The organism is Methylobacterium tardum, from assembly GCF_023546765.1.
Lineage (GTDB): Bacteria > Pseudomonadota > Alphaproteobacteria > Rhizobiales > Beijerinckiaceae > Methylobacterium > Methylobacterium tardum.
This window is the reverse complement of sequence record NZ_CP097484.1, coordinates 3,118,809-3,175,804: the sequence shown is the minus strand read 5'-3', so window position 1 is coordinate 3,175,804 and position 56,996 is coordinate 3,118,809. Positions and strand designations below refer to the sequence as shown.

Genomic DNA, 56,996 nt, shown 5'->3' with positions numbered 1-56,996 from the left:
AAGGTCAGCTTTCTGGCAGCAGTCCAGAGTTCGATTGCCACCCTTCTGTGACGTTCGCCCTTTGAACCCTTTGTCCGCTTCGGAGCAGGCCAGCGGCCCCGCTCAACGGCTGTCTTGGCCTCGAAGCGGCCGGCCGCAGCTGGCCGAAAGCCGCCGGTCCGCTTTCGGAAGTAGTCGCCGGAAAAGCAGACGGCCTCTTAACGACCCATCTGAGACGTTCACGTGGGCCGTCAGCGGCGGCCGATCCTGGCCGAAAGCGGAATGGCTGCTTCGGAGAAAAACTGACAGGAAAGCAGCCCGCCTACGCGCCTATGAGCAATCTGCAGCCGGCATGATCGACACGTGAGCTGACACCACCTTCCAACCGCGGTCGGGTAGGCGCATCCAGGTCTGGCTCTGCCGCCCGATGCCAGGCTTGCCGCGCGGCTTGAACTCCAGATTGACCGTAGCGAAGTCGCTCCCGAGCGTCAGGATCTCCAGCCGGATGCGCGCCTCCTTGGTCCCGCCCGGCGGCGGATCAGCTGCGACGCGCGCGGCGTGGACTTCGGCGAAGCCGTAGCAGTTCTCGCCGAGGGCGTAGCGGATCGTGTGCGGGCTGTCCCAGAAGGTCGCGTCGAGCACAGCGACATCCTTCTCGGCGAGCGCCTGCTCGTAGCGCTCGAACAAAGCCGCGATCTCGGCCACGATGTCGGGGCGGTTCACCGTCACATCCATTCAACCCTCCAGGGCGACCGCAAGGCGGATCAGATCAAGGTCGGTCCCGCGCGCACCGAGGATCGACAGGCCAACCGGAGCGCCGTCGACCCGTGCGCCCGGTAGATTGACCTGCGGGACGCCGGTGAGGCCGCCGTGGCTCGTCAGGCAGGCGATGCGCTCTCGCAGGGGATGCAGCGCGTCGAGCGGCAGCCCGCGCAACGGCGCCGGGAACGGCGTGGTCGGAAGGCACAGGATCGTGCCGGGGGGCAGAAGCCGGGCGAGGCGAGCCCGGGCCTCGATCCGCATCAGGCTCGCGGCGCTGCGCTCGGCATCGGTCATCATCGAGCCCTGAATCAGCGAGCGTGCGACCGAGAAGGCCAGGCGTGGATTGCAGGCATCGAGCCAGGGCTCGAAGGTCTGCCACGCCTCGCTGCTCTGCAGGACGCGCTGCGCCCGCTGCCACACGGACAGGCCCTGCGGCGCCAGGGTCACGTCGCGCCGATTGCCAACCAGGGCGGCCAAGCGGTCGATCTGCGGGGCCAGCGCCTCCTGGACCGCCGCGTCGGCGAAGCCGAGCGCGTCCGCTGCTACGAGGAGCGTGCGCGGCAGGTGGTCCGGCACGGCTTGGCCGAACAGCACCTCGCCCACCCGCGCGAAGGTTGCCGCGTCCCGGGCGAACCAGCCGCAGGTATCCGAGCTCGGCGCCTGGACGCAGATCCCGGCGAAGTCGATGCGGCCGTGCGTCGGCCGGATGCCGTAGAGCCCGCAGTAGCTCGCTGGGACCCGAACGGAGCCGCCGGTATCCGTGCCCAGGGCGAAGTCGCAGGCGCCCGCGGCCACCGCGGAGGCCGAGCCGCTCGACGAGCCGCCGGGCACTCGATCGGGCGCCGCGGGATTGAGCGGCGTGCCGTCATGGGCGTTCTCGCCGAGGATCCCCAGCGAGACCTCATCGGTCACGGTCTTGCCGACGATTGAGGCGCCCGCATCGAGCAGCGTCTGCACCACGCCGGCATGGCGGGTCGGCGTCGGGTAGACGCGCGGCCAATCCGGGTTGCCGCCCCCCGTGGGGGTGTCCGCGACGTCGATCAGGTCCTTCACGGCAAAGGCGAGGCCGGCGAGCGGCCCCGTCGCGGATCCCGCGACGCGCACGCGCGGCCCGGGCAGGAACGGGTCCGTCGAGAGGGGCTGCGCGGTGGTCATGCGGGGATCGGGTCCTGCCATTGGGCGCCGGGCACGGCAGCGAACAGCGCCTTGGTGTAGGGGTGCTTCGGCGCGAAAAAGATCTCGGATGTCGGCGCGACCTCGACCACCTGACCGGACCGCATCACCGCGATCCGGTCGCAGACCTGCAGTGCGACCCGGAGATCGTGGGTCACGAACAGCATGCTGAGGTGGAGCCGCGCCTTGATGTCGGCGAGCAGCGCCAGGACCTGCGCCTGCACCGAGACGTCCAGGGCCGAGACCGGCTCGTCGGCCACCAGAATTTCGGGCTTCATGGCGAGCGCCCGGGCGATGCCGATCCGCTGGCGCTGGCCGCCGCTGAACTCATGTGGGAAGCGCTGTGCCGCCGCAGGGTCGAGGCCGACCAGCGCCAGCATCTCGCACGCCTGGACCCGCGCGATGCCGGGTTCGGTGCCGTGGATGATCGGCCCCTCGGCGACGATATCGACCACGCGCTGGCGCGGATTGAGGGAGCCGTAGGGATCCTGGAACACCATCTGCACGCGCCGGCGATGCGGGCGCATCTGGCGGCGGCTCAGGTCGGCGACGCTGTGCCCGGCCAGCAGGATCTCGCCGCCGTCGACCGGCATCAGCCGGGTGAGCGCCCGCGCCAGCGTGCTCTTGCCCGAGCCGCTCTCGCCGACGAGACCCAGGGTCTCGCCCCGCCGCAGCAGGATGTCCACGCCGTCGAGGGCCCGGGTGACGCGGCCCCCGAACAGGCCGCGGGCGCCGTAGGTCTTCTCGACCCGCTTGGCCTCCACCACCAGGGGGCGGTGCTGGGCGTGCGCCGCGGCGGCGGGACGAGCTTCGGCACGGCGGCGATGAGCGCGCGCGTGTACGGGTGCTTCGGCGCCCCGAGGACCGAGGCCGCCGGCCCCTGCTCGACCAAGACGCCCTTCTGCAGCACCGCGACCGTGTCGGCGATGTCGGCCACCACGCCGAAATCGTGCGTGATGAACAGGACGCTCGTGCCGTGCTCGCGCTGCAGGTCGCGGATCAGGGAGAGGATCTGCGCCTGCGTGGTGACGTCGAGCGCCGTGGTCGGCTCGTCGGCGATGAGCAGCCGCGGGTTCAGCGCCAGCGCCATGGCGATCATCGCCCGCTGGCGCTGGCCGCCCGAGAGCTGGTGCGGGTAGGCGCGCAGCAGCCGGGCCGGGTCCGGAAGGTGGACGCTCGCAAGCAGCGCGAGGATGCGCGCCCGGCGGTCCGCGCGCCGGAGCGTCGTGTGGATGCGCAGGACCTCGTCGATCTGCCGCCCGATCGTGTGGAGCGGGTTCAGGGCCGTCATCGGCTCCTGGAAGATCATCGCGATGCGGGCACCCCGGACTTTGCGCATCTGACGCGGGGTGATCGCGGCGAGATCCGCGCCCTCGAACTGGATGCGCCCTCCGGCCACGCGCACGCGCGGTCCCGGGAGCAGGCCGAGGATCGCGCGGGCCACCATCGACTTGCCCGATCCGCTCTCGCCGATCAGGCAGGTGACCGCGCCGGGGCGCAGGACGAGATCGAGGCCGCTGACGGCGTTCGGACGGTCCGCGCCGGGCGGGAGCGTGATCGTCAGTTTCTCGATCTCGAGGACAGCGTCGCTCATCGCTCTCGGAGCCTCGGGTTTAGGACCTCGTTCAGGCCATCCCCGACGAGGTTGATGGCGAGGACGGTCAGCAGGATCGCGAGGCCGGGGAAGGTACAGATCCACCAGGCCGACCGGAGGACCGCGCGGCCCGAACTGATGATCAGGCCCCAGCTCATCACGTTGGGATCGCTCAAGCCCAGGAAGGCGAGCCCCGCCTCGATCAGGACCGCCGTGCCGATCAGCAGCGTGCCGACCGCGATGATCGCCGCGGTGCAGTTCGGCAGCATGTGTCGGAAGACGATGCGGGCGTCGCCCGCCCCCAGGCCGTCGCAGGCCAGCACGAACTCGCGGCCGCCGAGCGCCACGAACTCGCCCCGGACGAGGCGGGCGATGCCGGGCCAGGAGACGGCCACGATGGCCACGACCTCGCTGAACAGCGACGGCGACAGGAACGCCACGATCAGGATCGCCAGCACGAAGGCGGGGATCGTCTGGAAGAACTCGGTGAGCCGCATCAGCGCGACCTCGACGCCGCCCCGGTAGTAGCCGGCGAGCCCGCCGATCAGGGTCCCGAGCAGGATCGCCGCCCCGGTCGCGCTGAGGCCGATGATCAGGGAGGTGCGGGCGCCGTACGCGATCTCGGCGGCCACATCCCGGCCCAGCGTGTCGGTGCCGAGCAGAAACGGGCCGCCCGGCGGCTGGAGGGCCGGGCCGACAAGCGCGAACGGATCGCCGGGATAGAGGAGCGGCGTGAGCGCCACGAGGACGACCAGCCCGAGGAGAACCGCCGCGCCCGCGAGCGCGAGGCGGTTGCGCGCGAACCGCGCCAAGCCCGTGCGCATCGCTAGAGCTCCAACCGCGGATCGAGGCAGACGTAGACGAGGTCGACGGCGAGGTTGATCACGACCACGAGGCAGGCCGAGACGAAGAAGATGCCGAGGAGCAGGTTGAGGTCGCGCGACTGGAGCGCGTTGAAGGCCAGCGTGCCGACCCCCGGCCAGCCGAACACCGTCTCGACCACGATCGAGCCGCCGATCAGGTTGCCGGCCTGCACGCCCGCCATGGTGACCACCGGCAGCAGCGCGTTGCGCAGGACGTGCCCGGTCATCACCCGCGCCTCGGTCTGACCCTTGGCGCGCGCGGTGGTGACGTAGTCCATGCCGACCTGCTCCAGCACGGAGGCGCGCATCACCCGGGCGTAGACCGCGAGGTAGAACAGCGCGAGCGCGACGGCCGGCATGACGAGGTGGCGGCCGACGTCCCAGACCTCGTCCCAGCCCTCGTTGTCGGCGCCGACCGTGTCGTAGCCGCTGGTGGGCAGCCAGCCGAGGCGGATCGCGAAGACCACGATCATCATCAGCCCGAGCCAGAAGCCCGGGGTCGCGTAGGCAATGAGGCTGACCAGGGAGATGACCGCGTCGCGCCAGGAATTGCGCCCGGTCGCCGCCACGAGGCCCAGCAGCGTGCCGATCAGCAACGCGGCCGCGAAGGCGGTCAGCATCAGCAGCCCGGTCGGCCAGAGCCGGTCGACGATCAGGCTCCCAACCGGGCTGTCGTTGCGGAACGAGTAGCCGAGATCGAGGTGGAGCATGTTGAGCAGGTAGACGCCGAACTGCGTGGCAAGCGGCTGGTCGAGGCCGAACTTGTGGCGCAGCTGCTCCATGTATTCGGGGCTGGCCGCGCCGCTCTCGCCCGCCAGCACGGAGGCCGCATCGCCGGGCGCGAGGTGGATCAGGAAGAAGTTGAGCACGACGATGCCGAGCACCACCGGGATCGCCAGCAGCAGCCGGTAACCGAGGAAACGCGCGAGCCGCACGGGACTACTTGTCCATCCAGGCCCGCTCGAAGGCTTGCTGGGTTCCGAGGGGGCCGGTCGTGTGGTCCTTGAGGCGCCGGTTGAAGACGCTGACGTACTGCACGTCGATGAGCCAGATCATCGGGCTGTCCTCCGCCAGGATCTGCTGGACCTTCTTGTAGAGCGCGGCGCGCTTCTCCGCGTCCGGCTCGCGCGCGCCCTCGCCGAGCATGCGGTCGACCTCGGGATTGCTGTAGAAGGTGTCGTTGACGAAGGTCACGCCCTTGCGGATCTGGCTGGTAAGGAACTGCTTGTTCAGCCCGTAGACCGGGTCGACGCCCTGGCTGAGGAACGGCTCGTTCAGGTCGTAATCGTAGTTGGTGTAGACGCGCCGCAGCCAAGTCGCGGTGTCCTCCGAGCGGAGCGTCACGGCGATGCCGACGCCGGCCAGCGCCTGCTTCAGGTACTCGGCCTGCCGCAGCCACTGCTCGCCGAAGGAATTCACCTCCAGGTGCAGGGCGAAGCGGGTCCCGTCCGCGCCGCGCGGGGCGCCGGCCTGATCGAGCAGCCGGTTGGCGATGTCCAGACGGTCCGGAACGTCGTACTGGCGCACGTCGTCCGTGTAGAGACCGGCAGCCGCGAACTTGCGGCTGAGCGGGCCGGTGGCGGGCAGGCCGTAGCCGAACATCACGTCCTTGAGGATGACCTTGCGGTCGATGGCGTAGGCGATCGCCTGGCGCACCTCCTTCTTTTGGAGATGCGGGTGACGGCCGTTCAGCTCGAGGACGCTCTGGGCCGGCGTCATCTCGTAGCCCTTGGTCGTGAGATCGAGGATCGGGTTGGTCTTCATCCGCCCGAGGTCGGCGTAATTGACCGCGCTGTACCCGGCGAAATGCGCCTCGCCCGCCTCCATGGCCGCCGAGCGCGTGGCCGCGTCCGGGATGAACCGGGCGACGATCCGGTTGAGGTACGGCAGGCCGGGCTTCCAGTAATGCTCGTTGCGGTCCAGGCGCACGAATTGGCCCCGCTCCCAGCTCACGAACTTGAACGGGCCGGTTCCGACCGGCTTGTTGGCGCCGGGGTTCTGGAGCACGTCCGTACCCTCGAACACCGAGCGGCACAGGATCGGCAGGTCCCGCCCGGAGAGCGCCTTCATGATGTAGGGCGCCGGATTGGCCAGCCGCAGGATTGCGGTCATCGGGTCCGGCGTATCGACCGCCACCAGCTCCGCGAGCATGACCGGCGCGATCGGATTGTACTTCTTCAGAATCTCCATGAAGGAGTACTGCACGTCGGCGCTGGTGAACGGCTTGCCGTTGTGGAAGGTCACGCCCTCCTGAAGTTTGAAGGTGATGGTCTTGCCGTCGGGCGCGATCTCCCACGACTTCGCGAGGTTCGGCTGCGGGCTCTGATCCCAGTCGTAGGTGCACAGCCCCTCGTAGACCTGCGTGGCGATCGGCGGGATGTTCCCTGCCGAGACCGCGTAATGCGCCAGGGTCGAGGGCTCCGGATGAACGATCATCACCATCGTCCCCCCGCGTTTCGGCTCGGCGGCGCGCGCGCCGCTTGCCGCTGCTGCGAGGCCGAGGGGAAGCGCGAGAATCGTGCGACGGGAGAGATCAGTCACGTCAAACGTGCGGGACAAGCCAGAGGACTCCTGAAACTTCCCGTCGATTAGCAATACGCATGCCATGCAGGCTTTCGAAGGAAGCGCCGATAACCCCGCATGATGGAGGAAATATTTTTGTAGATGCAGTCCGTCGCCTCCGAGAACCGGAAAGATATTCTGCACATCTCTGTCCGGGGCCGACGCTCCGCTGCGCGGCCCCGGAGCCGCACAGCGGGCACGATGAACCGTGCGGCTCAGCCGTTCGTACCCGGCCGATCATCGGACGGCAGGTCGGCGGCTCAAGTCATTGGAATGCCGCGAGGATCGCCTTCGGCACCTTGCAGATGTACGTGTATTTCGGATTGACCATCTGCGTGCAGCGCGCCTCGGCGATCTGCGCGAGCAGCAGGTAACCCTCCGGCTCAGGGATGTTCCACTCGTCGGCGAGCCAGTAGATCATGTCGGCGAAGGCAATGCGCATCGCATCCTCGAGCGGGCGGGCGCAGCCGAGCGTGCAGAGATGCGTAGGCGTCTCGATCCGCGGGTGGCCGAGCCGCACCGGCGCGGGCACGAGGCTCACCCGCAGGGTGACGTTCGCGCCGATCTCGATCGCCCCCATCCCGACCGCTTCGCCGTCGCCCTGGAGCGCGTGACAATCGCCGATGAAGAAATGCGCGCCGGGCTTTTCGACCCGCAGCATCACGGTGTTGCCGGTGGTGACCTCCTGAACATCGAGGTTGCCGCCATGCGTGCCGTTGTCGACCGTCAGGACCGCGCCATGGACCGGCGCGACGCCGATGACGCCGGCCATTGGCTTTACCGGCAGCCGGAGCCGGTCATTCCAAATCACATGGCCGTCGTGCACGTCGGCGACCTTGGTCCGGATGCCCCATTCCTTGCGGCGCACCCAGTCCGGGAACATGCCGTGCCCGGGCCAGAGGGAGCTGTAACCGCGCTGGCCGAGTTCCATGTCGAGGATCTCGACCTTCAGCATGTCGCCCGGCTTCGCGCCCGCGACTTCGATCGGGCCGGTTGCCCCATTCACGAACGGGAAGGTGACGTCGGCCTCGGTCAGGTTCTGCCCGAGCTCCTTGATGACGCCGTCACCGATGTTGATCACGCATTCGACCGTGACGATCTCGCCCGGTGCGATCGTCGCGACGAAGAGCTCGTCGCCCGAGAGGGCGTACTTGATCGTTCCCTGTTTGCTGATGCGCTGCGTCACGTAGGGCTCCCGATGGCGATGGCGTTGGTGTCGAGGGGGGCGTGGGTCAGAGGCGATCCCGCCAGGGCATGAGCGCCCGCTCAGCTCGGCCGACCAGGAAGGTCAGGACGAGGGCCAGCGCGATCGTGCCGACCAGCGCGGCGAAGACCTTCGGGATCGCGTAGAGGGATCCCGCCTGGAAGATGGCATGGCCCAGGCCCACGGACGACGACATGAACTCACCGACGATGGCACCGATCAGCGCGAACCCGACGGTGAGCTTCAGGCCGGCGAAGATATCGGCGAGGCTCGACGGCACGACGAGCTTGGCGAAGATCTGCGGCTTCCGCGCGCCGAGAGTCCGCAGGAGGTTGATCTGGTCCGGATCGACGCCGAGCGCGCCCTTGTAGGAGGTCACGAGGGCGACCACGACGACCGAGAGCGTCGACATCGCGACCTTCGAGGCGAGCCCCGTGCCGAACCAGATGATGATGATCGGGGCGAGCGCGATGATCGGGATCGAGCCGATCGCGACGATGAAGGGCTGGACGACCCGCGACACGAAGGTCGAGTACCAGAGCGACAGGCCGGCGAGCGTGCCGACGACGTTGCCGATGAGGAATCCGAGCCCGGTCTCGAGGGCCGTGACGCCCGCGTCGCGCATGAGCGTGCCGTCGGTGAGACCCTGCCAGAGGAACCGGCCGACCGCGGAGGGCGAGCCGAACAGGAAGGACGCTTGCGGGCTCTGGTGCGTCTGCCACTCCCAGACTCCCAGCAGGCCCCCGAGAAGCGCGATCTGAACGAGCAGGACGAGCGCGCCCGAGCGCAGGCGCGCAGTGTCGCGCGGCGGGGCATCCTGGCTCGTTCCAGCGATGGTGGTTGCCGGTCCGGTAACAACGTCCGACATCTCAGGGCCTCGCTGCAGCACGGCTGATGCCAAGACCGGCGCGGCCGAGCGCGGAGCGTGGGATGTCGAGATCAGCCCAGATCTGGCGGACGTAATCGCCGAAACCGGCGCTCTCGCGGGCCCCGATCATGTCATCGGGCGCACAGTCGAGGTCGATCGTGTAGCTAGCCTTGACGGCGGTCGGCCGCCCGCTCAGCACGAGGACGCGGTCGGCGATCGAGACGGCTTCCTCGATGTCGTGCGTGATCAGGAGCGCGGACTTGGCCCCGTCGCGCACGAGCCGCACCGTGTCGGCCTCGATCAGGAGCTTCGTCTGGAAGTCGAGCGCCGCGAAGGGCTCGTCGAACAGCAGGACGTCCGGGTCGTTGATCAGGGTGCGGGCGAGCGCCACGCGCTGGCGCATGCCGCCCGACAGGGTCGCGGGATAGGCCCCGGCGAACCCGTGCAGACCGAGCTGGTCGAGGAGCGCGCGCGCCCGCTCGTCGGCTTGCCCGCGCGGCATCCCGCGCAGTTCGGTGCCGAGCTTCACGTTATCAAGGGCTGTGCGCCAGGGTAGCAGAAGATCCTTCTGCAGCATGTAGCCGACCCCGCTGGGGGTGCGACCGCGCCGGTCGAGGGGCACGCCGCTCCAGAGGATACGACCCGAATCGGCCGGCGTCAGACCGCAGACGGCGTTGAGGAGCGTGGTCTTCCCGCAGCCCGAGGGGCCCACGATCGCGACGATCTCTCCGCGGGCGAGTGCGAAGGTGAGATCGCCGACGACAGGCAGGATGCGACCGCCCGTCCGATACGCCTTGGCGAGATGCTCGACGGAGAGCGGAGGCACGGGAGACCAGGGGCGGGCCGCCGCTTGCAGAGTACCTTCGGACACGGGGGCGCCGGTCAGCCGGCGCGCTTCGCGGCCTTGTCGGCGAACGTATTGTCGGCGACTTGATCGAAGGTGAGCGTGCCTTTGATATTCCCGAGATATTTTTGCATGCCCATCAGGCTTTCCCAGGCGTCCTTCTCGGTCACGACGCTGGAGGCCGGGATCTTATACTTCAGCTCGGCATCGATGGCAGCGTCCACGACGTCGCCCGGAAGGTCCGGAAATTCCAGCCGCGCGACCTTCTTGGCGTAATCGGGATCGCTGTAGGTTCTGCGCCCGGCCTCCTCGAAGGCTGTCACCAGGGCCTGCACGGTCGAGGAATCCTTCTGGATCGTTCCGGGCAGCACCATGATCCCGGTATTGCAGAAGGGCCCGACGTAGTTCGAGAAATCGAACACGATCTTTGCACCCTGCGCCACCGCCTGAGCGACGCCGGGCTGGTACGCGACCGCGATGTCGGCCACGCCGGCGAGCATGGCGGCGATCTCGGTTCCGGGGCTCACCGGCACGATCGTCGCGTCGACACCGAGCTTCATCCCATTGCTCTCGATGAGGCGCTTGGTCACGCTGAAGTTGGTGTTGGGCTCCGGCGAGGTGGCGATCCGCTTGCCCTTGAAGCCCTTCGGGTCTGTGAAGGAATCGACCGTCTTCGAGACCGCGAAGTAGTGGGCCCGCTGAACGACGGTGCCGACCACCATCCCGGGGCCGCCATTCTCGCGCGAGATCACCACCATCGTGGGGTCGCCGATAGCGAAATCCGCCGAGCCCCCCAGCACGGCCGCGAAGGTTTGCGTGTCGCCGCCGGCAGCACTCACCTGCATGGCGAGGCCGTTCTTCTCGAAGATGCCGGCGTGAATCCCGACGTAGAGGTTAATGTAGCCAAGGTTGTGGACGGCCTCGCTGAATCGGACGGTCTTGAGTCCTGCGGCGCGCGCGGCGGTGGGCGCCCATAGCGCGCCGACCGATAGGCCGGTCATTCCTCTCAGGATCGAGCGCCGATGGAGCAGGGGCGACCAGGGCTGAGGCATACGAGCTCCGCGAGAGTCGATGAGGTAGTCAGGCGCGTGCCGAGGAAGGGCGATTGTCGAAGCACCGGATTGTGCGGCCGCTGCCGTCGGGCATTTGCTCAAGCAAGTTGGCTGCCAAACCGCACCCTCGTTCGCGGAAATAGCGCACCACTCGATATGAAAACCGGTCTTCGAGCTCGGAAAGCAGCGAGAATGTCTGATCGATGCCGCCGCAATGGACAGACAGAGCCGATCAACTGCTACGTTTCAACGGCGATCGTTCACCCACGATCGGCCGCACCTGCGCGGTGCCGGCCTGCGGCCGATCCCGAGCCTCTGGAGCCACCGCGCCGGCAATCCCTCGACAAACCCGGCCGGTGCCACCTTTCTGTGCAAGACCGTGCGGACTTTCCTTGCCTCGGCGGAGGCGAGCGCGTCCTGACAGCCCGGCCTATCTGCCATCGCGGGGAAAGCCGTCTCGAGCGTCGCTACTCTCGCATTGCATGAGTTGGCCGGATCTCGGCAGACGCTCGCGTTTGTCCTGATGCCGAGCTGCGTCGGCATGGCTCGGCAGAGGAAAGTAGCACCAACATTCCCGACGGCCTGTGCGTCGGCGAGCGCTGGCTTGATTCATTGAACGCCCGGGGAAATCGGGACGTCCGCTCTGGAGGACGAAAGAAGAGCGCTTGGGTGGCCGAGATGGGCGCAGAGCCGAACGTCCAGATTTTCGGCCGACGGCTATCTGGTGAGGCGTAATGGCCGATGGAAGACAGTCCGCTTGCAGCTGAGCGGAGCAAAAAACGGACGCGCGCCTGGCAGGTCTTAGAACGGGAGGAGTCGCCGGAAGCGGGCGATGTTCACGAGCGACACGAGGGAGGAGGCCACGTAGGTGAGGGCCGCGGCGCGCAGTACGGTGCGGGCGCCAAGCATATCGTCAGCGTCAAGGAAGCAACCCGTTTCCAGGATGGGCAAAACCCGGCGGAAGCTCGCGTCGAGCTCGACGGGCAGCGTCAAGAGGTGAAACATAAGGCGAACGCTGAGGAGCGCGATGCCGACACCGACCTGTAGGGCGAGCAGGACAGGCGAATGGACGACGGCGAGCACCACAGGCGCAGTCATCATCATCACGGCCGCGGCGAACTCGAAGCCCCGGACGACCTGGGCGAAGGTCACCCGCGCCGCGAGCAGCCGATCCCCCGCCGCGTGCTGGAGCGCGTGAGAAACCTCATGTGCTGCGACCGCGACCGCCGTGATGGAGCGGCCGTTATGGTTCTCCGGCGACAGGCGCACGACGTTCGCGACTGGATCGTAGTGGTCGGCTTGCGCGATCTCGACGGGAACGTGCTCGAGCCGTGCCAGGTCGAGCAGATGGCGGGCAAGTTCGCCTCCGGTTCCGGGCAGGTCCGGCCGCTCGGTGGCGTGTTGCTGCATCGCCCGGCGCACCCACCACTGGGGTCCGAACACGAGGCCGAACAGAAGGGCGACGCCGAGCGCCAGGACGATAGGCATACCGCGTATGTAGGCGTGCGGCCGAGTCGGTGTAAGCGCGGCGCTTTACTCCGCCACCGGCGCGTCTCTTGGGCCAGGGGGACGGATGAAGTTGCGGATTGGCGGGCGGCCGAGGCGTTCGCGCGACCCCTTCTGGCGCGTTACCATCGTGACCGACGTGAAATACGGACGCGGCATCGGGAGGTGGCCGGCCTATAGGGTGGATCAGGGCCGCACGGCCGGCGTCTCCAGCGGCAGCGGGGCGGCTCGGGTCGCGAGGTAGAGTTCGAGCGCAATGTATTCCGGCGCGCCGTACCCGAAGGGCTCGGCACGCATACCGGTGAGGCAGTTACGCAGGCGTCGCTGTAATGACCCGAGACCCTGCCATTCGAGGCGATAGAGCGGGTAGCCGGTTGGATGTCCCTGCGGGATCACCGCCGCGCCAAGGTGGCGGCCCCAATGGTCGTCGTGGCAGATCGCGCAGGACAGGCCAAGCTGTCCCTGACGCGCCTCGAAAAGCGTGCGGCCCTCCGCTCGTGTGGGATCGAGCCGGGGATCGTCCGGCGGGGTCATCGGCAGCCCGCGGGACTGCGCGGCGATGAAGGCCGTGAGCGCCAGCAGGTCCGGGCTCTCGTAGGCGAGCGGCTCTACGCCCTGATACTCCCGTCGGCAGGTGTTGACCCGGGTCTGGAGGTCGATGGGTTTTTGGGTCTGCGCGTCCCAGGCGGGATAGCGTGTCGCGACGCCCCGCATCGTCGAAGAGGCCGCGCCGTGACAGCCGGCGCAGGCGGGCCGACCGGAGGGAGGCGCCTTCGTCCAGAGGTCTTCCCCATCCGCAACCGCGAGCATGCCGGGATTGGCCCCGTCGTCCCGCTGCATCGCCTGGATCTCGGAGCTCATCTGGTCGAAGCCCGAGCGCCGCTCGGTCGGCGAAATCGGCTCCGCTCCAGCAAGAGCGCCGGAGAGGAGCAGCCCCAAGAAAGCCATCGGCAGCAGGGAGCCTAGGCGGCGCGGCACGGCCGGGCTCAGGCTACGGTGATCGCTGCGGACTCGGTCTGGTCGAAGCCGCCATCGCCGCGCCACGTGAAGCTGAAGCGGCCGCTGCGCGTCGCGATCCAAGTGAAGGTCAGGTAAGGGTTGGCGGCCGAGGCGGGAAACAGCTCGACCCGGAAGATCTCCTCGTCCTCGAAGCGGCAGACGAAGTGCGTCACGATGTTGCGCGGCAGGATGCGGCCGTCCGCACCGGGCCGGAAGCCCGTCTCCATCGGGTGAGAGATCAGAGTCTTGATCGTGATCGTGTCGCCGGGCTTGGCGGACTTGGGCAGGTTGATCAGCGTCCGGGCCATCGGGGTCAGCCCTCCAGGCAGGCGGCGAGGGTCACGATGGCATCCGCGCTCGCCGACCAGTAGGTCCCATCGCTCATCTCGGCGATGGCGGTGATGCGCTGGGTGTCGGCGAGCCGGATACGTGTCGAGACCTGCGCGCGGCCGGCGCCCGGCCTGAGGTGAACCGTGACGACGTTCGGCTGCGGATTCCTCTCGTTGAATACCCCGATCCGGCGCACGTGATCCTCGGGCGTCATCGCGCTCTCCACACTGACGGTGAGCGGCACCGTGTTGCCGTTCTCCACGAGCGGCGGCAGGTCGAGGGTCACCCGGCCCGGACGGATCGGGTTGTCACCCGCGAAGCGCCGGATGGCGGATTCGGTCGTTTCCGTGCGCGGCAGCGTCGCCGCGGCGGCGGGACGCAGCGCGATGACAAGCACGGTCCCAGCCAACCCAGCGAGCGCGCCGCGCCGGTCCATCGAACTCGCGCTCCGTCTCCTGTGCCTGCTCATCGGCTTTTCTCGGGGCCAGCCTCGCGCAACGTCGCCAGAAAGGCGACGACATCCTCGATCTCGGCCGCGCTCAGGATTGGGCGCCCCTGCCACGCCCGCCCCACGCGGGCGAGACCCGCGAGGTTATAATAGGATGGCATGATCGTCTCCGGGTTCAATGCCCGTCCATCCACCAGCCGCAGGCGCAGCTGCCCCGGGCTCAGCCGCCCGCCGACACCCGTGAGATCCGGCGCGAGGTTGCCCTGAAACCGCTCCTCCGGGAAGGGCCCGGCATGGCAGAGAAGGCAGAGCCCGCGGATCCGGTCCACGACGATGGCCCGGCCACGCGCGGCATCGCCCGGCGCGCCGGTGAGGCTCTCAGGGATGGCGTCGCCAACGACCGAGGTGGGTACCAAGCCCTCCTCGGCCTGCGCCGGCGGGGCGGCGAGCGCCAGCACGAGCATGAGGGCCAAGCGGCCCTGCCTCATCCGAACACGTCCCGGGTGATCGTCCGATACCAGCTCTCGCCATAGGCTGCCTCTTGCGCGCGCACCTCTTCGGGCGCGTCGAGGGGGCTGATCCCACCGGCTCCCGGAACGTCCGCGAGGAGCCCGTCGGTCGGGCGGAAGACGCCTGCGATCGAGATGCCGTTGCCCGGTGCGACAAGGCTCCAGCAGGTGTTGATGAGCTTCGGGCTCTCGGGCTCCCGTCCGGCCAGCAGATCGATCACCGCCTGCGCGCAGACCTTGGCCTGCGAGTTCGCCGAGAAGGCGGATTTCGGCATCGCCCCGGCGATCGCTGCGTCACCGATGACATGGACGCCCGGTACGAGGCGCGATTCAAAGGTCACGGGATCGATCGGGCACCAGCCGCTGCGGTCGGCGCAGCCGGCCTGCGCGGCGATACGGCCGGCGCGCTGGGGCGGGATGATGCAGGCCACATCTGCCTTGTACTCGGCGAAGTCAGTACGCACGACCATCGCGGCGGAGTCGACTTCCGTGACTGCACCGCCTGAAGCGAGCGGCACGTATTCGAGGACGTCCGGGTACAGCTTCGCCCAGGCCGCCTCGAACAGCTTCTGCTTCGAAAACGTGTCCTTGGCGTCGAGTAGGACGAGCTTCGCCTTCGGCTTCCGGGTCTTCAGGAGATGAGCGATCAGGCTCGCGCGCTCGTAGGGGCCGGGCGGGCAGCGATACGGGTTGGCGGGCACCGAGATGACCACCGTGCCGCCCTCCGGCATGGCCTCGAGCTGGCGGGCGAGGAGCACCGTCTGCTCCCCGGCCTTCCAGGCATGGGGCATCGCCTCGGCGGCCTTCGCGTCGTAGCCCGGCACTGCGTCGAAGCGGAGCTCGATGCCCGGCGAGAGGATCAGGCGGTCGTAGGGCAGTGCCGTGCCATCGCCGAGGATTACCCGGCGCGCCGCCGCATCCACTGCATTCGCCGCCCCACGCACGAAGCTCAGTCCAGCCCGATCAAAAGCCTCGTAGCCAAAGGTTTGTGCCTGGATTCCGCGCAGGCCAACGACGACCGCGTTGCTGCCCGTGCAGGTGACATAGCGCTCGGCCGCCTCGATCAGGGTCACGTCGACGCCGCCCGCGGCGAGGCAGCGCGCCGCCGTGGCGCCTCCGAACCCGGCTCCCACGACCACGACGCGCGGAGGTGTGCCGCCGAGTGCTGGGCGCGCCAGTGCGGCGGCCGCGGCTCCACCGATCAGGGCACGGCGGGTCGGGGAGGGCGAAGCGCGCATCACCGCGGCCCTTGCGCCGCGAACCAGGCAGCGATGGCCTGGCTCTCCTGCGCGTCGAACCCCTTGGCGATGCGGTTCATGATCGTCGCTGGGCGCGTCCCCGAGCGAAAGGCATCAAGCGCAGCGACGATTTCGGCCTCCGGTCGTCCCGCAAGCACGCCCGTCGCGGAGCCCTCGGCGTGGCAGCCGGTGCAGGACGAGGCCCCGGGCGGCGGCCCCATCCCGGCGGCGCCCGCGCCCGTTCCCCCGGCGAGGGTGGTGAGCAGTGCGAGCGCCGGAGTCATCGCCCTCATGCCCGGCGCAGATCCGTGTCCTTCAGCGGCAGCTGGCGAACGCGCTTGCCGGTCGCCGCGAAGATCGCGTTGAGCACGGCCGGCGCGGCAACCGCGATCGTCGGCTCGCCGACGCCCCCCCAGAAGCCGCCGGACGGCATCAGGATGGCCTCGACTGCCGGCATCGTGTCCATCCGCATCACGGGATAGCTGTCGAAGTTCGTCTGCTCGATGCGCCCGTCCTTCACCGTGCAGGCGCCGTACAGCGCGGCCGAAAGACCGTAAACGAAGGAGCCCACGACCTGCGCATCGATCTGCTGCGGGTTGACCGCGTGGCCGGGATCGGTGGCCGCCACGATACGGTGGATCTTCAACTCGCCTTGGTCAGAGACCGAGACCTCGGCCGCGCCCGCCACGTAGCTGCCGAACCCCATCGTCTGGCAGATGCCGCGATAGATGCCCTCGGGCGGTTTGTTGGCCCAGCCGATCCGCTCGGCCACCGCCTGCAGCACGGCCCGGTGCTTCGGGTGGTTGTCCATCAGCTTCAGACGGAAGGCCAGCGGATCCTGGCCGGCGGCGTGGGCCAACTCGTCCATAAAGCATTCGAGATAGATGGCGTTCGGGTTCAGGTTCACGCCCCGCCAGAAGCCCGGCAGGATGTGCGGGTTGCGCATCGCGTGATCGGCGAGGATGTTCGGGATCGTGTAGCCGATCGCGGCCTCCGGCCCTCCGGGATTGAGCCCCTGGAAGGTGACCGGATCGCGACCCTCGACCATGCGTTGAGGGGCGATTGCGGCCAGGATTGACTGGCCGGAGATGCGCATGTGCAGCCCGGTCAGGTTGCCGTCCCTATCAAGGGCGGCGCGCATCCGGCACTGCGTGACCGGGTGGTACCGGCCGTGCGTCATGTCCTCTTCGCGGGTCCAGATCAGCTTGACCGGCGTGCCCGGCATCTCCTTCGCGATGAGCACCGCCTGCCGCACCCAGTCGTGCGTGGCGCCCCGCCGGCCGAAGCCGCCACCGAGATGGATCTTGTAGACCTCGCAGGACGTGGCCGGCAGCCCGGCGGCGTCGGCAGTCGCGGCCAGCGCAGCCTCGCCGTTCTGCGTCGGCGTCCAGACCTCGCAGCGCTCCGGCGTCCAGAGCGCGGTCGCGTTCATCGGTTCCATCGTGGCGTGGTTCTGGAACGGCACGCCGTAGACGGCCTCCACCACTTTGGCAGCGCCCTTCAGCGCATCGATCACGTCGCCGGCCTTGTTGCCGACGAAGGCCTGCTCGGCGTCGAGCCCCTCGCGCAGGGTCGCCGCGATGGTCTCGCTGGAAACTTTCGCGTTCGGACCCTCGTCCCAGACGACCGGAAGGGCGTCGAGGGCAGTCTTGGCACGCCAGAACGTGTCGGCCACCACCGCGACCGCGCTGTCGCCGACCTGGATGACTCGTTTCACGCCGGGCATGCCCGACACCGCTGCGGCGTCGAAGCTCTTCACGCTGCCGCCGGTGACCGGACAGTCGCGGATTGCGGCGTTGAGCAGGCCGGGCAGCTTGAGATCGATCCCGTAGACCTGGCTGCCGTCGAGCTTAGGCAGGGTGTCGAGCCGCTTCAGCGGCTTGCCAGCGATGGTCCAGTCCTTCGGATCCTTGAGCACCACGTCCTTCGGCGGCTCGATCTTGGCCGCCTCTGCGGCGACAGCGCCGTAAGTGGTGCTTCGGCCGGAAGGGCCGTGGGTGATCACGCCCCGCTCGACGCGGCACTCGGCGGGCGGCACGCCCCAGCCCTTCGCGGCGGCGGCAATAAGCATGGTGCGGGCGGCGGCGCCGCCTTTACGCACGTACTCGTGGGAATCGCGCACGCCCCGGCTGCCGCCGGTCGAGTAGTCGCCCCAGATGCGCTTGCGGGCGAGGTTCTGGCCAGGGCTCGGATACTCGGTGGTGACCCTGGCCCAGTCGCAGTCGAGTTCCTCGGCGACGAGCTGCGCGAGGCCGGTAAGCGTGCCCTGGCCCATTTCCGAACGGGCGATGCGGATCACCACAGTCTCGTCCGGCTTCACCACAACCCAGGCGTTCACCTCCGGCGTCGTGGGCGCCGCGTCGAGGGTCGCGGCGCGTGCGGGGAACGGGATGTGGAAGCCCAGGGTGAAGAGACCGGCGCCGGCAAGCAGTGTGCGGCGGGTAGGGCGGGCAGCCTGCGCGGAGGCCTTGGATTCGAGATTCATCTGCTCTCTCTCCGTCAGCCGGACTGACCGCGCTCGGCGGCAATCTTGATGCCCGCGAGCACGCGGTTATAGGTGCCGCAGCGGCAGATGTTGGTGATCTCCTGGCGGATCTGCTCCTCACTCGGACGCGGGTTCTGCGCCAGTAGCGCCGCCGAGGCCATGATCATCCCGGGCTGGCAAAAGCCGCATTGCGGCACGTCGAGCTCGGCCCAGGCCTGCTGGACCGGATGGCTGGCATTCGGGGCAAGCCCCTCGATCGTGATGATCTTCTGACCTGGCTCGACCGCGGAGAGCGGCATTGAACAGGAGCGGACGGCCGCCCCGTCAATATGCACGGTGCAGGCGCCACACTGAGCGATGCCGCACCCGTACTTGGTGCCAGTCAACCCGATCTGCTCGCGGATGACCCAGAGGAGCGGCGTGTCGGGCTCGGCATCAACCTCCCGCACGACGCCGTTGACGTTCAGTCGTGCCATCGGACCCTCTCTCTGGAACGATCTTAATGTATTCAGTATCCCTAATGCGAGGGCCCCTCAAGGGATGGCGTGCGTGGTCCGTTGGCAGCGTTCGTCCAGCGCTGTACGTCACGGCTCCCGCGACAAAAATGCGCCGAAGCTCTCGATGCCGGAAGCGCGCCCCCTCCTGGCGTCGACATGAATTCTGCTCCCTTGCAGCGGCCGTCCGCCAAGCGTGGAGCTGCAGAAAGGCGGCTCGATCGATTGAATGACGTGACAAGCGTTTCGCAGAACTCAGCCGCCTTCAGCTGGATCGAAACCGAGCACTAAGCCGTGCCCGCTGGCCTGTAGCTGTTCCCCCAAGCAGACAGCCCAGATCCTTCTAGTCGCTCTTTCTCCGAACTTCGGGTCCTATTGTGCTTGGCGCACATCTGAGGCTTTTCATCCAGCGCGAGCCGACGTCCGCTTCCGAGATACCGGCTTTGATCACCGAATGGCCGAGATAGGCGCAAAGCCGAACGGCCGATTTTTCGCCTATCGGCTATCCGGCATGGCGTAGCGTGGCCGAAAGCCGCCAGTCTGCTTGGAAGAGAGGTTGCAGAAAAAGCGGACGGTCCTCCACCGACCCAGACCAGTCGCGGAGCTCGGTCCATTCGCCGAGGCGGACGCCAAAGAGGCCAAGCTCTGCGCTCGCCGATGTCTATCGGCCACTGCCTGCGCCCATTCGCGTAGCGCGGCCACTTTGACCCCAAGCGCACCGGTCGGCCGCCTTAAAGTGTCAACGGCACAAACCTTCTCGCCTACCGAGAAAGATTTTTCGAGATCCGAGATATCAGTCTGGACAGTCTCGAATTGGGGGCTGCACACTGGTGGCAACGAATAAACTTCCGGGAGGAATGATGCTGCTGGAGACAGTCGCGCCCCGCGTGGAGGAGCCGCGCTCGTCACTGTCGAAGGCGCTGGCGTTGCTAGTCGTCGTCGCCGAGCGAAGCCAAAAAGGCGTCAGCCTGAGTTCCGCAGCCAACCGGACCGGCCTGCACGTCGCGACCGCGCATCGTCTGCTCACAGCTCTCGTTGATGAGAACTTCCTGAACTTCGATCCTTACACGAAGCGGTACTTTCTCGGGCTGATGCCATACGAGATCGTCAATCGTGCCGGTCCCGACCTGGAATTCCTTCAGTTGCGCAAGACCCTGCGCCCCGCCCTCGACATCGCCCAACGGACCCTCGGGGGCATCATCAACCTGTCAGTGCAGTCCCAGGGTGAGGCCCTTTGCATCGCGGTCCTGGACGGACATGCTCAGATCCTCGTCAGCACGCTGAAGGTGGGGGCTCGGCGCCCCCTCGGCGTCGGCGCGGCGAGCCTTGCCCTTCTGGCAGCGCAGCCAAGGGAGATTCGGGCGGCGGTCATCGCCCGCGAGACAGAGCGCTACCTCAAGTACGGGCGGCTGACAGCCTTGCTTGTGACAGAGGCCTGCGAGCGGTTTGCGGGCGACGGCTACGTTGTGAACGAGGCGCTGATCATCCCGGACATCGGTGCGCTCGCGATCCCGGTCTTCAAACACGGCACCTTGGTCTGCGCCGTCTCCGTCACCAACACAATCTCCCACCTGCATCCCCACGCCCGGGCCGGAATCGCCGTAACCTTCCGCCGCGCCGTCACGGATGCTGGTTTCCACGCTGAGGCCGCTTGACCGATGTACCCGATCGACCTCTTCTACCGTCAGGCAGCCCGCACTCCCGAGGCAATCGCCCTGGAATTCGGCGATGCCCGAGTAACTTACGCGGATCTCGCCACGCGCGCCGGGGCGCTGGCGGCCGGGCTGCAGGCCCTCGATCCAGAGCCGCAGTCTCGCGTCGGCATCTGCTGCTTCAACCACGTCGAGCACGTGGTGGCGTGGCTCGCCGTGCTGGCGGCCGGGAAGGTATGGGTTCCCCTCTATCCGAAGAACAAGGCCGCCGAGATCGGCCTCGGCATCTCCTTCACGGAGGCCTCGATCGTCATCGCGGACGCGACCGCGCGCCCGCTCGCCGAAGGTGCCGGGGCAGCGATCCTCGTGGCCGACCCGGACGGGGGTGCCGGCACCACGGGCGGCCTCGTTCGGTCGCACGCAGGCTCGGCGCCGCGCTTCCACGCGCTGCCTCTCCACGCGACGCAGGCGATCAAGTTCACCGGCGGGACCACGGGCAAGCCCAAAGGAGTGATGCAGCCCTACCGGGCCTGGAACACGAACATCGCGACCCAGGTCGCGGCCTGGAGTTTGAGGCCGGGCGAGCGCCTGCTTGCGGCCGCGCCGATCACCCACGGCACCTCGACCTACATCCTGCCGACCCTGGGCACGGGCGGGACGCTCGTGCTGCGCGACCAGCCGCGGCCGGAAGAGGTGCTGCGTTGCTTCGCCGAGGAGCGCATCGCGACGACCTTCCTTCCGCCGACCGTCATCTACATGATGATGGAGCTGCCGGCGGCGCGGCGGGGCTCCTACCCGCACCTTCGCAACCTCGTCTACGGCTCGGCCGCGATGCGCCCAGACGCGATCGCGCAGGCGCAGTCCGTGTTCGGCCCCTGCATCGCCTCGACCTACGGCCAGACGGAGGCGCCCCAGATCGCCACCATGATCTCGGCCGAGGAGCTGATGCGTCCGGACAAGCGCGCCACCGTCGGCCGCGAGACCATGCTGACCCGGGTCGCGATCCTCGATCCCGAAGGCACCATCCTGCCGACCGGCGCCTACGGCGAGATCGCCATCCGCGGCGATCTCGTGATGACGGGCTACTGGAAGCAGCCGGACAAGACCGCGGAGACGATCCGGGACGGCTGGCTGCTCACCGGCGACCTCGGCAGCTTTCGACGAGGACGGCTTCCTGTCGATCAAGGGGCGGGCGAAGGACCTGATCATCACGGGCGGCTTCAACGTCTACCCCGCCGACGTCGAGCCGGTGCTGGCACAGCACGCGGCCGTGGCGGACTGCGCGATCTTCGGCGTGCCGGACGACAAGTGGGGCGAGGCGGTCCACGGCGCGGTCGAACTGCGGGCCGGCGTGACGGCCGATGCCGATGAGATCGTCCGCTTCGTCAAGGACCGCCTGGGCTCGGTGAAGGCGCCGAAGTCGATCGCCGTCTACGAGGCCCTGCCGCGGAACAACTACGGGAAGCTGCAGAAGCAGGTCCTGGTCGACGACCACGTCGCGCGCGCCGCGCGGGAAAGGCAGCAGGCATGAGCACCGACACGAGCCGCAGGACGCCGACCACGGCCCTGAGCCACCACACGACGGACGCGATCTACTACCGCGAGAAGAACCTCGTCACCGACATCCTGAAGCCCGGCGCGACGCCCGACTTCGTCGCGGAGGCCGCCGCCCACATCCTGGGACGGGACGTCTCGGACGGCGAGCGCCGCGTGCTCAACGCCATCATGATCACCATGATGGAGCACGGCTTCACGCCGAGCGCCATCGCGACACGCTCAATCTACATGAGCGCGCCGGAGAACATGCAGGGCGCGGTGGCCGCGGGCCTGCTGGCGGTCGGCAGCCAGTTCGTCGGCACGGTCGAGAACAACGCCCGGATCCTGAACCAACTCGTCGCCCTGGAGGAAGACGCGCAGCGCACGCTGGCCGAGCGCGTCGTGGACGATCACAAGGCCCGCAAGGTGCACATGCCGGGCTTCGGCCACCACCTCCACCGTCCGGAGGATCCCCGCGCCGTCCGCCTCCTGGAGATCGGGGCCGAGAACGGTCTCGCCGGCCGCCATGTCGCCGCCCTGCGCCTCCTGTCGGAGGTGGTCGACCAGAGGGCGGGCCGGCACATCACCATCAACGCCACGGGCGCCACCGCCGCGCTCCTCGGCGAGATGGGCGTGCCGGTCGAGCTGATGCGCGGCTTCTCTCTGATCGGCCGCACGGCCGGGCTCGTGGCCCACATCGCCGAGGAGCAGCAGCGCCCGAGCGGCCGCTTCATCTGGGATCTCGCCGACAAGTCCATCCCCTACGAGGCCTGACGATGCCCGATCATGCGCTCGTCACCGGCGGCAGCCGCAACATCGGCGGAGCGATCGCGCAGCGGCTCACCGCGGACGGCTTCAAGGTCATCGTCGCCGACATGGTTAAGCCGGAGCACGACGCCTTGGACAGCTTCATCGAGGTCGACCTGTCCGACGCGGCCGCACTGCCGGGGAGGCTCGCGAACGCCATCGTGGGCCGGACGGTGACGCGCCTCGTCAACAACGCCGGCATCGCGGCCCCCGCCTCCCTCGAGGACACCGATCCGGCAAGCCTCGACGCCGTCGCGGCGGTGAACCTCAAGGCGCCGATCATCTGCGCGCAGGCGCTCCTGCCGGACATGAAGGCGGCCGGCCGCGGTCGCATCGTCAACATCTCCAGCCGGGTCGCCCTCGGCAAGGAGCTGCGCACCGTCTACTCGGCGTCGAAGGCCGGCCTGCACGGGATGACGAAGACCTGGGCGCTGGAGCTCGGGCGCCACGGCATCACGGTGAACGCCGTCGGGCCGGGCCCGATCCGGACGAGCCTGTTCGATGCGGTCAACCCGCCGGGCGACCCGCGCACGGAAGCGATCATCCGTGCGGTTCCGGCGGCGCGCCTCGGCACCCCGGACGACGTCGCCGACGCCGTCAGCTTCTTCCTGTCCGACCGCGCCGGCTTCGTGACCGGGCAGGTTCTCTACGTGTGCGGCGGGATGACGATCGGGTCCGCTTGATCGCCCGCCGAAACCGACGCGACGCAAGAAACGCGGGCGAAGTCCGCGAGCCAAACGGGAGGACACCATGGGATCTCTGACTCGGCGAGGCCTGGGAATCCTGACGCTGGGCGCCGCATTGGCGACCGGCGCCATGGACCCTTTGCCCGGTGCGGCGCAGGCGCAGCCGGCTTGGCCCACCCGCACGGTGTCGCTCATCGTCCCCTACTCGGCGGGCGGCGCCACGGACGTCCTGGCGCGCAAGGTGGCGGAAGGACTCTCGAGCGCTCTCGGCAAGACCGTCGTGGTCGACAACAGGCCCGGCGCCGGCGGTACGTTGGGGACGGCGCTCGCCGCGAACGCCAAGCCCGATGGCTACACCCTGTTCCTGGGCCAGGTGTCGTCCCACGGCATCGCGCCGAACCTCTACACGCACCTGCGCTACGATCCGGTGACGAGCTTCGTGCCGATCGTCTTCATCGAGACGATCCCCAACATCCTGGCCGTCAACAAGGACCTTCCGGTGAACTCGGTCGACGAGCTCATCGCGTACGCCAAGGCCCATCCGGATGCCCTGAACTTCGCCTCGTCCGGCGCAGGCGCCTCGACGCACCTGTCGGGCGAGATGTTCAAGGCGATGACTGGCATCAAGATGACCCACGTGCCGTTCCACGGCAGCGCGCAGGCGCTGGTCTCGGTCATGGGCAACCAGACGCAGTTGATCTTCGACAACATGCCGTCGGTCTATCCCTACGTGACGGCGGGCAACATGAAGGCGCTGGCGGTGACGACGCTGAAGCCCTCGCCCCAGGCCCCCCACATCCCGACCATCGCGGAGGCGACCAAGAGCGCCGACCTTTCGCGCTACGACGTCAGCGCTTGGTTCGGGCTCTACGCCCCGGCCAACACCCCGCGCCCGATCGTGGATCGGGTGAACGCGGCCGTGAACGCGATGCTCAAGGAGCCAGGGTTCGTGAAGTTCATCGCCGACAACGGCGGCGTGCCCGAGGGCGGGACGCCGGAGGATCTCGGCCGATTCGGCGAGGGCGAGCTGAAGAAGTGGAAGACCGTGATCGAGCAGGCCGGCGTGCCGAAGATGTAGCGCGGCGTCGGGCGGTTCCGCCGACCCACGACGGGGCGCGCCGAACCGTCCGCCCGGGACCGAAGACCCTCGAAGGAAGGGACGACACGATGACGACTGCCGCGAAGGCGACGCCCCCGATCGCGAGCTCGAAGGACGCGTCGCCGTAGTCCTCGGCGCCGGCTCGATCGGTGCCGGCTGGGGCATCGGCAAGGCGATCTGCATGCTCTACGCCAGGGCCGGCGCCCACGTCGTCGCCGTCGACCGCGAGCCGGCCGCGGCGCAGGAGACCCGGGATCTGATCCTGCAGGAAGGCGGCAGCGCGGAGGCCGTCAGCGTCGACGTCTCCAACGACGACGAACTCGTCGCCTGTCTCGAGGCGGCAGGCGCGGCCTCCGGCGGGATCGACATCCTCTACTTCAACGTCGGCATCGGGAAGGCCGGCCCCTCGACCGAAACGACGGTCGCCGACTGGCGCCGGATCTCGGACGCGAACCTCACCGCGCTCCACCTCGCGGCTACGACCGTCGTCCCCGCCATGCGAAAGCGCCGACGCGGCGTCATCCTCGCCACGGCCTCGATCGCAGGCCTGCGCGACGTCGGCTATCCGCACCTCGCCTACGGCGCTACCAAGGCGGCGCTAATCCAGTACCAGCGTCTGCTGGCGGTCGAGAACGCGCCCTACGGCATCCGGGCCAACACGATCGTCCCGGGCCTCATCGACACACCCAGAATCGAGAAGACCGTCGCTGGCGCCTACAAGGGCGGTCTTGAGCGCATGAAGGCGGTCAGGGCGTCGCAATGCCCCCTCGGCCGGATGGGCACCGCCTTCGACGTCGCGGAGGCAGCCCTGTTCCTCGCCTCTGATCGGGCAGCCTACGTCACCGGTACCGAGCTCCTCATCGACGGCGGCCTCGCCGCGACGGCCCGCGGCCCGGCCCCCGGCTGAGCCATCTCTCTCCGAGCCGGGCGGGCCCGGGATCCCCGCCCGAAACCGCGGCGCAGGCGCCGCCAAGTCAGGAGCTACGACATGGTCAACCAGAACGCCGCCCGGGGGTGGTCCTCAGCGCCATCGCCCTCTGCTTCGGCCTGACGGCGCTCCGCTATCCCATCGGCAGCTTCGCCCATGCCGGCGCGGGATTGTTCCCGCTCATTATCAGCTCCCTGCTGCTCCTGATCGGCCTCCTCACGCTGGTCAAGGCTTGGTTCGAACCCGCAACGCCCCTCCATTTCGCCTGGAGGAACATCGGCATCATCCTGCTCGCCCTCGTCGCCTTCGTCGTCGCCGCGAAGGTCGCCAGCATGATCCTCGGGATCGTGCTCCTCGTCATGATCGCGTCCCTCGCGGCCACGTCCTACTCCTGGAAGCGGGTGCTGGCCACCTCGGTCGCGCTCGTCGCGATCGCGCTCGCCTTCCAGATGCTGCTCGGTCTCAACCTGCAGGTGATCTGATGGACGTCATCACGAACCTCTCCTTCGGGTTCGAGCACGCGCTCACCTGGAGCAATCTGCTGTACTGCGCGATCGGCTGCGTCATCGGCACCATGATCGGGCTGCTGCCCGGACTCGGCCCACTCGCGACGATCAGTCTACTGCTGCCCCTGACCTATTCTATCCCGGTCGACGGCGCGTTGATCATGCTCGCGGGGATCTACTACGGCGCCCAGTACGGCGACAGTGTCAGCGCGATCACCATGAAGATCCCGCATGCGTCGAGCATCGTGGCCTGCATCGACGGCTACCAGATGACGCTCAACGGACGTACTGGCCTCGCCCTATTTACCGCTGGCGTGTCGAGCTTCATCGGCGGTACGGTCGCCATCGTCGTACTGGCCTTCCTGGCGCCCCTGCTCGGTCAAGTGGCCTTCCTGTTCGGGCCGGCCGAGTACTTCGCCCTGATGCTGCTCGGGTTCGTCTGCGTCAGCCTCGTGACAACCGGCAGCCTCCTGAATGGCCTCGCAATGTGCCTGCTCGGGGTGCTGCTGGGGCAGATCGGGACCGACCTGGAATCCGGCACACTTCGCTTCACCCTCGGTCTCACGCCACTCATGGACGGCGTGAGCGTGGTGAGCGTCGCCCTCGGCTGCTTCGGCATGGCCGAGATCTGCCGGAACCTCGACGCCCGCGAGGAGCGAACGCCGTTCAACGGCAAGATCCGCCTGATGCCGAGTTGGCCTGAATTCAAGCGTATCATCCCGAGCGCGCTCCGCGGCAGCGTCGTGGGCTCAGTGCTCGGGATCCTGCCGGGGGGCGGGCCCACGATTGCGCAGTTCGCCGCCTACGCGATCGACAAGAAGGTCTCGAAGTACCGCCACGAAATCGGGTCGGGGTCGATCGAGGGTGTCGCAGGACAAGCCGCCGCCGACGAGTCCGCAGCCCGGACGAGCTTCATCCCGCTTATGAGCATCGGCATCCCCGAGAACGCCGTCATGGCATTGATGATGGCGGCCTTCATCATCAAGGGCATCCAGCCCGGCCCCAACATGATCGCCAAGCACCCGGACCTATTCTGGGGCCTCGTCGCCAGCATGTGGATCGGCAATTGCTTCCTTCTGATCCTGAACGTTCCGCTCGTCCGGTTCTGGCTGTCAATCTTCAAGATTCCCTACAGCGTACTGTTTCCATCGATCCTGTTTTTCTGCTGTATTGGCACATACAGCGTAAATAATAATCTCGACGATGTTTTCATCACCGCAGGCTTCGGGCTGCTCGGCTACGTCTTGATGCGCCTGAGCCTCGACCCGGCCCCGCTCATGCTGGGCTTCATCCTGGGTCCAATGCTGGAAGAGAACTTCCGCCGCGCCATGCTGCTAGGCAGGGGTAGCTTCAACGTGTTCGTCTCCCAGCCGATCAGTGCGACACTGCTCGCGTTCATATCGATGATAGTCGTCTTCCAAATCGCGACCTCCGTTATGCGCATGATATTAGGTCGCTCCTCGGCAGACCGAGACGGAAGCGATGACCGACATGCGCCAACTGCCGAGATGATCAAGACTTCCGGAGGTTAGGCTGCCTCGGTGGCGTCCCTTGGCGGGCGCCCGATCAGTCGACCGTCGCGCCGGAGAATGCGACGATCTTGCGCCACTTCTCGATCTCCACGGCAATCAATGCGCCGAATGCCTCCGGCGACACCCGCAATGGCGTTCCACCGAGATCAGTGAGTTTCTTCTCCATCACGGGATCGGCCAGGATGTCATTAATTTCTTTGTTGAGGCGCGCGATCAAAGCCGGTGGAGTCTTGCGCGGCGCGCCGATTCCGAACCACGCGCTCGCTTCGTACCCTGGCACCGTCTCGGACACGGTCGGCACGTCGGGCAGTGCCGGCGAGCGTTCGGCAGTCGTCACCGCAAGGGCGCGCAGAGTGCCCCCGCGTACGTGGCCGATCGAAGACGGCATATTGTCAAACATGACGTCGGCGTGGCCCGCGATGATATCGATGATGGCCGGACCGGCCCCGCGGTAGGGCACATGCACCATCTGGACGCCAGTCATCGCTTTGAACAGCTCACCCGACATGTGTAGAGACGTACCAATTCCGCTTGAAGCCATGTTCACCTTGTCCGGGCTGGCCTTGCAGTAATCAATAAACTCTTTTACGGTTGTGATTGGGAGTTTTGGATTAATCTCCATAATGTTTGGAGACAGCATGATCCCCGCCACTGGCGCGATGTCGCGTTGGAAGTTAAAACTGAGCTTTTTGTACAGACTGTCGTTAATGCCGTTGGCGGGATTGACAAGCAAGATGGTATGGCCGTCCGGCTCGGACCGGACGACCACATCGGTGCCGATATTGTTGCCAGCTCCTGGTCGGTTTTCGACGAGAACCTGCTGGCCAAGGCGCCGACCGAGCGGCTCCGCGATAAGTCGTGCGAGCACGTCGGTCGCGCCCCCCGGGGCATAGCCGACGACGAAGCGTATTGGGCGCACGGGGTAAGTCTGCGCGCGTGCGGATCGACCTGTCAGTGTGTAGGCCACACCGACTCCTAAGCCGGACGTCAACAATGATCTTCGTGACCATTCGGGATGCATGTCCGTCTCCTCCGTAAGCGCCCTCTTAAATGGAGCCCGTCACTTCGTAAGATACGCGAGTATGCGTCGACATCAATCCAATGCGTGTTGGACGGTTCGCATGTCGTGCGACGCTTCATAGCGATCTCGGTCCGGAGGCACGTTCAATTTTTAGAATTTCCGCCGATCGCTGCCACTCAAGCGAGTCCTTTCAGGCGGCGATAAATGCTCTGCGGACCTCTCTCGATAAGTTTGTATTGGAAATTGAGATGTATATTTTGAATTCAATAAGTCTGCATTCTGGCGGTTGCGCCATTGGTCGACGATGATCGACGCACGTCAGATACTAGCTCATCCTATCGTGTTTTTGCTTAATGCAAGCTTCAACCATCTCATGAGTGACCGGAATGCGCGCGAGGCCGGAATGTCTGGTCTTGCGTGCGCTGGCGATGAGGTGCGACGGGATTTGGCCGGAAGCGGAATGGCAGCTTCCGAGATGCAAACGCCAGAAGCGGACGCGCCGTGCTGCTGTGTTTCCCCGACCTCTATCTTTCGTAATGCCATTCTGAGACCGGTTCTGCTGCTCGTCTCAGGTTCCGACCGAGCCGCGGCGCGTCGGCAATCCGTCACCCCGGTTCAGCTCGCGACCGGTGTCCTTGCGCTCTCGCCACGCTAGCTGAACTGCCAGGCCGGCTTCGCCCTGCCGGTCAAATCATCGCCCCCGCATTCATCAATCCCTGCGGATCAATGGCCTGCTTGAGAGCGCCGAGCAGGGCCAGGCGGGTCGGATCGCCATAGCGGCTCAGCAAGTCGCGCTTGAATCGGCCGATCCCGTACTCAGCGCTGAAACTCCCGCCGAGGTCGATGGCTACAGCGTAGACGGCATGAGCGACGCCCTCCTCAACTTCCCCCGTGAAGCCGATCCGGTCGCGGCCCGGCGGCACCATGAGGTTGAAGTGGATGTTGCCGTCACCGACATGGCCGTAGAACGACAAACGCGTGCCCGGAGCCTGCACCTCCACCACCGCACCTGCCCGGGTCAGGAAGGCGGAGACGGCGGAGGTTGGAACGGCGATGTCGAGCTTCACCGATCCGCCCGCGTGCTTTTCTGCCTCCGGGATTGTCTCGCGGATGAGCCACATCTCGCGTCGCTGCCGCTCCGACTGAGCGAGCACTGCATCCTCGACATGGCCAGCTTCGATCAGCGCTTCCAGGGTGCCCAGAAGGATGTCGCCGAGCGGGATGCGCTGCGAGGACGCGGAGAGTTCGAGCAGCACTGCGCCGCCTGGGCCGGCTGCAAGCCCGAGTTCGGCGCCGCGCATGTCGGCGACGAGCTCCAGTGATGATGCCGAGATGAGCTCGAAGGTTGAGGCGAGGTCTGCGGTCTCTCTTCGGACCAGAGCGGCAATCTCCGGGATCGGCGCGCCTGCCGTGAGTTGCATCCAGGCGGTGGCGCGCCGTGTCTGCGCGGGCCAAAGCTTGAGTACCACGCCCGTGACGATGCCGAGCGTACCCTCGGCGCCGATGAAGAGCTGCTTCAGGTCGTAGCCGATGTTGTTCTTGCGCAGCGTCCGCATGTCGGAAAACAGCGATCCGTCCGGCAGCACGACCTCCAGTCCGAGCACGAGGTCGCGCGTCATGCCATAGCGCAGCACCTGCAGCCCGCCGGCGTTGGTGCCGACGTTGCCGCCGAGGCGGCAGCTACCCTCGGCACCCAGACTGAGAGGCAGCAGACAGCCGCTTGCCTCGGCAGCAGCCTGTGCGTCGGCGAGGATCGTGCCAGCGTCGCAGGCGAGCGTAAAACCCATCGGGTCGACCGAGCGGACCTGATTCATTCGCTCAAGAGCCACAACGAGCTGACCGCGACCGGGCTCCGGCGTGGCGCCACCGACGTAGCTGGTATTGCCGCCCTGAGGCACGAGGCCGAAGCCGAGGCGCGCGGCCGGCGAACAATCTCCCGGACCTCCTCGGTCGAGCGTGGTCGCAGGACGCCTGGGGTCTGCCCTTGCATCAGGGCGCGCTGATCATGGGTGTAGCGGATCAGGCTGCCGGCATCGGTGATGAGACCGCCCTCCCCGAGTAGGTCGCGGAAGGGGGACAGATCGGAGGAAGACAGGTCTGACATCCGAGGCGACTCAGCCCATGGTAGGTTTGGTGGACGGGGTTGAGGCTGACGCCGTCGCTTCGGCGCAGCAGCTTGCGGGCTGTCTATCCAAACGCCCTGGCCCAGCAATGGCGTCGATCCAGCCCGCCGTCGAGTGCCGCAGGCCACGTCGGAAACTCTCTGACAGCTACATCCGAAGCGGGACAGCGAGTGACGGGCCGTGATCACACCGGCTTAGGCGGACGGTTGGCTCCCTGCGCGGGGTCACTGCGACCGGACATTCCGAGCGGGAATGGGTTGTCGTCGCTCATACTCGCGGTCAGAGGCCGCGAGCGCGATTGCGCCACCTCCGCGCATCCGCCCATGCCAACAAAACACGGGCTCGCGGATTGCGGCAAGGAGGCTCTTGCGGGTCACCTGAGCGCCCTCAACCAACCGTCGCCGGAGCGTTCGTCCGTGTCCGCCGTTCTTTAGCCGCGGGGCCTCCTAGGATGTCCCTGCCGCAGCCTGGCCGCCGTTCGCGCGTATTGTCCTGGATGCTCGTCAACAAAAAAGGGCCGCCTCGCGGCGGCCCCTCCTGTTCTCGTCCTGAGCAAGCCAGGCTCAGAAGTCCATGCCGCCCATACCACCCATGCCGCCGCCCGGCATCGCCGGAGCAGGGCTGTCCTTCTTCGGCGCGTCGGCGACCATCGCCTCGGTGGTCACCAGCAGGCCGGCCACGGAAGCCGCATCCTGCAGGGCGGTGCGCACGACCTTGGCCGGGTCGACGATGCCGGCCTGGATCATGTCGACGTACTCCTCGGTCTGGGCGTTGAAGCCGAAGGTCTCCGAGCCCGTGTTGTCGGTGATCTTGCCGACCACGATCGAGCCTTCCACGCCCGCGTTCTGGGCGATCTGGCGCAGCGGGGCCTCAAGGGCCTTCAGCACGATCTTGATGCCGGCCTGGACGTCCGGGATCTCGGACTTCAGAGCGGCGACCGCCTTCTTGGCGCGCAGCAGCGCGGTGCCGCCGCCCGGGACGATGCCTTCCTCGACCGCCGCGCGGGTGGCGTTGAGGGCGTCGCCGACGCGGTCCTTCTTCTCCTTGACCTCGACCTCGGTCGCGCCGCCGACGCGGATCACCGCGACGCCGCCCGCGAGCTTGGCCAGACGCTCCTGCAGCTTCTCACGGTCGTAGTCCGAGGTGGTCTCCTCGATCTGCGCCTTGATCTGCGCGATGCGGCCCTCGATGTCGGACTTCTCGCCGACGCCGTCGATGATCGTGGTGTTCTCCTTCTCGATGCGCACGCGCTTGGCGCGGCCGAGCATGGGGAGCGTCACGTTCTCGAGCTTGATGCCGAGATCCTCGGCGATCATCTGGCCCTTGGTCAGGATCGCGATGTCCTCGAGCATCGCCTTGCGGCGGTCACCGAAGCCCGGCGCCTTGACGGCCGCGACCTTCAGGCCGCCGCGGAGCTTGTTGACGACCAGCGTGGCCAGGGCCTCGCCCTCGATGTCCTCGGCGATGATCAGGAGCGGCTTGCCGGTCTGAACAACGGCCTCGAGCACCGGCAGCATGGCCTGGAGCGAGGAGAGCTTCTTCTCGTGGATGAGGATGTAGGGATCCTCGAGCTCGGCGACCATCTTCTCCGCGTTCGTGATGAAGTACGGGGAGAGGTAGCCGCGGTCGAACTGCATGCCCTCGACGACGTCGAGCTCGGTCTCGGCCGTCTTGGCCTCCTCGACCGTGATGACGCCCTCGTTGCCCACCTTCTGCATGGCGTGGGCGATCATCTCGCCGATCTCCTTGTCGCCGTTGGCGGAGATCGTGCCGACCTGGGCGACCTCGTCGGAGGTCGAGACCTTCTTGGCTCGCGAGGTGATGTCCTTCACGGCGGCCTGCGTGGCGAGGTCGATGCCGCGCTTCAGGTCCATCGGGTTGATGCCGGCGGCGACGTACTTGGCGCCCTCGCGGACGATGGCCTGGGCCAGCACGGTCGCGGTGGTCGTGCCGTCACCCGCGATGTCGTTGGTCTTCGAGGCCACTTCGCGCACCATCTGGGCGCCCATGTTCTCGAACTTGTCGGCGAGCTCGATCTCCTTGGCGACCGTCACACCGTCCTTGGTGATGCGCGGGGCGCCGAAGCTCTTCTCGATCACGACGTTGCGGCCCTTCGGGCCCAGCGTCACCTTCACCGCGTCGGCGAGGATGTCGACGCCGCGCAGCATCTTATCGCGGGCGTCGGCGGAGAAACGAACGTCTTTCGCTGCCATTACTTGTCACTCCTTAATAGACATGACTTTTGGGATAGGCCCCTGATCTTAGGCGGCTTGCTTGAACGACTCGGAAGCCTCGACGACGCCCATGATGTCGGATTCCTTCATGATCAGGAGGTCCTGACCGTCGATCTTGACCTCGGTGCCGGACCACTTGCCGAATAGGACGCGGTCGCCGGCCTTGACGTCGAGCGCGTTGACACGGCCGGACTCGTCGCGGGCGCCGGGACCGACGGCGACGACCTCGCCCTCCTGCGGCTTCTCCTTGGCGGTGTCCGGGATGATGATGCCGCCCTTGGTCTTCTCTTCGCCTTCGATGCGACGGACGACCACGCGGTCGTGCAGCGGACGGAACTTCATGAGCTTCCTCCAGACTGAGTGCTACAGATCGAGAAGTTCGCCAGACCCCCAGACGGGCTGCCTGGCCACGTTCAGGCCGCGCTACAATCTACAATGAAGCCGCGCCCCGGAATCGCATCCGAGATTTAGCACTCACCTAGCGAGAGTGCTAGAAGCGGAGTGCAAATTTGGCAGCAACTGCTGCGGGTGAGTGCTAAAGGACTGAATTTGTTCGCGATTTCCGCGTCGTTAACAGCTGAGCCGGCAACCTTATTGCTTCATCCCGAGTCTCTCTCGAGATGAGTGCAGGAGGTACCGCCATGAGCGTTTCGACAGCCTTCCGTCGTCAGCTGGAAGGCTACAGCCTGACGACAGCCGAGATCCTGTACCACCTGCCCGACCATCCGCATCTGCTGCAGACCTTCATCTGGCAACAGCACGATCTGTTTCCGGCGTTTCCCGAGTTGAAACGTTTTCTCGCGTTCTGGCAGTCGGCCCTCGATGGGCCGCTGCACTCGGTGAAGGTGGCCCACAGTCGCTTGATCAAACCCGCAGAACTCAGGGCCGTCGGCAGCGAGTTTCACCTGCACTGACGTAGACCGGAGGCCTGTCGCCTGCGGCAGCAACGCGCCCCGCGTTCAGTGCAGGCGCATGGTCCACTGCACAGCGCCTGGTGTGAACGGGGGAACAGCGCCGCCCGAGGCCACTAGGCGGTCGTTCTCCTCGCCGGTCTCCGCGTCGATCGTGCGCTCTAGGATCGCGACGCCGGTCGTGCGCTGACCGAGAGCCTCGGCATAGAACCGTGCCGCGCCGGGATCATCGAACACGAGCGCCTGCCGCGCCCCGACCATCGTGCCAGCACGCTCGAAGGGAAGGACGATGTAGGTTCTGGTGAACTCCGCTCTCATCCCAATGCACCGATCTACGCACCGTATGAGCTGCTGGAATGGGGAGCGTATCGGCTAAGCTTCAAGGTCCAGCGATTCGGCTTGGCTGCATCAGAGTACGAGTTCCGATGTCGTCTCGGCCATCCACCCGCGCGGTGCTGCCGCCAAAGGCGGATGCACGACCTGCCGCATTCCCGAGTGCGAACTGGCCTCCCGTTCACATGCTTAAGCCGAGAGTGGTCGCATCGGCCCGAGCCCTACCACCGTGTCGTCCAGCGCCAAGCGAGAACACCGATCCAGGCATGCAGCATTTTACGAGCGATGGGCGGCAGATCGCGGTGGAGTGGTTTACAGCTCTCAGTGGCTCTGGGGAGGGCGCACGAGCAGGAACGGCGAAGCCAGCCCTTCTGCTTCTGCATGGCGCGGATGGTCTGATCTATGCCGAAGGCTACCGTCTGGCCGCGCGCACTCTGGCGGCGTCTGGCTACCACGTCGCCTTCGTGCACTACCTCGACCGGACCGGAGACCGGCGCGTCGCCTACTCGCGGCTGCGGCAGGATTTTCCGCTCTGGGCGGAGACGGTGCGCGATGCAGTCGCCTGGCTGGCGGATCAGCCTGGCACCGATGCGCAGAGGCTCGGCATCGTTGGGATCTCGCTAGGAGCAGCTCTGGCTTTCACCGTAGCGGCAGCTGAGCCTCGCGTGCGGGCGATCATCGACTATTTCGGTCCGCTACCGGACGAACTCGCGCGTGAGCGGCCACGCCTGCCGCCAACGCTAATCCTGCATGGCAGTGCAGATGCGATCGTGCCGGTCTCCCACGCACGAGCGCTGGAGCGGCTGCTTCAGGAGCAGAGCGTGGCGCACGAGATCCGGATCTACGAAGGTCAAGGGCATGGGCTTACGGGACCAGCACAGCTCGATGCCGCCGCGCGCGTGGCACGCTTCCTCGGACAGCACCTTCAGGGCGCTTAAGATTCGGGACGGTACCCAAGTCTAGGGGCTTACGGCGCTGTTCGCGTCCAGATAGACTGCTCAACACCCGTAATCCGATGTGCGCGCGGACACGTCCGACCGCATGGCTGCTATCCATTTCAATCTACAGCCGGTGGCACCATCTAAGCTGTCTACCGCCACAAGACAGTTCGGCCAGATGCACCCGTGAAAGGAGCTGCTGACCGGGAGCATTTGTCATGCGTGAACTCAAGGACCTCTACACCTGCGGCTGCGATGACGGCATTGATGCTCTGCTGCAGGGTATCGCGCATGGATTGAAGCAGCTCGATCTGCCAAGCCCCGACACCATGCCAGAGAGGTTGCACACCCTCCTGCACCGTGCCTGTGCGGCATGCGATGCCGCACCGAATGAGTCAGACACTGAGTTGGCGTAGTCGCATTTGCGATCAGAAGGCATCGTTTAGCCAGCCCGGGAAGCAGGCGCCGTTGTGGTTTTCGCCTTCGTGCGTTGAACGAACAATCGGCTGAGGCATGCTCGGAGCTTCTGAGCTATCGAGGGCCGCGGGACTTCTTCCGACGTTCGGCTTCTGCGCCATCCGCCCTGCGCCACCAGCCATGCACGGCGTCGCCGATGTAGCCGCCCAATCTCAGGAGCAACGCCATCAGCACGAGGCTGATCACCAGAGGGAGGTAAGCACCGAGCCCGCAGACCACGCCAAGCGCTGCCGTGACCCAGATAGCCGCTGCCGTGGTCAGACCGTGTACCTGCTCTTCTCTCGCGCCCTTTACGATCACGCCTGCACCCAGGAACCCGATGCCGGTGATCAGCCCCTGAAGGGCGCGGCTGGCATTGGCGTCCATCTCACCTGAGAAGCCGGAGCCGGACAGCGTGACCAAGGCTGCGCCGAGGCCGACGAGCCCAAGAGTGCGCACGCCGACAGCTTTGGCGCGCGCCTCACGGTTGATGCCGACCAGACCGCCGACGAGCACCGCGGTGGCGAGACGCAAGCAAAGGTCAGCCGTCGTGATCATCAGCGTGCGGCAGCCAACGCGGGGCTAGGTCACCAGAGAACCCGCGGAAGCCGCCGCTTCCAGCGCTCACCAGCACGCAGAGTTTCGCCCTGCTGACCGCGTCTTCCCGTACGCGCTTGGGCCACAGCAGGCTGAGCCGTCATGACCGGCGCTGTGATCGCGGCAGGAACGGCAGCAGGTTTAACCCGCGGCTGAACCGCTGGCTCAGCGAGTGGTCCTCGCCTGGCGCTAACCCTCGCTGCTGATTTCTGCACGGGCTCGGCCAGCGATTTGACACGGCGGACGCGCGGCAGGCGCTCCGGCGCTGGTGCCTCACGAACTGCCTGGACTTCGGGCTCAACCGGCATGGCAAACGTGGGCACCAGGCTGGGCAGAACACGACGAGCGGGTGCCTCGAGCTGCGCAGCTTCGGGAGAAGCTACCGACACCGGCTGGACCGGCTTCACCTCAGCGAGCTTATCATTCGCGACCAGTGGCAAACCCTGCCAAAGATCATTGCTCTTGCGGGAACGTGCGGTGGCATCGGATAGCGAGCCACGGGATGTACGGGTGTGCTTGACTTCGACCGTGAACGGTCGCGCGCTGCGGCGCTTCATGTGTGTAAAAATCCTGAAAATCGTACGCTTAGCGGCGCAATTCGCGCTGATGACGTTCCTCGATCATATGGCGCACGCTCGATCTTTGTCTAGCAAGCGAGCAGCAGATGTCTGGCTCATTCTTTACAAAAGGCGTGCGCGCGGAGCTCTCGGATCGAAGAGGCCGCGTCGCGATGATGGATGAAGATGCCGCCAGCTTGTTCCCACAGGTGACGGTACTTTTCGCGATCGTCCACCAAGGCATCACCTGGATGGCAATGCTCCCGCTTCAGCGCGGCGGTCGTGGTGATCACCTCGACACCCGGGAAGTGCTTCTCTGCCCAGCGACGCTTCTGCGGCTCAGCCCATCTCCCCTCGGTAGACCTGTAAGGATGATCGGTTGCAGGTGACGCACAGTCTCGTAGAGCTCCATGGCGTCGGGTAGCAGCGGGAGCTCCCCGAAGAAGTCGCCGAGTGAAGCCAGCCTGCTCCAGAAACGCCGCAAGCCGAAGCGGCGCTCAAAGTCCTTCGGTGTCATGCCGAAAGCTTGCTGGGCGCCGGCATCGAAGTCGGCGAGCACTCCGTCACAATCGAGGAAAACAGTAGGCATCAGGTCACACGCTCTTCGAGGTGGCACCATGAACCATTACGGCATAGGCCGCGATGAAACTTACGACGGCAGGATCGATCAGTGCAAGGAACAAATAGAATGTTAAGCGCGGGATGCCAGCAGCTCCGACATGAGAAATAATAGCGCTGCCCTATTTGAAGGATAACTCGGCTCAGCCATTAGCTAGTCACCACAACGAGTCGGATCATTCTAATACGCTAAACGCTAAACAAAAACCGGGCACTCAGGTCTTCAGAACGAGGCAGGCACCACCGACGGTGTGAATTTTAGCGCATAGCGCATCAGCTTGCTCCCGGTTCTGAGCCGGTATGCGGATCCGGTAGAACGCTTGTGTCCCACGGCTGCGCATTCGCGTGCCGATGATCATCGGGCGCGCCTGCCCAATGACCTTGGCGTAGGTTGCCTGCGCTTGTGAGAAGCTCCGCAGGGCGAGCGCCTTCGAGAAGTTCGCGGCGAGCTGAATGCCCCAGGGTCCCCAGGGCGGTGGGACCGGCTTCTCGACAGGGCTGGTACCGTGATCGCGGGCATACCGGTTCTCGCCCGTCGGTGGACGCTCAGCGAAGCGATCAGCTCGGGACGGGATCTGCAGAGCCGCGGTCACTTGCATGCAGGTTTGTGGCGTTTCCTGCCGCGCGGCTCTCGGTTTCCCCGCAGCTTCGACCTTGCGCTCTGCATCGTTCGCTTTCGCGGCAGCTATCTCCGGGGGACCGACCTTTCGCGACTCTTCGGTGGGCTTGTTGAGCTTGTTCTGTTCACTCGCGCCATTAGCCTCCGGTGGGCCAGCCTCATCACTTTTGCCGTCACGCCATTCCTCGGCCGGGCTGCCGGTGATCCAGTGCACGTAGGCGCGGGTCTCAGCCGGCAAGTCGCTGCTGCCCGCCAGCCAATTCGTCACGCGCTGCGCGCCACCGTTGTAGGCCGCAGCTGTGAGCCCGAGATTGCCGAACCGTCGCTTGAGGTCAGCGAGGAGATGCGCTGCGTGCGGGATCGCCTGTTCAGGGTCGAACGGATCGAGCAAGCCACGCTCCTGCGCGGTCCCGGGCATGAACTGCGCCACCCCTTGCGCGCCAGCCGGGCTGACGGCGCCCAAGCGGAAGCTGCTCTCGCGCCAGATCAGCCGGGTTAAGAACGGCACCGGCAGGTTGCGAGCCTTGGCGGAGCCCTCGATGAGACGACAGAGCGCCTGCTCCACGGTCTCGGTCGAGCTCTCAGAAGGCGCAGCGCAGGTGGGCGTCGCGAGAACGACAACGCTGAGCGCCACCGCTGATGTGAGGAGCAGCTTCGGCATGATCAGGACGCGGCTGTAACGCGTCCCGCCGGAATTGCGATCCGTTACGCGTTGACGTGCTCTACAGCCGCGCGGCCGTGCCCAGAGCAGCCCTACCGGGTCCAGCCACCGCCAGATCCCATCGGCTAAATGTCAGACGATGCGCGCTGCGTATGACGAGCACGCGCGTCGGCCGTGCGGCCCCGTGCTGCTCTTCCTGCCGCCGCACCGTTGGTGACCACGACCTTGGTCGTGCCCGCACCCTCAGCCCGCACGAGCGTGAACAGCGCGGCAGCATGGGACGGCGCAAGTCGGACGCATCCGTGCGACGCAGGTCGTCCGAGCTGGCGTGTGGCGCGGCTGCTATGAATGGCGTGCCCGGCTGCCGTGAAGAAGATCGAATAGGGCATCGGAGCATCATCCCACTCCTTGGAGTAGTGCACCTTTGCCAGCCACAAAGGGTGGAACGTGCCTGCCGGGGTCCTGTACGGCGCTCGTGCCGTTGAGACAGCCCAAGAGTACCGAAGCTTCCCGTCAACCGTCACCCGCATGCGCTGGGTGGCCTTGTCGACCGTGATCAGTATGCGTGCAGGAGCCGCAACAACGGGCCTCGTGACCTCGCTAACTAGCGGCGTTCCGAGCGAGGGTTCAGAGGCAACAGGAGGAGCGCTCACAGGATCGGGAGTCAGGGTTGCTGAGAGTGGCACATCCGGAGCGCCTGTCGTGATCGGGGGAGCTGTGGTGGAGCTCGCGACGGGAGCCGCGTGGGTGGTGCTGTCCGACGGCTCCGGTGATGGAGCCATAATCGCTACAGTCCCAGGAGCCGCTGGGGCACTTGTCTGGGTAGCTTCGAGGGTTCCACCTGCAGCATCGTCGGAGACAGCGAGCGGGTTGCGCAGTTCGGGGCCGGCTGCAGGCTTCTGGGAAGCCGAAGCCTGTTCTGCTGACGCGACTGGAGGAAGCGCTCACGGCCGCAGCTCTTTGTTGATCGAGCTTGCGCTGCGCGTTCAGCTTCTCAGCTTGCTCCGCCTTCTCCTTTTGCCGTCGTTCCGCCTCTTCCCGTGCGAGCCGCTTATCTAGCTCCAGGCGATCACGTTTTGCCTCTTCAAGAACCTTGAAGGGATCGACGAACTGGGCGGACGCTAGGTTCGCGCCGGCGGTCGTGAGGATGCACGATGCGATCAGCAGCTGAACAACGCGCATCGTTTTTCTCCGGCTGAAACACCAAGCGTGGCCGTGTTGGGATAATCGGCCCTTATAGCCAAGGTTCCGGGCACGGTCTGGCAAAGCGGTGTCGGGAGCTTAGCAGCGGGGACCTGCGCGACGAGCAGGGGCCGCTACTCGACTTTCACCTACGGCCCTGGACGTGCCGATTCTTGTCTCGTGCCGCAGGCGGCTGACGGTGGCCGCAACGGCGATGGGCTGATACCGCGGTCGTGGTCAGAGCACCTCGACAGCCGCACGCATCATCTCGTCGTTGACGTCGATGTCGCGCTGCGTGGTCGAGAGATGGCGGTGACCCGCGAGCATCATGATGGCCTTGGGCGAGATGCCGGCATGAGCCAGGCGGGTGATGAACCATCGCCCCAACAGCCTCACGAGCGTCTCGCTCGGCCCCAGATCCCCCCTTTTGGCGGCACCGGCCGCCTTCTGATGTGCGCGTATGTTCGTGCCGTCGAGGAACACCATCCCGAGTTGAACCTCGCGCTCCTGCACGAGGCTGAGGAGCCGTTCCCAAACGCCAGCACGGGACCAGCGGACGAAGATCTGTGCGGCCCGCCACCAAGGACCCAGATCCTCCGGAATGGCCCGCTATTTGGCCCCGTTCTGATGACGCCAGAGAATGGCCGAGAGCGTGCTTTGCAGGTCCTGCGGTAGCGTCTTGGCTTTCGGCCGGCACGCTTCGTCCAGGGGCTCCAGATCAGACCATTGCACGTCGCTCAGCATCATCCCTCCTGCCTTGGAGCGAGGAAAACGCGAGCCCCACCAGTCCGTTCGGACAACGACAGACCCTAGTCGTCCAGTAATTTCAGCTCGGTCTGTTTTATGGTCATCGAGTCGCCACCAAAGAGCTGCCATTCAGTTTGGTGCATATCGCAGTCATTTGAGGAGCCTAAGCTAATGCGGCTCCTCCCGTCGTTATGGGTCAATACTTCCGAATGATCGGCTCCGGTGGCATCGCGATCGGATCGGCCCCGAACCTGTAGGTCAGGCCGGCATAGATCGAGAGCGGCTGTGCCAATGTTGTGGTCCGCGGGTCGTTGATCGAGAGATTGCCTGCGATTGCGCCCGGCTCCGCGAAGGTGCCAAAGGTGGCGTAGCGGTTGTTGGTCAGGTTGGTGATCAGCCCGAAAATCTCCAGGTTCTTGGTCACCTGGTACTTGGTCGTCAGATTCATCACGTAGTAGGCCGGCAGCTTGCGGTTCAGGTTCGACTCGTCGCCGCGGAAGTAGGAGGACGAGAAGGCCGAAACGTTGAGGCCGAAGCGCCAGTTCGGCGTGATGTTGTACTCGAAGCCTGCCTTGATCTGGTGATCCGGTATCAGCGGGATCTTGTCGCCCTTGCGGACCTGGATTGCGCCATCGTCGGACAGCGGGTTGTTGGGCGAGGACAGCGTCTGGCTGAACCGGAAGGTGGCGTCCACCAGCGCGTAGTTGGCGTAGACCAGCAGGTCGGGCGTGACGACGTACTCGGCGCTGACCTCGATGCCCTGCCGCCGGGTCGCCGGCACGTTGATGAAGTAGCCCCGCGCCGCATTGCCGGAGACCGCAACTTGGTAGATGTCGTTGGTCAGGTCAGTGCGGAACACGCCGGCCTTCCAGGTCAGAGCCCCTCCCTGCAGGAAGCTTGGGATCACGCCCCTGAAGCCCGCCTCATAGGTCTGGCCGGTGACCTGCCTGAGCGGCGGATCGGCCACGAGCGTATTCGGCAGCAAGCACGGCTGCGTGGGGCTGGCGCAGGACAGCTCAAGCGGCGTCGGTGCGCGGTTCGACTCCGAGTAGCTGCCGTACAGGTTGAAGGCTGGGTCGAACTGATATGTCAGGCCCGCCAGAGGATTGACCTTGGTGAACTCGTGCGTGCCCGTCACGTCCGGCGCGAAGCCGGTCTGGTCACGCGTCTGGATGCGGGCGTAGTTGAGGCGGAAGCCGGCGGTGAGCGACAGGCGGTCGGTCACGTCCAGCGTGTCGGTGGCGTAGAGGCCGAGATACAGGTTCGAGCCCTGAACCGAGCTGGGTGCGATGCCGAGTGCGCCGGCCGTCCGGAGGTAGGGCGTGCCGACGCCAGGGACGTTGCCGTAATAGGGGTTGGCTGGGTCGGTGGTGACCGACAGGTCCGGATTGATCACGCCCAGTGTGCTGAACGACTTGAACGAAAAGTCCGCCGCGTCGACACTGCCGCCGACCACGAAGGCGTTGTTGAGCCCGAAGATCTGGTCGTGGTTGGCTGCCTGCAGTGAGCCGCCGTAGCCGGTCGCCTCAGTCTTCGTCGTGTCGAGTGTGCCGTACGGGATGTTGGCCCGGAACGGGATACGCTGGTTCTGTTGGCCCAGGATCAGGAACTGATTGGCGAAGGCATTGCGGCTCTGGCCCGCGGCCTGTGTGAAGGCGTCATCTTGGAAGCACAGGAAGCCGCGGAAGCTGGAGCGCGAGCTGCAGTTCTCGAAGTTGCCCTGGTTGCCGTCGAGGTAGCTCTGGCTGAAGCGGCGGAAATAGGCGTTGCCAGCGAGATCCCAGGTCGGTGAGATGTCGACCCGGCCGGTCAGCTGGAGCATGCCGACTTCCGTGGTGGTCGTCTGCGGGTTGGTGAAGATCGCCCGCGGGTCGATGTGCGTGAAGTCGACAGGCGCGGCGGAGGCAGCCCCGAAGAAGCTGCGGGCCGCAAGCCCTATCAGGTGAAACTCAGAGTCCTGCGAGCGGTAGCCGAGATCCGCGTAGAGCCGGCCGATCGTGCTCGGGTTCTGGTAGCGCCAGCCGCGGTCGTTCAGCCCGTCGCCCGTGAAGTAAAAGCTCCAGTTGTCGGCGACCTTGCCATACTCGACGTAGCCTGCTGTGCGGGCATCGGAGCCGCCCCAGGCGCTGATCTCGGTACCCTGCCAGGTGAAGCCGTTCTTCATCTGGATGTTGACCGCGCCACCGATGGCGTTGAGGCCGAAGACCGGGTTGCCGGTGACTATGTCGATACGCTGGATCGCCTGTGGTGGGATCAGGTCGAAGTTGACGATGTCGCCGAAGGCCTCGTTGATGCGGGTGCCGTTCTGGTAGACGGCCAGCCCCTGCGGGACGCCCTGCGCCGACGAGGCGGTGAAACCGCGGTAGGTGATATCGACCCGGTTGGCGTTGCCTTGCGAGTCGCTGACGTTCACGCCAGGCGTCCGGCGGGCGAGCGTGAAGGCGACGCTGTCGGTGCCGCGGTCGACGTCAAATTGCTGGGCCGTGACGGTCTCGACGGTGGTGGGGATCTTGTTGAGCAGCTGCTCGGAGCCGCGCAGCCGGATCGCACCGGCCTGAACCGGCAAAGTCGGCGCGGCCTGGGCGGCGTTGTCGAGGTTCTGAGCGGGGCTTGAGTTACCGCCACCGGCCCCGACTGGCGAGGTCGAGACGACGCTGATCTCGCCGAGGGTCACCGATTGCTGCGCCTGTGCGATGCCGGGCAACAGCGCCACGGACGCGATCAGGCTCCCGCGAAGGGCCCCCATGTCTTCCCCCACCTAAGCGCACAAACACGCGCCGCTTCTCGTCGGCTTCGTTCGCTGCACTCATGCGTGATCGTGGCTCGCCCTCAATATGCCGCTGCATTTTATTCCATCTTCTCAGCAGCTTTAGCACCCGATTGACCCACGCTGTGGCGGCCATGCCACAAAACCTCCCTCAATCCAGCAACTTACGGGATCATGTAGCATAAATTCTAGGAGGATTTGGCAAGGCCGCTTGCCACATTGCAGATACGTTCTCAGGCTTAGCTCGGCGTGTTCCTCGGATCGCATCTATCCGGTTATGACAACTCAGCCTCGCTTCCTCCAGATCGCCGCGCGCAGTGGACTGCCTCGGGTGATGGAGGGAAAAGGCACGATCCTGGCACCAGGGACCAAGCCCACCAAGGTCTCGTACGAGCTGCTACTGGGAGGATCGCCGAGCCGGGTCATCGCTCACGGTACGCTGCACGTCCGCTTCTCGGCATTGGAGCGGATGTGGCTCAAGTCGGCTGTGACTCTTCGGCTCGCAAGCGGTCACCGCATCGGCATCTCCATTCTCGAGATGAAGAGCGTCAAAGCCTCGTTCAAGGTGGTCGGACGAGGTTCCGCGGTAAGCTAAGGCCTCGCCGATAAGCCAAATTCGATACGGAAATCAGCCACTCTAAGGATTATTGCGCGCCAATCTGCAGGGGGCAGTCACGCCAACTGAAACCGTGATACTCTCTCTAGTTGGCGGGCTCTTGATGCGCGTGCTACTGAGCGCATGATCTTAACGACGAGCTAGCCGCGGCATAATCCATTTTCGGATGGAGTGTTGGGCAGGTGGTGTCAGTGACGCCTCTTTGTGGGTCGGAGGTGACCATCGCCGCCGAGAGCTCCACGATGTTCGGCCCTGACACGCGCCTTGCATGAGGCGGTCATGGGAAACGCGTTGAGCCGGATCGGGCATGACACGCCTCAACCAGATTAGCCGCGTCCGGCACTACACGCAGCGTTCATCACGATTCCGTGAAAGAGGAGTCTGCTTACGAACAAGGCTGGCTTTCCTCATTCGGTAAGATCGAGACTTTTATACAAAATTCATTGCCGCCTACGCATTCTAGCCGATAGGGTGGAACACAATCGCTGCCGGAAAAAAAGCAATGCACTTAAGCATCCGCCATCGACTCTGGCTTCTGGGCTTCGCCGGAATCGCTGGTGCAATCGCTGTAAGCGGCTTGGATTATGCTAGCAGCCGGAAGATAGATGACCTTCAGCAGCAATCATCCCGGTCAGCAGAGGGCGTGATACTGGCGTCCACCTTGGATGCCGACCTCTTGAGAGTTCGCCGAAGCGAGAAGGACTTTTTGCTGCGGGCGGATGAGAGCTTCGTGGCGCAGCACGATGAGATGAGCAAGCACGTTGGGGCCGACCTCATCAGGCTCGACCGTATGGTTGAAGATGGCAGCTTGCATGGTACGTTCAGGGAGGCGCTCTCCAGTGCTCATACCGGCTTCCGCAACTACAAGGACGCATTTGCAGAGGTGGTGAATACCTCGCGTGTGCTCGGGCTCGATGAGAAATCCGGCCTGCAAGGTTCTCTTCGCACTTCGGTTCACGAAGTTGAGTCCAGGCTGTCGCAGATCGATGAACTGCGCCTCACCAACCTCATGCTGATGATGCGACGGCATGAGAAGGATTTCATGCTGCGGCTCGATCCGAAGTACGCGCAGGAACTCAGGAAACGCGCTTCCGAGTTCGAGGCTGCCATGCGCGACACTGCTTTGCCGCAGGTGGCCCGGAACGAGATCACATCCCGCATGGCGGCATACCAGCGCGATGTCTCAGCCTACATCGACGGCCGCCTGCGTCTGGTGGAGGCGACGAAGACGCTCTCGAAGACCTATGCCGATCTGAAGCCCGTCGTGGACAGCATCGGCACACAGATCCGGAAGGAGCAAGCGGCGACAGAAGTGGAGATTGGGCAAGCCCGCTCGGCAGCAGAAACCCTGCGCTGGATCTTGGTCGGTGTAACAGTGCTGATTGTCGGTCTCGTGTCCTTCGTGATGAGCCGCACCATCGCACGGTCAATTGCTGGGATGACAGAAGTCATGCGACGACTGGCCACCGGCGACACCGCTGTCGTCATCGACGCGCAAAACCGCCGTGATGAGATCGGCACGATGGCCGGTGCGGTTCAGGTCTTCAAGGACGCGCTGATCGCCAAGCAGCAGGCCGATGAGGCGGCAGCCGTCGAGAACGCGGCCAAGATGCGTCGCGCGAACTTGCTCGATGATCTGACCAAGCGGTTCGAGCGTAACGTCTCGGTCCTGACCCAGGGATTGGCTGGAGCGGCCACCGAGATGGAGGCGACGGCGCAATCCATGACGGTCACGGCCGGACGGACGACGCAGCAGAGCGTGTCGGTGGCGGGCGCAGCCCACCAGACTTCGGCCAACGTGCAGACCGTGGCAGCCGCAGCGGAGGAGATGGCTTCGTCAGTTGCTGAGATCGCGCAGCAGGTCGGCCAGTCTGCGCAGGTCGCACGATCAGCCGTGGATAGCGCGACGCGAACTGATGCGACCGTTCAGCGGTTGGCTGGAACATCTGAGCGGATCAGCGCGGCGGTATCAGCGATCTCCGCGATCGCAAGTCAGACCAATCTTCTCGCGCTGAACGCCACGATCGAGTCGGCCCGTGCTGGCGAAGCCGGTAGAGGTTTTGCGGTCGTCGCCTCCGAGGTGAAGCAGCTTGCGGGGCAGACCTCGAAAGCGACGGTCGAAATCGGGGACCAGATCAGCCAGATCCAGGAGGCGACCCATGAGGCTGTTTCGGATATCCAGCAGATCAGCAAAGTGATCGCCGAAATGTCAGCTTACGCCGCCAGCGTCGCGGCGGCGATGGAGGAGCAGAGCGCGGCGACGCAGGAGATCACGCGCAACGTACAGGAGGCTGCCCGCGGAACCGAGCAGGTAACTCTCAACATCTCCGGAGTGCGGGAGGGAGCGGGTCAGACTAGCGCAGCCGCCTCCCAGGTTTTGAGCGCGGCGCAGGAGCTTGCTCGTCACTCTGAGAGCCTAACTCATGAGGTGAGGACCTTTTTGGCCGACGTGAGAGCGGCTTGAAGGTCAAGGCCGGGCTTGCCGTCGGCGGCTGATCCGAATGCAAACTGCACGGCGGCAAGCTATGTAAATCGCCCATCGCCGCTAGTAGCGTCCGCTTACAGGACGCTATCACAGCCAGTCGAATGACCGGGATGGGCGCAAAACCGAAGGTCCGCTATCGGGCGTTGACCCAACTTCCGCTTGCCACCCTTGTCAGACGATAGGGCTTTTACCCGCCAATGTCCGAAGTTGGAGAAGTCATGGTTGCCTCACGTTCCATCCGGTCGCTGCAGTTCGTCGAATACCGGTGAGGCGGGGCTTCAAAGGTCAACTTGGGGCTAAGACGAGGTGCGCAAGGTGATTCGCGTCAACTCCGACGGGCGGCCGAGCCGAAGCGCGAAGCCCGGCCACAGCGCGGTGCCGTTGCTGACGTAGAGCAGCATGTCCCCGACTCGGTAAGCCCCGGAGACGAACCCGGCGTTGCCTCGCGCCACCAGCCGGTCCAGGCCGCGGATCATGCCGCCGTGCGTGTGCCCGGACAGCTGCAGCTTGACCCCATGTGCGGCCGCCTGCGCAGCGTTCGCCGGCTGATGATCCAGCAGCACGATTGACGCATCTACGGGCGACCCCGCCAGCGCGGCGGCGAGGTTGGGTCCGGGATGGCCCGTGGCGGGCGCCGAGCGATCGGTCACGCCCGCAACCACGAGCGCGCCGCCATCGCGCCTGAGGACCATGTGGGCGTTGTCCAGCACGCGGATCCCCAGTGCGGCGAGGTAGCGCATCCAGGTGTCGTAGTCGAAGAAGTACTCGTGATTGCCCGGCACGGCCCAGATGCCGTCCCGCGCCCTCAAAGCGCGCAGCGGCTCGACGGTGGCCCGTCGGGCCGCAAGTGAACCGTCGATGAAGTCGCCTGTCACCACAATCAGGTCGCTCCCGAGGTCATTGGCGCGGGCGACGACGGCCACCGCCCACTCCGTCGGGAACAGCCGACTGATGTGCAAGTCGGAGAGATGCAAAAGCGTGTAGCCATCGAAGCCGAGGGGCAGGCCGGTATAGCCACCGTGACGTCTTTCAGTGGCGGCACGCGCACGGCCTGGGAAACGGCCACCGCCGCCAGCACCGTAGCCGCGAGGACCGCCGCGTAACGCCAAGCCATTGGGATCCCCCACCCGCTCCCCGGCAGGACCCAGCAAATCAGCGCCAGGGAGTCGAGAGCGATGAGCACCGGTGCTGCCAGCGCGAGCGCGCCGAACGCCCAGTTGAACAGGATTACGACCGGGCGGGGGAATTCCGGCGCAAAGACTGACCCGGAGGATAAGCGGCTCCATAAATGATACTGGGATGCGACAAGCAGGAGGGCAGCCAGGCCGAGCTTGAGCGCGAGCGGCCACGGGCTGGGCCACACCACGCGTGCGATGACATAGACAGCAGGTAGGCTGGGAATCAGTCGGATCATGATCTGCTAGATGGCAAGCAGCATCCTCAAAGCAAAGCTTGCGGCTCGGCCGCCAGGGCGCGACGGCTCTGCCGGCTGCCGCGTTGACCTTCAAATGTCGGTCTTCTCGGCCTGAGGATTTCAGATCTGGATTTGACCGTTCGCGTCCTCCGCAAGCTTGCGGACGGCGAGACCGATGCGTTCAGCTCAACGGCTGAGACGGCCGGCCTCTCTCTGACAAACGTCAGGGAAGTCTTCGACGGGGCCGAGACGCATTCCGGATCCCATCTGATCGGCAGAGTTGGGTCGAAGGAGAGGAGGGCGGCCCCGATCATGCCGGCTGGGCTCCTTGTGCTCAACCAAGGCTCGCGGATTCTCTGGTTCCACCAAGAGCTCCAAAACGAACTCTCCTCTGTTCGAACCGAAGCCGTCACAAAAGGCGTTTCGTAAACCGACCGGCCACGGACGAACTCGAGTCGCAAACAGCGACAGTGACTTGGTCGAGAGCGCTTGATGAAACTCGCACGACCGGGTCAGCAGGAGATCGCTCGTGAGCTGTGGAAGCCTCCTCGAGCTGATCGGAAGCCCGAGAGGTAAGCGGAACATGCGATCGGCGCCCAGGAACTTCACCGTCGCGTTAGTGTGCCGATGCCTCCCGGAGCAGGTACTGCGGTGATCGGCGTACTGCGAAGCTTAGCGCCCGCTATTTACGACGCATTACCCCGGGCGGGATGAGACACGGTAGCGGCGTGCTGCCGGCCCAACCGGGGAAGCGAACGATGGAACGGAATTGCATCGTTGCGGCGTCGCACGAAGGAGTGGGTCGTCCGAAAGGCTTCGGTCCGCTCTGCGACCCAACTGCGACCCAGGAACCAGAGTGCTCGGAACTCGTATCAAGTTCTGGGTCTAAACCCTTGATTTTGATGGTAGCGAGGGAGGGATTTGAACCCCCGACACAAGGATTATGATTTCTATTGTTCCCGCCTCGCAGCCCGAGATCGAGACCCGGACGGTTAACAGCGGGACGTCGGAAATGCTTGATAATGCAGTGGATTGCCTTAACGGGCTGGTGACGCGACCAGGCGTAGAGGGCAGGGGAGATCTCGGGCTGCGCAGCCCGAGAACAGCCCGAGCCGGTTCGATGTCCGTCCGCCTGAGCAAGACCCACGTCGACAAGGCCCTGCAGGACGTCGCCAACGGCGCGCCGGCCTACGACCTCATCGACAGCCAGCAGCCGGGCCTGTTGCTCCGCGTCGGCCCTCGCGGTGCCCGCTTCGCGTTCAAGGCCATCCGCTTCAAGCAGACGATCCGGCTCACGCTCGGGTCCCCGCCCGGGCTGACGCTCGGACGAGGCGCGTTCGATCGTAGCCGAGGCGCAGAAGCTCGTCGCGAACCGGACCGGCATGCCGAACGACGCGTTCCTGGAGCGCGAGTTCATCCGGCTCGGGAAGGTCACGGCCCGGCCGGCGCCGCCGCCCCGGGATCCGGCCCTCGTCGCCGAGCGCGAGCGCAGCATCGCCGACCTCCCGTTTTGGAGCTGGGAAACCGCACGGGCCGAGTACCTCGCCGAGGTGAAGCGGACGCTGCGCGAGGCGACGTGGCGTGACTATAGCGCCAAGCTCGGCGCCCCCGAGCTCGCGGTCCTCGCCGGCAAGCCGGTCCGGCGCGTCAGCCTGGAGGACCTCGCAGGCGTCGTCTACGACGTCCACAGGTCTGGCCGGGAGACGCACGCCGTCAACCTAGCGTCGGCCCTAAGGCCCATGTGGCGGTGGATGTGGCAGCCGCACATCCGGACGAGGTCCGGGATCGGCATCGAGGGCGTCGGCGCCGACATGGCGAAGCTCGCCGCGCCGCCGAAGAGCGCGGCCCGCAAGGTCCGCTCGAACGGAAAGATCGCCGGCCGCTACGTGGCAACCGCCGGCGAGATCGGCACCGTGCTCGGCGTGGCCCGGTCCGGGATCCTCGACCCGACCGTGAGCCTAGCCCTGGAGCTGCTCGTCCTGACCGCGCAGCGCCGGCGTCCCGTCGTCGATGCGCGCGTCGAGGACTTCGTCCCGTGGATGGAGGAGCCGGGTTGGGGCGTCTGGAGCATGGGCCCGGCGCACAGGAAGACCGCGGACAAGCGCGACGACCAAAGCCGGCATGCGTTGCCGCTCCCTCCGGCGCTGTGGCAGCGGATCGCTCCGCAGCTGCGCGCCTGCACGGAGGCCGGCCGAGAGCACCTGTTCCCCCAGATCCGCGCCTGGAAGCTCGGCGACGCCGTATCGGGCCACATGAACGAAGCGGCCTTGAACCACCGCCTTCTCGACATCGGCGTGAAGGCGTCCCCCCACGACCTGCGTCGCGGGTTCTCCACGCACGCGCAGAAGACGCTCCGGCTGCCGCGCGACAGCGTGAAGCTCGTCATGGATCACAACGAAGGCATCGCGGCCGACGATGTCCTCGAAGGGCACTACACGGTCGGCGACCGCCTCGACCTCAAGGCTCCCGTGATGGAGCGGTGGCTCGCCTGGTGCGACGAGCAGGCCGCGGCGGCGGCCGCGGGATTCCCGCCGCTGCCCGAGCTCGCGGCTGAAATATCAGCCCGCCGGCGCGCCCGTGAGAAGGAGGGCAAGGCCAAGAGCGCCGCGAAGGCGGCGGCGAAGAAGGCCGCTGACGAGGACGCCGCAACCGCCGAGGACGACAAAGCACTGGCGGCGTGAGCCCAGGGAAAAGTCAACCGTTCCGGCGGGATCTGCTTGCCGGGGCGGCCTTGATGCCAGATGATGCCAGCATGACGACGATCCTCCTCATAGCGAAACGCGCCCGCTTGGCCTGACCGGCCAGCCTAATCCGTCCGGAAATCCGGACGCGCGCGATCGCTATCGAGAGGAAGATGCCGTGACTACGTACGTGATCTCGGACACCCACTTCGGGCATGCCGGCATGCTCAGCGAGCGGATGGGACGCCCCCGGCCGTTCGGGTCCGTCGAGGAGATGGACGAGCACGTGGTGTCGGCCTGGAACAACCGGGTCACCCGCAACGACCGCGTGATCCACATCGGCGACTTCGCCTACGGCTGCAGCCTCGCGCATGCCCGATCGATTTTCGATCGCCTCGCCGGGCACAAGACCCTCGTCAGGGGCAATCACGAGCAGCGCGGCGAGCGCCTTCCCTGGCAGGGCGGGATCCACGACGTCATGCGCGTGAGCATCCAGGACCGCGGCATGCCCGAGCCGGTGGATCTCTGGCTGAGCCATTACGCTCACCTTAGCTGGCCGGACCTCCACCGCGGTCGGATCCACCTGTTCGGCCACAGCCACGGGGCCATCCCGCCGACGGCCCGGGCATGCGACGTCGGCGTAGACTGCTGGCGCTTCCGGCCGGTGACCGTGCCCGAGATCCAGGAGCTCCTCGCCGACGTGGCGGCCCGTGAGGCCGGGACCGCCGCCGTCGTCGAGATGGCCGAGGCGGCCTGACATGCGGGGCGATTACGCCTACTCCGAGCCCCCGCCCGGCGCGGTGACCTGCCTCGCGTGCGGCCGCGTGTCGATCGGGATGACCTTCGCCGAGACGAAGGCCGCCGTCGCCAGCGTGAATGCGCAGCTCGGGCCGGGCGAGCCCCCGATCGGGCTCACCTATTTCCGGTGCTGCGGGCGCCCTCGGTTCCGGCCCGCCCGGATCGGGGATGTCCCGGACGGGGCCACGATCACGCGCGTGCTGGCCGAGGATGCTTAGGCGGCCTCGGCGGATACCTGCGCGAACAAGCCCGCGTCGGCCTCAAGGCGCCGGGTCGCGATCCGGGCGTACTCGGGATTGAGCTCGCACAGGATGGCGTCGCGCCGCAGCCGGTTGGCGACCAGCGCCGTCGTTCCGGCCCCGCCGAAGGGATCCAGCACCGTGCCGCCCTCCGGGCACCCGGCGAGGATGCACGGCTCGACCAGCGCCGGCGGGAAGGTCGCGAAGTGCGCCTCCTTGAACGGAGACGGCGGCACGGTCCAGACGGACCGCTTCTGCCGGGTCTCGCGCGGGCCGATGGTGTGCAGCGATCCTCTGACGTTCGCGTTCTCGCCCTCGCGCTCCCCGGGAGGCGACCGGGTTGGCTTCACGTTCCCTGGCCCTTCGGGCCGTGCAGCAGGCTCTCTGATGGCCTCGTGGTCGTAGTGGTACCGGGCCCTCTTCGTAAGCAGGTAGAGCATCTCGTGGGCCGGCGTGGTCCGATCCTTCACGCTCGACGGCATCGGGCAGGGCTTGTGCCAGACGATCTCGTCGCGCAGCCACCACCCGTCGTCCTGCAGCGCGATCGCGGTGCGGGCCGGGATCATCAGCCGGTCCTTGGGTTTCAGGCCGGACCGGGCGCGTCGGTGCCGCGGGACGAGGGCGATGCGCTCGCGGTCCAGGCCGCCCCGGGCGTTGGGCCCGCCGGAGCGTCCGCCCCATTTGCCGTCGTTGCAGTAGCTGTCCCCGAGGTTGAGCCAGAGCGTACCGTCCTTGCGCAGGACGCGCCGGACCTCGCGGAACACGTCGACCATGTCGGCGACGAACTCGGCCGGGGTGGGCTCCAGGCCGATCTGGTTGTCGACCCGGTTCGCCCCGCACTTGCCGCATGTCATACGGAACGGCCTCGCCATCGACTGCAGATGCGAGCTCAGGGGCTTTCCGGTGCCATGGCCGTTGCCGGCGAGCGTGCTGGAGTGAGACTGTTGCGCATCTCCGCGGTGGTCGCAGAGGGGATCCCCGCCATCCCAGGTGGCGGTGCCGTAGTCGCGCAGGCCGAAGTAGGGTGGGCTCGTCACGACGCAGTGGACGCTGTTGTCAGGGAGCGAGCGGAGAGTGGCCCGGCAGTCGCCGAGCAGGATGCGTGTGGACACTGGGTTGATCCTCGCGTTGGAGCGAGGAGCGCCTCTGATCGGCTTGCCTGTTGTTTCCGGACTTACGGCTTCTTAGGCCGGCCGACAGGATCGCCTCTCCGAAGGCGATTAGATGATCCGACTAGCCGTCCTGTTCGGGCGGGTTACTTCGCTTTGGACTTCGCCTGCCGCTCCGCCCGGCGCTCCATCCTTTTCAGGGACAGCGCGCTCGGTGGGGAGATGACGCCGGCCAGGTGCTCGGTCAGCACGACATGCAGGGGCGTGCCCGGCGCTGGGGGCGCCGGCCGCTGGCGCTCTCCTTTGCGTTGGATGGGCAGCCGGTCGAACAAGGGCGGCGCCGGCGGGGGCGGCTCGGCCGGGGCGCGCCGCACGGTTGGGAGATCGATCGGCCTGATGAAGGGCGCGGCCTGCGCCTTGGCGACCCAGGCCGCGAGGATCTCGGGGGCGTGCAGGCGCGGAAGATCTTGCGGGCCATCACACCCCCGGACTTCTTCCCGTCGCGAACGAGTCCGCCGATCTCCAAGTGCAGCCTCTGCGCATCACGGGCGTCCGCCGCTAGGTCGAGCGCCCGCTGGTGCAGGAGCTCCGACAGCACCGGCCAGACCCAGCCCGGGATCGGCCTCCCGTTGAACGGCTTGGAGCTTCCCGGGGTCGGCTCCATCGTCCAGCGGAAGGGCAGCCGCGGGTCGATGGTCTCGCGGGGGCCGTCAGGGTGGAAGGGCCCCAGCAGCTTGGCGAGGGGCCGCTTCCATTCCGGGCCGAGCAGCAAGCGGCCGGCCATCTCAAGCGTGCGGCCGTCCAGCGCCTCGGGTTCGGGGAGACGGGTGCGGCGTGTGTAGCGGGCCATCAGGCAGGCATCCCCATGGCGCGGCGCATCTCAGCCTGGGACTGGTCGATGCCTGCGTCCCTCCCGGCGATGTACGCCCGCCGGTGCGTCAGCACGATCAGCCTCGCCATCCAGGGCTCGATCCCGCGCGGGAGCGTCAGCATCGGCTCGGCCGCGCCCTCCTCGAAGACCCCGATCCCGTCCTTGACGGAGTGAAGCTTCAGGGTGAGGCCGACCTCGCCGATCTCCTTGATGTCCTGGATGTCGGCGTAGACGCGGTGGCAGTACTGCATTCGGGTGCGGGCATCGAAGCGCGTGTCGTACCCGATGCTCTCGCCGCTGGCCTTGCGCTCGCACAGCGACTGCCACGCCCGCGTCGCCGCGAGGGCCTTTTGAGCGGCGGCGACGATATCGCCGTCCTTCGAGAGCGCCACCTCATCGGAGATCTCCTCGACGATCGGGCCCAGGATGGCGAGGAGCTCCTCGTCCAGCCAGCCGTCGCTCCAGACCGGCAGTCGAGCGGCTGCGGCGGCGCGAGGGTCAGGCCTGCCAGCCCGCATGTCGCGGGCCTGCTGCTGCTGGGCCTGCTGCGGGACCATCGCCGGGGCACAGGCAATCTGGGTGGCCGCAGCACGATCCAACGTGGCTGCAGCGTCCTCGGCGAGGTGGTCACGCACTTCGGAGAAGGTGCCGCAGAACCCGCTCCACTCACCGCGCCAGACCTGCCACTCGGTCCCGCGCATGCGGTGGACGGACACGTCGGAGCCGCCGAGCGCAGCATCGTACGCATCGGCGAGGCGGCTCACGTTGGCGGCCCGCTCGATGCGGGAAATGAGCTGGGCAATGGTCGAGGATTTCGTCGTCATGATCGCGGTTTCCCTTCGATATCGTGAGCCTGCAGGGCCTGCTCACGTGCGTCAATGTACGCACGTTTAACGGCTTGTCAAGCTTGCCGGGCGATCTCAGCCAAGGCCTGCCGCTTCGCGTCGGCCAGCCGGTCGCGCAGCGCGATCGCCTCGTCCCGCAGGGGGTGCGCCGCGTAGCGCGGGCGGTCCACGAGGCTCAGCCTGCTCGCCGCGCGGCCCGCCTGCTCGGCACGCCACTCCAGGGCAGCGACGCGCGGGGACGTGTCGCCGTAGCCCAGGCCGGGCACGAGGGGCCGCTCGACCTCGGCGGCGACCCGGCGGGCCTCGATGACGGCAGGCGTGAGGTCATCCAGCCGGAGCTGCTCGGGCGTCAGGGGCCGGCCGAGGAAGTCGTGCGTGCCGGCAGCGACTTGCTCGCGGATCTTATCGGCCTTGGCGCGCGAATCGGTGATGGGCGCCTCGGCTGCGGGAGCCGGCGCCGGGGGAGCGTCGGCCTCGGACGGCAGGGCCTGCAGCAGGATCCTGGCTGTCTCGCCGGTCTGCGCCACGCCCCCGTGCAGCCGGCAATAGCTACGCACCGCCTCGACCGGCATGCCGGAGAACGCGGCGAGCCCGTCACCATTATCACCGGGCCGGCGGTACGGAGCGAGAGCCGATCCGGCTGTGTCCGCGTCGTCCGTGGCGGCGACGATCGTCAGCCGGGGGCCCGGGGCGTATACTGAGAATGTCACTCCGTTCCTCAGCTTCACTTCGGTCGCATGCAGTTCGCTGTCCATGCCCCCCTCCTCAGAACGGGATGTCATCGGGATCGTCCCGATTGGGCGGGGCGACGATGCTGTCCGAGCCGAGCCGGACGTCCTCGTGCGTGATCCGCCGGATCGGGTGGGCGGCCCAATCCCGCAGGGCCTGCTGCAGCCGGGGCGTGACGACGACGAAGGAGCCGGTCGCGTACCAGCCGCGCCGGTCGACCTCCGGGGGGCAGGCGGCCCGCTGGCAGATCCGCGCGGCGGTCGAGCGGGAGACGTCGAGGAGCGTCTCGATCGCAAAGAGCTCGATGCAGGCGCCGACGGCCGGGGGCTCGATCTCGAATGGCTCGCCCGGCAGCAACGCGTTGACCGCCTGGACGAGGCGCCGCTTGCGGTCCGCCTCCTGCTCCTCGCGGAAGCGCTTGCCGTTGAGCCAGCCGATGGCCCTGAGCCGGTTCTCGTTGTCCCGCTCGCGCCAGATGTGCTGGCGGATACCGTCATCGATGGCGTGGCGGATCCGGCGTTCGTGCAGCTCGCGGACGGCCTCGCCGATCAGGACAGCCTTTGCGGTCCAGGCCTCGCCCGTGCCGCCATCGCCGACGAACGCGACGCAGTGCTCCCCACGGTCCAAGGGTTCGGCGACGACCTTGGCCACCGCGCGCGGTAGGTGGCCAAGGCGGACAACGTTACGCCACCAGACCTCGACCGCGTTCTTATCGTATTCGTTGTCCGGCGCCCGGACGAGGTTCAAGTAGTCGCCGGGCTGCGGCAGGACGTGTCTGCCGAGGTCTTCGTCCCACACCGCGTAGTCATAGAACTGCAGGCCGGCCAGCTCGGTCTGGCACCAGGGCTGGCCGTTAGCGATCTCGATCGCCTCCCTGCCGAGGGGCGTGTACCGGACGCCCTGCAGATCGAGCCCGTGCTCACGCACCTTCGCGATCGCCGAGGCCAGCTCTCGCTCGTACTCCTGATCCAGGCAGAACTCGTCGTACTGGTCTTCGAGGGTCGGCTCGTAGATGTCGTCCATCACGCGACCCTCCTGAACCGAACCCACGTCGACACCTGCCGCCCGGGCTGAGCGACGCACTCAGCCCGGTGTCCCTCACACCAGGGCGACCCCGGGAAGGTCTGGTGCCCGCAGCATGTCCCGCCCTCGCGAGGATCGTCCGCGATGTAGCGGCATGCCCCGTCTCGGATCTCCCAAATCGGGATCCTCAGCGACTCAGGCACGCCCGCCGCCGCCACGCGGGGCCGCGGCGGCGGCACGGGCCGACCCGCGTCGGCGGCGGCACGCTCGCGGCGTCTGGCAGCCCGGGCGCGCTCGCGCTCGGCGCGCTGCTCGGGTGTCATGGCGACCCGTGGCGGCCGGGGACCCCGCGGCGGCGGCGGCTTCTTGCGGGCACCGCAGAAGGCCAGGCCGGCACGGAAAGCGATGCCGACGACGGCGCTCTTCGAGACATGGATGCCATGCTCGGCGGCGAGCGCCTCAATGATGCGGGCCGATCCGCAGCCGGTCGGCCACATCGTGAGAACGAGCTCGCGGTGCTTGGGCTTCCAGGGCATCAGCGGGCCTCCCTCTGCGAGGAGGCCGAGGGCTCGTAGCTGACGACGCGGACGAGCCCGAGGGCGAGGAGGATCGCCGGCCCCGGGTCGCGACGCCCGTTCCGGACGTCATAGACGTACTGCCAGGACAGCCCGGCGCGCTTTGCCCAGGCCTTCGCGGATCCTCCCTCTCTCTCGATTGCACGCTCAAGCACCCGCAGCGGCTCGGCGGCCGCCACGACACGGGGTTC

General features: G+C 66.6%; 50 protein-coding genes and 4 pseudogenes (1 of these 54 only partly in view). 17 read left to right on the top strand and 37 right to left on the bottom strand.

What is annotated here, in order from left to right:
• Positions 1-309: 309 nt before the first annotated feature.
• From hpxZ to M6G65_RS15125, 19 genes and pseudogenes are all read right to left on the bottom strand, one after another.
• The gene (gene hpxZ, locus M6G65_RS15215) at positions 310-714 is read right to left on the bottom strand and encodes an oxalurate catabolism protein HpxZ (RefSeq protein WP_250104135.1); all 405 of its coding nucleotides are present in this window, start codon (positions 712-714) and stop codon (positions 310-312) included.
• Positions 715-1,896, bottom strand: a complete 1,182-nt coding sequence (locus M6G65_RS15210) for an amidase (protein ID WP_238195319.1) — start codon at positions 1,894-1,896, stop codon at positions 715-717.
• Positions 1,893-3,508 (bottom strand): annotated as a pseudogene (locus M6G65_RS15205) (ABC transporter ATP-binding protein). The gene M6G65_RS15210 and the pseudogene M6G65_RS15205 overlap by 4 nt, the downstream one beginning before the upstream one ends.
• Entirely contained in the window at positions 3,505-4,332 is an 828-nt protein-coding gene (locus tag M6G65_RS15200; RefSeq protein ID WP_238195321.1) for an ABC transporter permease, read from the bottom strand. The pseudogene M6G65_RS15205 and the gene M6G65_RS15200 overlap by 4 nt, the downstream one beginning before the upstream one ends.
• 2 nt (positions 4,333-4,334) lie before the next feature.
• Positions 4,335-5,306, bottom strand: coding sequence for an ABC transporter permease (locus M6G65_RS15195; RefSeq protein WP_192710907.1), 972 nt, complete (start codon positions 5,304-5,306; stop codon positions 4,335-4,337).
• 4 nt (positions 5,307-5,310) lie between these two features.
• Positions 5,311-6,807, bottom strand: a complete 1,497-nt coding sequence (locus M6G65_RS15190) for an ABC transporter substrate-binding protein (RefSeq protein WP_238195322.1) — start codon at positions 6,805-6,807, stop codon at positions 5,311-5,313.
• A 391-nt stretch (positions 6,808-7,198) separates the two neighbouring features.
• Entirely contained in the window at positions 7,199-8,119 is a 921-nt protein-coding gene (locus M6G65_RS15185) for an acetamidase/formamidase family protein (RefSeq protein WP_250104134.1), read from the bottom strand.
• Positions 8,120-8,165: 46 nt separating this feature from the next.
• Complete coding sequence (locus M6G65_RS15180) at positions 8,166-9,005, bottom strand: ABC transporter permease (RefSeq protein WP_238195324.1); 840 nt, start codon at positions 9,003-9,005, stop codon at positions 8,166-8,168.
• A 1-nt stretch (position 9,006) separates the two neighbouring features.
• The gene (locus M6G65_RS15175) at positions 9,007-9,831 is read right to left on the bottom strand and encodes an ABC transporter ATP-binding protein (protein WP_238195325.1); all 825 of its coding nucleotides are present in this window, start codon (positions 9,829-9,831) and stop codon (positions 9,007-9,009) included.
• Positions 9,832-9,887: 56 nt separating this feature from the next.
• A complete protein-coding gene (locus tag M6G65_RS15170; protein ID WP_250104133.1) occupies positions 9,888-10,850 on the bottom strand; it encodes an ABC transporter substrate-binding protein in 963 nt (320 codons plus the stop codon).
• 852 nt (positions 10,851-11,702) lie between these two features.
• Positions 11,703-12,389, bottom strand: a complete 687-nt coding sequence (locus tag M6G65_RS15165; RefSeq protein ID WP_238195327.1) for a zinc metallopeptidase — start codon at positions 12,387-12,389, stop codon at positions 11,703-11,705.
• A gap of 204 nt (positions 12,390-12,593) precedes the next feature.
• Positions 12,594-13,355 (bottom strand): sulfur oxidation c-type cytochrome SoxA, encoded by a 762-nt coding sequence (gene soxA / locus M6G65_RS15160; RefSeq protein WP_238195328.1) that lies wholly within the window; start codon positions 13,353-13,355, stop codon positions 12,594-12,596.
• Positions 13,356-13,393: 38 nt separating this feature from the next.
• Positions 13,394-13,714 carry a thiosulfate oxidation carrier complex protein SoxZ gene (locus tag M6G65_RS15155; RefSeq protein WP_238195329.1) on the bottom strand — a complete coding sequence of 107 codons (321 nt, stop codon included), beginning with the start codon at positions 13,712-13,714 and terminating at the stop codon, positions 13,394-13,396.
• 5 nt (positions 13,715-13,719) lie between these two features.
• Complete coding sequence (locus M6G65_RS15150; protein ID WP_238195330.1) at positions 13,720-14,172, bottom strand: SoxY-related AACIE arm protein; 453 nt, start codon at positions 14,170-14,172, stop codon at positions 13,720-13,722.
• Positions 14,173-14,201: 29 nt separating this feature from the next.
• The gene (gene soxX / locus M6G65_RS15145; protein ID WP_373323681.1) at positions 14,202-14,672 is read right to left on the bottom strand and encodes a sulfur oxidation c-type cytochrome SoxX; all 471 of its coding nucleotides are present in this window, start codon (positions 14,670-14,672) and stop codon (positions 14,202-14,204) included.
• Positions 14,669-15,931, bottom strand: a complete 1,263-nt coding sequence (locus M6G65_RS15140) for an NAD(P)/FAD-dependent oxidoreductase (protein WP_238195331.1) — start codon at positions 15,929-15,931, stop codon at positions 14,669-14,671. Before M6G65_RS15140 ends, soxX begins: the two co-directional genes overlap by 4 nt.
• Positions 15,931-16,224 carry a c-type cytochrome gene (locus M6G65_RS15135; RefSeq protein WP_238195332.1) on the bottom strand — a complete coding sequence of 98 codons (294 nt, stop codon included), beginning with the start codon at positions 16,222-16,224 and terminating at the stop codon, positions 15,931-15,933. Before M6G65_RS15135 ends, M6G65_RS15140 begins: the two co-directional genes overlap by 1 nt.
• A complete protein-coding gene (locus tag M6G65_RS15130) occupies positions 16,221-18,416 on the bottom strand; it encodes a xanthine dehydrogenase family protein molybdopterin-binding subunit (RefSeq protein WP_250104132.1) in 2,196 nt (731 codons plus the stop codon). Before M6G65_RS15130 ends, M6G65_RS15135 begins: the two co-directional genes overlap by 4 nt.
• Before the next feature lie 14 nt (positions 18,417-18,430).
• Positions 18,431-18,892 (bottom strand): (2Fe-2S)-binding protein, encoded by a 462-nt coding sequence (locus M6G65_RS15125; RefSeq protein ID WP_238195334.1) that lies wholly within the window; start codon positions 18,890-18,892, stop codon positions 18,431-18,433.
• 875 nt (positions 18,893-19,767) lie between these two features.
• On the opposite strand from M6G65_RS15125, the gene M6G65_RS15120 reads away from it, so the two are divergent.
• The 9 genes from M6G65_RS15120 (at position 19,768) to M6G65_RS15080 (ending at position 27,656) form a co-directional block, all read left to right on the top strand.
• On the top strand, positions 19,768-20,565 hold the full coding sequence (locus tag M6G65_RS15120) for an IclR family transcriptional regulator (RefSeq protein WP_238195335.1): 798 nt from the start codon (positions 19,768-19,770) through the stop codon (positions 20,563-20,565).
• Positions 20,566-20,568: 3 nt separating this feature from the next.
• Positions 20,569-21,933, top strand: a complete 1,365-nt coding sequence (locus M6G65_RS15115; RefSeq protein ID WP_250104131.1) for a class I adenylate-forming enzyme family protein — start codon at positions 20,569-20,571, stop codon at positions 21,931-21,933.
• Positions 21,833-22,093, top strand: a complete 261-nt coding sequence (locus M6G65_RS15110) for an AMP-binding enzyme (protein ID WP_347710488.1) — start codon at positions 21,833-21,835, stop codon at positions 22,091-22,093. The genes M6G65_RS15115 and M6G65_RS15110 overlap by 101 nt, the downstream gene beginning before the upstream one ends.
• Positions 22,090-22,872 carry a citryl-CoA lyase gene (locus tag M6G65_RS15105; RefSeq protein WP_250104129.1) on the top strand — a complete coding sequence of 261 codons (783 nt, stop codon included), beginning with the start codon at positions 22,090-22,092 and terminating at the stop codon, positions 22,870-22,872. The genes M6G65_RS15110 and M6G65_RS15105 overlap by 4 nt, the downstream gene beginning before the upstream one ends.
• A 2-nt stretch (positions 22,873-22,874) precedes the next feature.
• Complete coding sequence (locus tag M6G65_RS15100; protein WP_250104128.1) at positions 22,875-23,588, top strand: SDR family NAD(P)-dependent oxidoreductase; 714 nt, start codon at positions 22,875-22,877, stop codon at positions 23,586-23,588.
• 133 nt (positions 23,589-23,721) lie between these two features.
• A complete protein-coding gene (locus tag M6G65_RS15095; protein ID WP_250104127.1) occupies positions 23,722-24,669 on the top strand; it encodes a Bug family tripartite tricarboxylate transporter substrate binding protein in 948 nt (315 codons plus the stop codon).
• A 202-nt stretch (positions 24,670-24,871) separates the two neighbouring features.
• On the top strand, positions 24,872-25,597 hold the full coding sequence (locus M6G65_RS15090; protein ID WP_250104126.1) for an SDR family NAD(P)-dependent oxidoreductase: 726 nt from the start codon (positions 24,872-24,874) through the stop codon (positions 25,595-25,597).
• Positions 25,598-25,704: 107 nt separating this feature from the next.
• The gene (locus tag M6G65_RS15085; protein WP_250104125.1) at positions 25,705-26,100 is read left to right on the top strand and encodes a tripartite tricarboxylate transporter TctB family protein; all 396 of its coding nucleotides are present in this window, start codon (positions 25,705-25,707) and stop codon (positions 26,098-26,100) included.
• The gene (locus M6G65_RS15080; protein ID WP_238195342.1) at positions 26,100-27,656 is read left to right on the top strand and encodes a tripartite tricarboxylate transporter permease; all 1,557 of its coding nucleotides are present in this window, start codon (positions 26,100-26,102) and stop codon (positions 27,654-27,656) included. The genes M6G65_RS15085 and M6G65_RS15080 overlap by 1 nt, the downstream gene beginning before the upstream one ends.
• Positions 27,657-27,690: 34 nt before the next feature.
• Here the strand turns inward: M6G65_RS15080 and M6G65_RS15075 are convergent, their stop codons facing one another.
• The 4 genes from M6G65_RS15075 to groES form a co-directional block, all read right to left on the bottom strand.
• Positions 27,691-28,677 carry a Bug family tripartite tricarboxylate transporter substrate binding protein gene (locus M6G65_RS15075; protein ID WP_373323682.1) on the bottom strand — a complete coding sequence of 329 codons (987 nt, stop codon included), beginning with the start codon at positions 28,675-28,677 and terminating at the stop codon, positions 27,691-27,693.
• A 686-nt stretch (positions 28,678-29,363) separates the two neighbouring features.
• Positions 29,364-30,575, bottom strand: a complete 1,212-nt coding sequence (locus M6G65_RS15070; protein ID WP_250104124.1) for an FAD-binding oxidoreductase — start codon at positions 30,573-30,575, stop codon at positions 29,364-29,366.
• 788 nt (positions 30,576-31,363) lie between these two features.
• Entirely contained in the window at positions 31,364-33,013 is a 1,650-nt protein-coding gene (groL, locus tag M6G65_RS15065; RefSeq protein WP_250104123.1) for a chaperonin GroEL, read from the bottom strand.
• Between the two features lie 48 nt (positions 33,014-33,061).
• Positions 33,062-33,376: a co-chaperone GroES gene (gene groES, locus M6G65_RS15060; protein WP_250104122.1), complete on the bottom strand. Its 315-nt coding sequence runs from the start codon at positions 33,374-33,376 to the stop codon at positions 33,062-33,064.
• 299 nt (positions 33,377-33,675) lie between these two features.
• Here groES and M6G65_RS15055 point away from each other — a divergent pair, with 299 nt between their 5' ends.
• Positions 33,676-33,948 carry an usg protein gene (locus tag M6G65_RS15055; RefSeq protein WP_238199412.1) on the top strand — a complete coding sequence of 91 codons (273 nt, stop codon included), beginning with the start codon at positions 33,676-33,678 and terminating at the stop codon, positions 33,946-33,948.
• Between the two features lie 45 nt (positions 33,949-33,993).
• Here the strand turns inward: M6G65_RS15055 and M6G65_RS15050 are convergent, their stop codons facing one another.
• On the bottom strand, positions 33,994-34,263 hold the full coding sequence (locus tag M6G65_RS15050; protein ID WP_238199413.1) for a hypothetical protein: 270 nt from the start codon (positions 34,261-34,263) through the stop codon (positions 33,994-33,996).
• Positions 34,264-34,544: 281 nt separating this feature from the next.
• On the opposite strand from M6G65_RS15050, the gene M6G65_RS15045 reads away from it, so the two are divergent.
• Both M6G65_RS15045 and M6G65_RS15040 read left to right on the top strand, forming a co-directional pair.
• Positions 34,545-35,216, top strand: a complete 672-nt coding sequence (locus M6G65_RS15045; RefSeq protein WP_238199414.1) for a dienelactone hydrolase family protein — start codon at positions 34,545-34,547, stop codon at positions 35,214-35,216.
• A 218-nt stretch (positions 35,217-35,434) separates the two neighbouring features.
• Entirely contained in the window at positions 35,435-35,632 is a 198-nt protein-coding gene (locus M6G65_RS15040) for a hypothetical protein (RefSeq protein ID WP_238199415.1), read from the top strand.
• Positions 35,633-35,747: 115 nt separating this feature from the next.
• Here M6G65_RS15040 and M6G65_RS15035 read toward each other — a convergent pair whose 3' ends face one another.
• The 6 genes and pseudogenes from M6G65_RS15035 to M6G65_RS15010 all read right to left on the bottom strand — a co-directional run bounded on the left by M6G65_RS15035 (position 35,748) and on the right by M6G65_RS15010 (position 43,399).
• Entirely contained in the window at positions 35,748-36,206 is a 459-nt protein-coding gene (locus M6G65_RS15035; RefSeq protein ID WP_250104121.1) for an MgtC/SapB family protein, read from the bottom strand.
• A 736-nt stretch (positions 36,207-36,942) separates the two neighbouring features.
• A pseudogene (locus M6G65_RS33750) lies at positions 36,943-37,415 on the bottom strand (hypothetical protein).
• Positions 37,416-37,659: 244 nt separating this feature from the next.
• Positions 37,660-38,724, bottom strand: coding sequence for a lytic transglycosylase domain-containing protein (locus M6G65_RS15025; RefSeq protein ID WP_238199418.1), 1,065 nt, complete (start codon positions 38,722-38,724; stop codon positions 37,660-37,662).
• Between the two features lie 125 nt (positions 38,725-38,849).
• Complete coding sequence (locus M6G65_RS15020; RefSeq protein ID WP_250104119.1) at positions 38,850-39,254, bottom strand: L,D-transpeptidase; 405 nt, start codon at positions 39,252-39,254, stop codon at positions 38,850-38,852.
• 1,034 nt (positions 39,255-40,288) lie between these two features.
• Positions 40,289-40,650: pseudogene (locus M6G65_RS15015) on the bottom strand (transposase); the annotation flags it as partial.
• A 199-nt stretch (positions 40,651-40,849) separates the two neighbouring features.
• Positions 40,850-43,399: a TonB-dependent receptor gene (locus M6G65_RS15010; RefSeq protein WP_250104118.1), complete on the bottom strand. Its 2,550-nt coding sequence runs from the start codon at positions 43,397-43,399 to the stop codon at positions 40,850-40,852.
• A gap of 1,298 nt (positions 43,400-44,697) precedes the next feature.
• Here M6G65_RS15010 and M6G65_RS15005 point away from each other — a divergent pair.
• Positions 44,698-46,500, top strand: a complete 1,803-nt coding sequence (locus M6G65_RS15005; RefSeq protein WP_238199423.1) for a methyl-accepting chemotaxis protein — start codon at positions 44,698-44,700, stop codon at positions 46,498-46,500.
• Positions 46,501-46,817: 317 nt separating this feature from the next.
• Here the strand turns inward: M6G65_RS15005 and M6G65_RS15000 are convergent.
• Positions 46,818-47,935, bottom strand: a pseudogene (locus M6G65_RS15000) (metallophosphoesterase).
• A gap of 132 nt (positions 47,936-48,067) precedes the next feature.
• Between M6G65_RS15000 and M6G65_RS14995 the strand changes: the two are divergent.
• The 4 genes from M6G65_RS14995 to M6G65_RS14980 all read left to right on the top strand — a co-directional run bounded on the left by M6G65_RS14995 (position 48,068) and on the right by M6G65_RS14980 (position 51,632).
• A complete protein-coding gene (locus M6G65_RS14995) occupies positions 48,068-48,364 on the top strand; it encodes a hypothetical protein (protein ID WP_238199425.1) in 297 nt (98 codons plus the stop codon).
• A 953-nt stretch (positions 48,365-49,317) separates the two neighbouring features.
• Complete coding sequence (locus M6G65_RS14990) at positions 49,318-50,616, top strand: site-specific integrase (protein ID WP_250104117.1); 1,299 nt, start codon at positions 49,318-49,320, stop codon at positions 50,614-50,616.
• Positions 50,617-50,794: 178 nt separating this feature from the next.
• A complete protein-coding gene (locus M6G65_RS14985; protein ID WP_238199427.1) occupies positions 50,795-51,373 on the top strand; it encodes a metallophosphoesterase in 579 nt (192 codons plus the stop codon).
• Between the two features lies 1 nt (position 51,374).
• Positions 51,375-51,632 carry a hypothetical protein gene (locus M6G65_RS14980; RefSeq protein ID WP_238199428.1) on the top strand — a complete coding sequence of 86 codons (258 nt, stop codon included), beginning with the start codon at positions 51,375-51,377 and terminating at the stop codon, positions 51,630-51,632.
• Here the strand turns inward: M6G65_RS14980 and M6G65_RS14975 are convergent.
• The 6 genes from M6G65_RS14975 to M6G65_RS14950 all read right to left on the bottom strand — a co-directional run.
• The gene (locus tag M6G65_RS14975; protein WP_250104116.1) at positions 51,629-52,765 is read right to left on the bottom strand and encodes a DNA-methyltransferase; all 1,137 of its coding nucleotides are present in this window, start codon (positions 52,763-52,765) and stop codon (positions 51,629-51,631) included. The genes M6G65_RS14980 and M6G65_RS14975 overlap by 4 nt on opposite strands.
• A gap of 846 nt (positions 52,766-53,611) precedes the next feature.
• Positions 53,612-54,457, bottom strand: coding sequence for a hypothetical protein (locus M6G65_RS14970; RefSeq protein ID WP_250104115.1), 846 nt, complete (start codon positions 54,455-54,457; stop codon positions 53,612-53,614).
• Positions 54,458-54,534: 77 nt separating this feature from the next.
• Entirely contained in the window at positions 54,535-55,233 is a 699-nt protein-coding gene (locus M6G65_RS14965; RefSeq protein ID WP_250104114.1) for a hypothetical protein, read from the bottom strand.
• 10 nt (positions 55,234-55,243) lie between these two features.
• Positions 55,244-56,230: an HIRAN domain-containing protein gene (locus tag M6G65_RS14960; RefSeq protein WP_238199434.1), complete on the bottom strand. Its 987-nt coding sequence runs from the start codon at positions 56,228-56,230 to the stop codon at positions 55,244-55,246.
• Complete coding sequence (locus M6G65_RS14955; protein ID WP_250104113.1) at positions 56,230-56,766, bottom strand: GcrA family cell cycle regulator; 537 nt, start codon at positions 56,764-56,766, stop codon at positions 56,230-56,232. The genes M6G65_RS14960 and M6G65_RS14955 overlap by 1 nt, the downstream gene beginning before the upstream one ends.
• Positions 56,766-56,996, bottom strand: the 3' portion of a protein-coding gene (locus tag M6G65_RS14950; RefSeq protein WP_238199435.1) for a helix-turn-helix domain-containing protein. Its footprint extends 9 nt past the window's final position; 231 of the gene's 240 nt are visible here — the last part of the coding sequence; the start codon falls outside the window, past its right edge — the gene reads right to left on this strand; its stop codon occupies positions 56,766-56,768. The genes M6G65_RS14955 and M6G65_RS14950 overlap by 1 nt, the downstream gene beginning before the upstream one ends.

Excerpts from the sequence above, each read along its gene's own strand:
- hpxZ (WP_250104135.1), bottom strand. The coding sequence starts at position 714 with ATGGATGTGACGGTGAACCGCCCCGACATCGTGGCCGAGATCGCGGCT.
- M6G65_RS15210 (WP_238195319.1), bottom strand. The coding sequence starts at position 1,896 with ATGACCACCGCGCAGCCCCTCTCGACGGACCCGTTCCTGCCCGGGCCG.
- M6G65_RS15200 (WP_238195321.1), bottom strand. The coding sequence starts at position 4,332 with ATGCGCACGGGCTTGGCGCGGTTCGCGCGCAACCGCCTCGCGCTCGCG.
- M6G65_RS15190 (WP_238195322.1), bottom strand. The coding sequence starts at position 6,807 with ATGATCGTTCATCCGGAGCCCTCGACCCTGGCGCATTACGCGGTCTCG.
- M6G65_RS15180 (WP_238195324.1), bottom strand. The coding sequence starts at position 9,005 with ATGTCGGACGTTGTTACCGGACCGGCAACCACCATCGCTGGAACGAGC.
- M6G65_RS15170 (WP_250104133.1), bottom strand. The coding sequence starts at position 10,850 with ATGACCGGCCTATCGGTCGGCGCGCTATGGGCGCCCACCGCCGCGCGC.
- M6G65_RS15165 (WP_238195327.1), bottom strand. The coding sequence starts at position 12,389 with ATGCCTATCGTCCTGGCGCTCGGCGTCGCCCTTCTGTTCGGCCTCGTG.
- soxA (WP_238195328.1), bottom strand. The coding sequence starts at position 13,355 with ATGGCTTTCTTGGGGCTGCTCCTCTCCGGCGCTCTTGCTGGAGCGGAG.
- M6G65_RS15155 (WP_238195329.1), bottom strand. The coding sequence starts at position 13,714 with ATGGCCCGGACGCTGATCAACCTGCCCAAGTCCGCCAAGCCCGGCGAC.
- M6G65_RS15150 (WP_238195330.1), bottom strand. The coding sequence starts at position 14,172 with ATGGACCGGCGCGGCGCGCTCGCTGGGTTGGCTGGGACCGTGCTTGTC.
- soxX (WP_373323681.1), bottom strand. The coding sequence starts at position 14,672 with ATGAGGCAGGGCCGCTTGGCCCTCATGCTCGTGCTGGCGCTCGCCGCC.
- M6G65_RS15140 (WP_238195331.1), bottom strand. The coding sequence starts at position 15,931 with ATGCGCGCTTCGCCCTCCCCGACCCGCCGTGCCCTGATCGGTGGAGCC.
- M6G65_RS15135 (WP_238195332.1), bottom strand. The coding sequence starts at position 16,224 with ATGAGGGCGATGACTCCGGCGCTCGCACTGCTCACCACCCTCGCCGGG.
- M6G65_RS15130 (WP_250104132.1), bottom strand. The coding sequence starts at position 18,416 with ATGAATCTCGAATCCAAGGCCTCCGCGCAGGCTGCCCGCCCTACCCGC.
- M6G65_RS15125 (WP_238195334.1), bottom strand. The coding sequence starts at position 18,892 with ATGGCACGACTGAACGTCAACGGCGTCGTGCGGGAGGTTGATGCCGAG.
- M6G65_RS15120 (WP_238195335.1), top strand. The coding sequence starts at position 19,768 with ATGATGCTGCTGGAGACAGTCGCGCCCCGCGTGGAGGAGCCGCGCTCG.
- M6G65_RS15115 (WP_250104131.1), top strand. The coding sequence starts at position 20,569 with ATGTACCCGATCGACCTCTTCTACCGTCAGGCAGCCCGCACTCCCGAG.
- M6G65_RS15105 (WP_250104129.1), top strand. The coding sequence starts at position 22,090 with ATGAGCACCGACACGAGCCGCAGGACGCCGACCACGGCCCTGAGCCAC.
- M6G65_RS15100 (WP_250104128.1), top strand. The coding sequence starts at position 22,875 with ATGCCCGATCATGCGCTCGTCACCGGCGGCAGCCGCAACATCGGCGGA.
- M6G65_RS15095 (WP_250104127.1), top strand. The coding sequence starts at position 23,722 with ATGGACCCTTTGCCCGGTGCGGCGCAGGCGCAGCCGGCTTGGCCCACC.
- M6G65_RS15090 (WP_250104126.1), top strand. The coding sequence starts at position 24,872 with ATGCTCTACGCCAGGGCCGGCGCCCACGTCGTCGCCGTCGACCGCGAG.
- M6G65_RS15080 (WP_238195342.1), top strand. The coding sequence starts at position 26,100 with ATGGACGTCATCACGAACCTCTCCTTCGGGTTCGAGCACGCGCTCACC.
- M6G65_RS15075 (WP_373323682.1), bottom strand. The coding sequence starts at position 28,677 with ATGCATCCCGAATGGTCACGAAGATCATTGTTGACGTCCGGCTTAGGA.
- groL (WP_250104123.1), bottom strand. The coding sequence starts at position 33,013 with ATGGCAGCGAAAGACGTTCGTTTCTCCGCCGACGCCCGCGATAAGATG.
- groES (WP_250104122.1), bottom strand. The coding sequence starts at position 33,376 with ATGAAGTTCCGTCCGCTGCACGACCGCGTGGTCGTCCGTCGCATCGAA.
- M6G65_RS15055 (WP_238199412.1), top strand. The coding sequence starts at position 33,676 with ATGAGCGTTTCGACAGCCTTCCGTCGTCAGCTGGAAGGCTACAGCCTG.
- M6G65_RS15050 (WP_238199413.1), bottom strand. The coding sequence starts at position 34,263 with ATGAGAGCGGAGTTCACCAGAACCTACATCGTCCTTCCCTTCGAGCGT.
- M6G65_RS15045 (WP_238199414.1), top strand. The coding sequence starts at position 34,545 with ATGCAGCATTTTACGAGCGATGGGCGGCAGATCGCGGTGGAGTGGTTT.
- M6G65_RS15040 (WP_238199415.1), top strand. The coding sequence starts at position 35,435 with ATGCGTGAACTCAAGGACCTCTACACCTGCGGCTGCGATGACGGCATT.
- M6G65_RS15025 (WP_238199418.1), bottom strand. The coding sequence starts at position 38,724 with ATGCCGAAGCTGCTCCTCACATCAGCGGTGGCGCTCAGCGTTGTCGTT.
- M6G65_RS15020 (WP_250104119.1), bottom strand. The coding sequence starts at position 39,254 with ATGCGGGTGACGGTTGACGGGAAGCTTCGGTACTCTTGGGCTGTCTCA.
- M6G65_RS15010 (WP_250104118.1), bottom strand. The coding sequence starts at position 43,399 with ATGGGGGCCCTTCGCGGGAGCCTGATCGCGTCCGTGGCGCTGTTGCCC.
- M6G65_RS14990 (WP_250104117.1), top strand. The coding sequence starts at position 49,318 with ATGCCGAACGACGCGTTCCTGGAGCGCGAGTTCATCCGGCTCGGGAAG.
- M6G65_RS14980 (WP_238199428.1), top strand. The coding sequence starts at position 51,375 with ATGCGGGGCGATTACGCCTACTCCGAGCCCCCGCCCGGCGCGGTGACC.
- M6G65_RS14970 (WP_250104115.1), bottom strand. The coding sequence starts at position 54,457 with ATGACGACGAAATCCTCGACCATTGCCCAGCTCATTTCCCGCATCGAG.
- M6G65_RS14965 (WP_250104114.1), bottom strand. The coding sequence starts at position 55,233 with ATGGACAGCGAACTGCATGCGACCGAAGTGAAGCTGAGGAACGGAGTG.
- M6G65_RS14960 (WP_238199434.1), bottom strand. The coding sequence starts at position 56,230 with ATGGACGACATCTACGAGCCGACCCTCGAAGACCAGTACGACGAGTTC.
- M6G65_RS14955 (WP_250104113.1), bottom strand. The coding sequence starts at position 56,766 with ATGCCCTGGAAGCCCAAGCACCGCGAGCTCGTTCTCACGATGTGGCCG.